Here is a 57,671-nt window from a genome sequence, read left to right on the forward strand (position 1 = left end):
GGTAGCTCGCTGAGCGATAGCTATATCAACTCTATCCAGGAAACACTCGATGGCAACCTGCTCATCGAAACAGCCTCAGGCTACTGCATCTACCACCCACAGACAGAGAGCTTTGAGCGCGATATGAAGCAAGCCTTTGCACGTATGGGTATCGAGACCATCCCATCGGTGGTATATGTAGATAAGCACAAGAATCTTTGGGGAGCCATCCCTAACAAGGGTGTGGTTTGCTATAACCAGCAGCAGCAAACACTGCACGAGTTTGGTTATACCGACGATGCTAAGGGTGTGCCACAAGGCGTGGTTTGCTCAATCAGTGAATGTAAGGAAGGCGCCCTGATAGTTTACGACGATGGTAAGATAGCCTGCTGTGATGTGATGCACCAGCAGAGCACACTCTGGGTAAAAGAGGGAATACCTGCACTGAGAGATCATCGCACCAAATCGCTGCGTGCCTACGCCGACGTGAATGACAACATCTGGTTGTATGGACAGGGAACTCTGGTGATGTACGACAAGCAGAAGGACACTTGGGACTACACCATGGGCGAGAAGCTGGGTGTAACCGGTCTGGGTGTGGATCGTAACATCAACGGCATGGCCAGTAGCGCTGGTAGCATCTGGGTTGGTAGTGACCAGTTAGGACTGATTCGCTTTGACCCCAAGACCTTCGAGTATCAGGAGGTTCAGCCTAAGAACATCAACGAGCAGCAATGGGTAAAAGACCATACCAGCATCCAGAGTCTGTATATGGACGATACTGGTTTGCTGTGGGTAGGTACCGAGAAATCGGGTGTGGCCTATACCGGTAAGTATATCTACCGCTTTGGTTCCGACCTGATGGGCGATGTAACCGCTATGGCACAACATCCCAATGGCACTATCTGGTACGGTACAAGCGACCGAGGTGTGATAGGTTTCGATGGCAAGTTGGCCAGTTTGAAGGTGTCGTGCATGAGCAACACCCCTGATGGAAGTATCTGGATTGGTTCGAAGCGTAATGGTCTGACACGAATCAAGGATGGCGTATCAACCATCTACTCGGTATCGAAGGACAGCGTTCGCACCATTATCGACGACCATATCAACGCCCTGACATGCGATAAGATTGGTAACCTGTGGATAGCCACCAACGGTGGTCTGCAGGTGTACAACCCACGTATGAACTCGTTCTCGAGCTACACACGCGAGAACGGCAAGTTGAGCACCAACAGCATTACCAGCTTGTTCTACAAGCAGGATGCCAATGCCAACAACCTGTTGGTAGGTACCAGCGAGGGACTGATTATCCTGAACCTCTCGACAACCGAGAAGAAGGTTCTGACAGGTAACAGCACCAACCTGAAGAGCTTTACCAACAACTACATTACACAGATATTCCAGGATTCGCGCGGACTGATTTGGGTTGGTACTCGCGAGGGACTGAACATACTGAACTTAGAGACCGACGAGCTCGACTATCTGACCGAGAAGCAGGGTTTGTGTAATAATAACATCTGCGGTATTGCCGAGGATAAGAACCACTGCATCTGGGTAACCACAAGCCGTGGTGTGAGCCGTATTGTGATACAGCGTAACCACGAGGACGGTGTGAACAACTACGGTCTGTACAACTACAGCACAGCCGATGGTTTGCAGAGCAACGAGTTTAATACCGGTGCTATCCTTACCAAACAGGATGGCGAAGTATTGCTGGGCGGACTGTATGGTGTGAACTGGGTACTGCACAGAGATGGTGCCGAGAAGGAGGACCTGCCACGTGTGATGCTCACCCAGCTGTTTATTGGCGAAGAAGAGATTATTACCGGTCATGAGTATCATGGCAAGGTGATACTTACTCAGGCTCTGAACGAAACCAGCCGTATCGATCTGGCTCACAACCAGAACACATTCAGCATCAAGTTTGCTGCTGGTAACTACAACCAGAGCGAGCGCCTGCAGTTTATGTACTGGATGGAAGGTCGAGACGAGGACTGGCATCATGGTGACGCGCTGTCGCATGGTGTAAACTTCAACAACCTGTCGGCAGGAAAGTACTATCTGCACGTAAAAGCCATCAACGCCGAGGGTGCAGTAAGTAACCAGGAGCGTGTGCTTGAAATCAACGTAGAGCGCCACTTCCTGCTGTCGTGGTGGATGATAACAGCCTATCTGATTGTGCTGGCAGTAATCATCTATTTCTGGCGCATAGGTATCAATCAGCTTAAAGCCATCAAGCACCGTAAGGAGGCTGTGATTAAGGAACTGCAGTTGCAGCGCGAGGAAATTAAGGCTGCGAGCGACGACTTGCGACAGCCTATGGCTCGTATGACCTCGATCATCGGTAACCTGTCGGAGAAAGAGAAAACGCTTGAGGAGAAAGAGCAGCTGAATGCCCTGCACTCGCAAATGCTGCAGATTATCACACGTGTGGCTGATATGCAGATGAACCTGGAACACCCAGAGGAGCGCGCTAAGAATATGGTTCAGGACCGTCTGACCATCAACAGTAAGGGTGAGATTGAGTTGCCAGAGATTGCCAGCGACGTTCTGACATCAGAATCTACTCACTCACGTGCTGCTATCGACTCGCCTACCTCGAAGTTCACCGTTATCATGATTGATGACAACGAGGAGTTCCTGGAGTTTGCTGGTGCACGACTGAGATTTGTTTATAACTTCCACGTTTATAACGACATTGAGAAAGCAGCCGAGGATCTGGAGCAGATTAAGTGCGACCTGGTGGTTTGTAAGCAGGATATGTTTGGTATGACTGGTAGCGACCTGTGTAACCAGTTGAAGACCAACTACGCTACTCAGAACATGAAGTTTATCCTGATGACCGACACCGTACTGACACCTCAGGATATGCGCTCGAAGAATATCACCCTGAGTGCCGATGACTATCTGGCCAAGCCATTCAACATGCAGGAGGCCACGATGCGATTCAATAAGGTACTGGGATTGGGTGCCGTACAGATGGACAGCAACCTGATTGAGGGTGCGGAGACACGCCGACTGGAAGGCCAGAGTAGCAGTATGACCACAGCTACTGAGACAATGGATGCTGGCGAGATAAGCGCCACTGCACTGACCGAGGTTAGTGCCGACGACCCCATGAACAAGGTAGACACAGTGGTTAAGAACCCGCGCAGTCAGGCAACAACCAGCAACCTGCCTGAGGGTATCAAGGGCATCGACGACGAAGAGGAAGGTGGCGGTAACGACTTCTCGATGATGGACGCTATGGACCTTCAGCTGCTGAAGAACATCGAGCAATACGTATTACAGAATATGAGCCGCGGACAGATTAGTCTGGAAGAGATGGCCAATGCCATGGGAATGGGACGTGTACCTTTCTTCCACCGTGTACGCAGCCTTACAAGCAAAACACCAGCAGAACTCGTGAGAGACATGCGACTGAAACACGCCTGCATTCTGCTGAAGCGCACTAATATTAACATGAGTGAGTTGGCGTCGAACATTGGATTTATGACTGCCGAGAACTTCATCAATATCTTCAAGGAGAAGTTCGGCATGACGCCACTCGAATACAGATTGAAACATCGTAAATGATATCAAGTAAACTACATCAGACAGGAATAGCCACCATGCTATTCCTGCTGATTTCTCTGATTGGAAAAGCTCAGACAAGCGACTCGCTGATAGTGAGCCAAATGAAAACTGTTGGTATTAACTTCTACCCACATAACGAGGTACAACTGATTATGTCGGGTAAGGATAAGTTCGACCTTTTGTTCGAGGATATCCGACAGGCCAAGAGCAGTGTACACCTTGAGTATTTTAATTTTCGCAACGACTCGATAGCCTCGCTGCTGTTCGACATACTGCGTGAGAAGCGCAAGCAGGGTGTTGAGGTACGTGCGCTGTTCGACGGGTTTGGTAACGACTCGAACAACCAGCCACTGAAGAAACATCACATCAAGAGTCTGCGTGCCGACAGCATCGACATCCACGAGTACGACCCAGTGCGTTTTCCCTGGGTAAACCACATTTGGCCTCGCGATCATCGTAAGATAGTAGTGATCGACGGTCGTATTGCCTATACAGGCGGTATGAACGTGGCCGATTACTATATTGTGGGCACCAAGCAGGTGGGCGAATGGCGCGATATGCATTGCCGCATTGAGGGACCTGTAGTTAACGAGCTGCAGGATATCTTTGCCCGTATCTGGCAGAAGGTAACCAAGGAGCAGTTGAACGATCCCAAATACTATCAAGGTCAGGACAAAGGCGACAAGATGGTTGGTATCGCTAATCGCGAGCCAAACAAAACCAATAAGATCATGCGCCAGTTCTATATCTCGGCGCTCGACGATGCACAGGATTCCATCCAGATTATCAACCCCTACTTTACACTCACGCCATCAGTAAAAAAGGCTATTCACCGTGCCATCAAGCGTGGGGTAAAGGTCGACATCCTAGTATCGGCCAAGAGCGATATACCCTTAACGCCCGATGCTGTATTCTATAACGTTCACAAGCTGATGAAGAAGGGTGCCAACATCTGGCTGTATCAGCCTGGATTCCACCACTCAAAGATTATGATGGTGGATGGCCAATTCTGCACCGTGGGCAGTACCAACCTGGATGCACGCAGCCTGCGATACGACTACGAGGTGAATGCGCTGATTATTAACAAGCAGGTTACCAAGGAACTGCAGGATATGTTTATACGCGACACCAAGAAAAGCGTGCTGTTAACGCCCGACGAGTGGAACAAGTTCCGTACAGGCTGGCAGAAATTCCGTGGCTGGTTTGCCCAATTATTTACCCCATTTATGTAAGCACTCATGAACAGAAACACCGTCATATCTATTGCAAAAGGTTTAGCCATCATCCTGATGGTGATAGCTCATGCCGAGGCTCCAGGCTGGCTGTGCCGATTCATTTTCGAGTTTCACATGCCGCTGTTCTTTATCACCGCAGGCTACTTCTTCTCGTTGAAGTACCTGAACGATGAAGCCACGTTTGTAAAAAAGCGCATAAAGGGCCTTTATATCCCCTTTGTTAAATGGAGTGTGTTCTTCTTGCTTATACATAATCTGATGTTCAAGATTGGTATCCTGAACGAGATGTATGGCAACGAGATGGGCGGTGTTACCCACCCTTACAGCTGGCACCAGATGCAGCAGAACCTATGGACTATCTTTACCTCAATGGCAGGATACGATGCATTCCTATGTGGTGCGTTCTGGTTCTTCCGTGGGTTGTTCGTGGCCAGCATCTTATACCTTATTATATATAAGGTGCTCGACAGCACGATATCATCCGTACGTTACAAGAAAGCCATCCCCTACCTCATCTGCGTCATCATGCTGCTGCTGTGCGGATGGAAAACCTACGAGGGACTGAGGGTGCTGACACTGATACAGGGCGGTTATCGCGATATGATGGGCTGCTTCTTCTTTGGTTGCGGTTTTATTTTCCGACAGTATGCCGAGAGCTATCAGGCAGCTATCAAGCGCTACTACGCCATCTTCTGGACCACCATTGTGTTCGGTGTAGTTGTGTATCTGTTCTCGCACTACCTAACAGCCAACATGAACTGGCGCTCTACCTATACCCAGTTCCTGTCGCTGCCTGTACCAGCCATTCTGGGATTCCTGATGATGTACAACATCAGTATGCTGCTTGACAAGAAAGATAACTGGCTGAAACGATTCCTGGTATATACGGGCGACCACACGCTGAATATCTTTATCTTCCACATTGTAGCCTACAAGGTGGTTAGCTTGATAAAGATATGGTACTACAGCTTGGATATCCGTCAGATAGGTTGCCATATGGTGATACACCACAACTCGCAGCACGACGCGTTCTGGGTGCTCTACACCATTGCAGGTGTAGGCTTACCATTATTGGGTACGTGGCTATCTGAAAAGTGGAAGATTAAGCGTTGTAAACGTCAACCCAGTCAATCATCATCTGAATCTCACGATCAGTAACGCCCTTCATCTCCAACAGGTCACTTTCTTTGTAAATGATGCTGTGAAGAGTCGCCCAACGCTCGTCCTTGGGCTTGGCATTTGTAACGTATGAACGGAAACAGTTGGCAGCATCGTCGATCTTACCTGTAAACCACAGATAGAAACCATAGTTAATGCTGTCGCTATCCTCAGGGTTCTCTTGTGCCAACAGCTGATCGTACAGGCGACCTGCCTGTTCGTACTTGCCATCGCCGGTAAGCGCCCAAGCCAACACACGCACCACATGCAGGTTATCGGCATCCTCGAAGTTCAGGCGAAACAGAATCTGTTCGGCCTCTTCAAAACGACACAGATTGGTAAGACAGATGGCCTTGTTTAGCTGATACGATTTCTTATCGGCATTCATCTCCAGCAGCTGGTTATAGGCATCGAGTGCTTTCTCGTAATCCATATGTTTAAACCAGATACGGGCCAAGCCTAATAAGGCACGTTCGCTCTGAGGATTCAGCTCAAGCGCCTTACGATAGCTATCCTCTACATTATCACCCAGATAGCCCTTCAGCATATAGTAATCGTAGTCGTGATACTTCTCCTCAAACCAGTTTGCTAACAAGTCCTTAGCATAATTCTTCTGGTTACGTTTAATCAGAAAAGCTACAACTTCCTTGAAATGAGCCTGTATATCGGTATTATCAAATGCGGTTCGGGTAATGAACATGCTCTGGAACGAATCCTTCTCGAAAACGTTCTTAAACTCGTTGCGGAGCGGATTAAGACGGAAGAAACGGAACATGTCCTGCAGATAGATACGACGGATATAAGCAGGGGTACTCATCTCCTCGGTTCCTAACTTCTGATACATCACGGCCTCGCCACGATCCAGCATCTGACGTACATTTTCGGGAATACCATTCAGCACAGTCTCGAAGGCCAGCAGGAACGAATACTTATCGCTATTGCAGAACGGGCCAAACTCAAGAATGCTCGACAGGAACTTAACGTTGCCATACTTATCCCATGTGTGTGCTACACCTGGATGATCGGTAAAGAACGGTGTGAACCAGTTAGAAATCTCGTTAAAGAACGGATATCGCTTCATCTGCGAAAAACCTCCAAAGTACACATCGCTACCCTGTTTCTGCATGTCGATCATACGATGGAAGGTGTTCTCAAGTTTTTCAAACTCCTGCTCTTCGGCATCAGGATGCAGAATATCATTCAGGATATTCTCCTCGTCCTGTTCCTGCTCGTCTCTATGCTGCATCTTCTGCTGATTCTTAAGCAGCTCGGGCATAATTTCCTTCTCGATGGTGTTGCGATCCTCATCGGCACTCAGGCAATAGAAGAACTGCTCCTGCAGCTCAATCAGTTCCTTCATGCAGTTGGGGTTCTGTACGGTTTGCTCAACCAGTGTTCGCATCTCAGGGAAGAGGAATTCCTCTAACTCGTTATCGAGCGAGAACACCCAACCAAACAAGGCTCGCTGGCGCACATATTCATCGGTCGACTGCTGGTACACATGAATAAGCGTACGGAACTTAACCATATCGTAGCAGTTCATGGATGCTAACGTGATAGCACTTACAATGAGCTGCTGGTCGGCAGAATCAACGGTGGGCGACAACAACAGCTGCTCGATAGACTCACCCTGTCCGTCGGTCCATAAGTCGGCAGTCAGAATGTGGGCAAAAAGCTCGGTCATCAGCTGTGTATGCTGCTGGTGCATCGCTTTGCGGCGCTCCTTAACGGTGTGCTGAGGTTCCAGTTCCAGCAAGGCGATATCAGACACGAACTTCTCTAACTGTTCGCGAACCACCTGTACCGACCAGTCGCGCGGACTCAGATGCGCCTTCATAAAGAGCGATGCCATCAGGGGCGATTGCAGCACGCGGGCATTAGTCATCACATTGGCATAAAGCACATACATACGGTGCAGCAGCTTATGGTAAAGCTGTGGAAGTTCCGGGTCTTTGTATCCTTTACGCCAATAGTCGATCATCATCTGATAATCGGTTTTGATGGCAAACAATCGGTCGGAATTTATCTGGTGCGGATGGGCAGCCAGATAATTCTCCATATCCTTGATAGCGCACATCAGGTCCTTTCCCTCGAGTGCACCCAATACATTATTTAAAGTATCGTCTCTAAACATGTGTTACTTCTTCTTTTTTTCAAGCCAGTTCTTAGCGCGGTCGATGTCTTTTTGTCGTGGTGCCTGATAGGTAAACTTCAGCGAATCGGGCAAGGCACTGATGGCCTGAGGTGTTAAGCCGTAGTACTTTTTCAGTATCTCCTTGTAGTGGGTAACACCAAAGTGGTTAATCGAGTCGCAAGCCTGCTTGTAACCCTTCATAAACACCTCCATCTGATGCTGGCGGGTCTTATCGTCCATATTCTTGGTGCGGAACACAAGGGCACCCATCTGCATATCCTCCTTACGGGTGTCGAGCAGCACGTGGTGCTTCTTCAGCAAGGCCTGACTGGCCTGTGGCTCTGTAAGCAGCATGGCATCCATCTCGTTGTTCTCAAGCATTTTCAGACGGATGTTCACATCGTTAATCTGTATGCGGAACACGCGCTCTGGAGCCAGCTTGGCACTATCCACAGCTATGTCGCCCAGCATGTCGGTAACCGAGTAACGGGTCATGGCCAGCATCTTATCGTCGAGATGCTTAAAGTTGGTGATACGCAACTGGCGCTGACTCAGCATCAGCCAATAGGCATTGGTAGCAGCGGCATATCGCAGGGGTGTGCCCTCCTTTATCATCTTCTCGGCACGCACCAAGTCGGTAATGGCACCTTCGGCACGACCACGAATCAGGGCTGTATCAATATCCATCTGGGCGGTATATCGTTTCAGGCGGATGTCAACGGCTGTATCAAACATATGGCGTTCCTTGGCCACAAACACAGGCAGACAATCCAATGTGGGCATGACGGCAATCTTGAGTGCAGCCGAATCCTCACGCCACAACTTCAAACGCTGCTCACGCGAGAGGCGTTTGGTTTCTTCGTACGACTGCCCGCAAGCAGCGAGCATTACGAGAGCTATGAATGCTAAAACTAATTTCTTCATAATCGAGTGCAAAGGTACAATTTTTTTTTTAATTTTCAATTTTCAATTATCAATTTTAAATTATTATTATTACCTTTGCACACAATATGGCAAAAGATAAGATAGCATACGTTTGTTCCAACTGCGGACAGGAATCGCCTAAGTGGATTGGCAAGTGCCCTGCCTGCGGACAATGGAACACGTTTAAGGAGATAAAAGTAGCTCCCAGTTCAACCCCTAAAACGGCTGCAGCAAGGGGCGGTTTAAGCGCGGGCACATCAGCCCAGTCGTCGGCTTTGCATGCAGGTAAGGTGCTGCGATTGCGCGACATCAGTTCAAAGGACGACCCACGTATCGACATGCACGATGCCGAACTGAACCGTGTACTGGGTGGCGGATTGGTGCCTGGAAGTATCGTGCTGCTAGGTGGCGAGCCTGGTATCGGCAAATCAACCCTTTCGCTACAAACGATGCTGAACATGCCCGAGAAGAAGATTCTATACGTGAGCGGTGAGGAAAGCGCCCATCAGCTAAAGATGCGTGCAGAACGACTGGGTGGCGAAAACGAGAACTTCCTGCTACTTACCGAGAACTCGCTCGAAACTATCTTCGACCATATTAAAGAGGTACAGCCCGAACTGATTGTGATCGACTCGATACAAACCATCTCTACCGAGGATGTTGAGTCGAGTGCAGGCTCTATCGCACAGGTGCGCGAGTGCGCTTCAGCCCTACTCCGTTTTGCCAAAACCAGCGGTGTGCCCGTAATCCTGATTGGTCACATCACCAAAGAGGGCACCTTGGCAGGTCCTAAAATCCTCGAGCATATTGTGGATACAGTTATCCAGTTCGAAGGCGACCAGCACTATATGTACCGCATTCTGCGCAGCATCAAGAACCGCTTTGGTTCTACAGCCGAACTGGGCATCTACGAGATGCTGCAGAACGGATTGCGACAGGTATCGAACCCATCCGAACTGCTACTCACACAGGATCGCGACGGCCTTTCGGGCATCGCCATCACATCGGCCATCGAGGGTATTCGTCCGTTCTTAGTCGAGACGCAGGCCCTTGTTTCAACAGCCGCCTACGGCACCCCTCAGCGTTCGGCCACAGGCTTTGATCAGCGCCGACTGAACATGCTACTGGCTGTGCTTGAAAAGCGCGTGGGCTTTAAGCTGGCACAGAAGGATGTGTTTGTGAATATTGCAGGCGGACTTCGTGTTACCGACTTGGCGATGGACCTGAGTGTGATTGCGGCTGTGCTCTCATCTAATGTTGATACACCTATCGAGTCAGGTTGGTGCATGGCAGGCGAGGTTGGACTGAGTGGCGAGGTGCGCCCTGTCAACCGTATCGAGCAGCGAATTGCCGAGGCCGAGAAGCTCGGATTTACCGATATGATTATCCCCAAATACAACCTTCAGGGCTTCGATAAGAATAAATATTCAATCCGTTTGCACCCTGTAAGAAAGGTGGAAGAAGCCCTACGTGCAATCTTCGGATAACAATTTGCTATACTTTTGAACATTTTGCTTACATAATTGATAGTTGAGCGCAAAAAAGAATTAAATAATCAATGTTCAATGTTCAATGTTCAATGTTTTTTAGTAACTTTGCAGTCGCATTTTAAAATGAAGTTTTTCACATTATTAAATATTTAAATTATGACTATCAACGAATTCAACTTTGCCGGTAAGAAGGCAATCGTACGTGTAGACTTCAACGTACCCCTCGATGAGAATGGTAAGATCACAGACGACACCCGTATCCGTGGTGCCCTGCCTACCCTGAAGAAGATTCTGGCTGATGGTGGTGCTACTATCATTATGAGCCACATGGGTAAGCCCAAAGGTAAGGTAGATGCTAAGAAGTCACTCGGTCAGATCCGCGAGGCTGTTGAGAAGGCTCTGGGTGTTCCCGTTGCTTTCGCTCCCGACTGCGCTAAGGCTGCTGATGCTGCTAAGGCTCTGAAGATGGGTGAGGCTCTGCTGCTCGAGAACCTTCGTTTCTATCCAGAGGAAGAGGGTAAGCCAGTAGGTATCGACAAGGCTGATCCTGCATACGACGAGGCTAAGAAGGCTATGAAGGCCAGCCAGAAGGAGTTTGCTAAGACTCTCGCTTCTTACGCTGACTGCTACGTAATGGATGCCTTCGGTACAGCTCACCGCAAGCACGCTTCTACTGCTGTTATCGCCGATTACTTCGACGCTGACAACAAGATGCTGGGTCTGCTGATGGAGAAGGAGGTTCAGGCTGTTGACGCCGTTCTCTCTAACATCAAGCGTCCTTTCGTTGCCATCATGGGTGGTTCTAAGGTATCTTCTAAGATCGGTATCATCGAGAACCTGCTCGGTAAGGTTGATAAGCTCATCCTCTGCGGTGGTATGACATACACCTTCGCTAAGGCTCACAACGGTGAGATTGGTGATTCAATCGTTGAGCTCGACAAGCTGGATGTAGCTCTGGGTGTTGAGGAGCTGGCTAAGAAGAACGGTGTAGAGCTCGTTCTGGGTTCTGACTGCACCGCTACTAACGGTCTCGACTTCGGCACTATGAGTGTTAAGGAGGGTGCACAGATCATCAACTGCCCTGCTAACAACGTACCTGCTGGTTTCGAGGGTGTTGACGCTGGTCCTGAGAGCCAGAAGGCATTTGCCGAGGCTATCAAGGGTGCTAAGACCATCCTGTGGAACGGTCCTGCTGGTGTATTCGAGTGCGACGCTTTCACCGCTGGTTCACGTGCTATCGGCGACGCTATCGCTGAGGCTACCAAGAACGGTGCATTCTCACTGATTGGTGGTGGCGACTCTGTAGCTTGTGTAAACAAGTTCGGACTTGCTGATCAGGTATCTTACATCTCAACTGGTGGTGGTGCTCTGCTCGAGGCCATCGAGGGTAAGGTTCTCCCTGGCGTAGCTGCTATCAAGGGTGAGTAAAAATCAGACACGATTCGATTTTTAAATAACCAATCAATGGCCGTTCTGCTTCACAGCAGGCGGCCATTATGCTTTTAACATGCCTTGGTCGGCACAAGTCAAGAAAATCACCAACACCGAAATGATATGGTATGGCCCCCTCACTGGCAAAACTATCAAACTAAAAAGACAATGAATAAAAGATTTTTAATTATTACTATCCTTGCGGCAGGACTGACCAACACCAGCTGGGCCGACAAACAAGAGAAGCTTGCATCGCCTAACGGCAAAATCGTAGCCAACATCAATATTGGCAAAGAGTTAACTTACAGCGCCTCGTTCAACGGCGAACAGATTCTGAAAGATTGCCCCCTTAGCTTGCAAGTTGGACAGGAATTATTGGGTGTAAACCCAAAGTTAAGCAACACAAAACGTACTAAGATTGATGAGCAGATACGACCTGTAGTGCCTTTAAAACAGACCGTAGTGCCCAACAAGGCAAATGCCTTGACGCTCAACTTCAAGGGCTACTGCGTAGAGTTCAGAGCCTACGACAACGGTGTGGCCTATCGCTTTATTATAAATAAGAAAGGTGTTGTAGATATCGTGAGCGAAGGCATTAACTACCATCTGCCCAAAGCCTTCGAGGCTCACATCTCGAAGACTCGCAACTTCAACACCTCGTACGAACAGCCTTACACGCACATCAGCACAGCTCAGTATAAGGCCGACGACGAGATAACCTATCTGCCAGTACTGCTCGAAAGTCCCAAAGGCACCAAGGTACTTATCTCCGAGAGCGATGTGCGCGACTATCCCCACACTTTCCTTAAGAGCACGGGCGCCAATGGTTTTACAGCCGTTCATCCCAAATCGCCCGAAACATGGGAGCCACGTGGCGACCGAGGTTGGACCATCACCAAAGAGCGCAACTGCATTGCCCGTACCAGCGGACAGCGCAGCCTGCCCTGGCGTTTTGCCGTTATCGGCAACGATGCCACGATAGCTGCCAACCAGATGGAACTGGTGCTGGGCGGCAAGTGCGAACTGCAGGATGTATCGTGGATTAAGCCCGGACAGGTTAACTGGGACTGGTGGAACCACTGGACAGTATGGGATGTGGACTTTGAGTCGGGCATCAACAACGCCACCTACAAATACATCATCGACACAGCCTCAAAGTTTGGCGTAGAGTATGTGCTACTCGACGAAGGTTGGAACAAACGCGTAGAAGATCCCTTTACCTACAGCGACAATATCGATGTAAAGGAGCTGGTAGAGTATGGTGCCCAGAAACATGTAGGTGTCATCCTATGGCTGGCGTGGCTCACCGTTGAGCAGCATCCCGCCCTTATTAAGCATTACGCCGATATGGGCGTGAAGGGACTGAAGATCGACTTTATGGACCACAGCGACCAGTGGATGGTGAACTTCTACGAGCGAACAGCCCGCGAGTGTGCCAAGCATAAGCTGCTGGTTGATTTTCATGGCTCGTTCAAGCCAGCAGGGTTAGAGCAGCGCCTGCCAAACCTTATCTCGTACGAGGGTGTGCGTGGCTTGGAACAAGGCGGAGGATGCAGCCCCGAAAACAGCATCTGGCTGCCATATATGCGCAATGCCGTTGGCGCTATGGACTTTACGCCAGGCTCAATGCAGAATGCTCAGCCCGAAGACAATCATGGTACAGGCTCGCTACCGATAGGCGGTGGCACTCGTGCTTATCAGATGGCCCTTTACGTGTGCTTTGAGAGCGGACTGCAGATGCTGGCCGACAGTCCTACCCGCTATCTGCGCGAACAGGAGTGCACCCAATTCATAGCCTCGGTACCCACCACATGGGACGAAACCCGCGTATTGGCTGCCAAGGCAGGCGATTACTACGTAGTAGCCAAGCGCAAAGGTGCAAAATGGTTTGTAGGCGCCATCACAGGCAGCAAGCCGCAGGATATCACTATCAGTCTCGACTTCCTGACTCGTCCTGCCATGCTCACCTCCTTCCGCGACGGACGCAACGCCCATCGCATCGCCGTAGATTACAAAAAGGAGACTCAGGAGGTGAATCCTGCCACCACGCTCACCCTCCATCTGGCACGCAACGGCGGCTGGTGCGGCTCGATAGAATAGCACTAACTAACAGTTTTAAGATTACATATCTAAAATTATCTCCGCCAAACTTGTTTTTTTCGGATATTCTTTTTATCTTTGTGCCCAAGAAAAAAAACAATCTAATATTAATCCTATGAAAAAGGATATCCTAATAGCCGGTAGCCTATTGCTGACAGGCTGTGCCGACATAACAAACAATGTGGCAGAGAGTTTTAATAACAACCTGATTGCAGAAAACCGCTATCAGATGATTCTGGATGGCCTGCAGGTAACACTCATCATCACCCTTTGCGCCACGATTCTCGGCACACTATTAGGCGGACTGGTGTGTTGGATGCGCATGAATCGCCACAAATGGCTGCGACACATAGCCAGCGCGTATATCGACCTGATGCGAGGCACCCCCGTACTGGTGCTGCTCATGCTGATGTACTATGTACTAATGGCGCCAATAGATGCCACTGGCATCGTGGTAGCCATCGTGACCTTTGCCCTGAACACCGCAGCCTACATCAGCGAGATGCTGCGCACCTCCATCCAAGGCATTGACCGAGGACAGACGGAGGCTGGACTGGCATTGGGCTACACACAACGACAAACATTCATCAGAATCATACTGCCACAGGTAGTCAAGGCTGTCATGCCCGTCTATCAGGGCGAGGTAATAAGTCTGCTGAAAGGCACAAGCATCGTGGGCTACATCGCTGTGAACGATATGACACGAGCATCCGACCTGATACGCTCACGCACCTTCGACGCCTTCTTCCCGCTCATCGTCACAGCCATCATCTACTTCCTGATAGCCTGGCTCATCGGCCAACTGCTCACTGCGCTGCTGCAACGACAGCGGACCAAAGCCACAGCTGCAGCCGTCATGCTGACCCTGTCGGGGCTTGTGGCCTACGTGCCTTCGATACTAACAGATGCGCAGGCAACGACAGCAGACACAACCGACGCACCACCAGCCATCAAGGCACTATCGGGCAAGCGCGTAGGTGTCATCATCGGCAGTATCCAAGATATTGCAGTAAGCACGATGGCGCCCGATGCCGACATACTGCGCATGACCACCACCACCGACATGATGGCTGCCCTAGAGAACGGCAAGGTGGATGTGGCAGGCAGCGAGAGCCTCACACTGATATTCAACAAGGAACTGGCTGACAAGGTTGACTCCGTAGGAGCCGGACTTACACCGATTCCTATTGGCGCATGCTTCAACCAGAAAAATACTGAGCTGCAGCAAGACTTCAACAGTTTCCTGGCAGAAATCCGACGCGACGGCACCTATCTGAAAATATTCGACCGCTGGCAGAAATCCGACAATCCGTCGGCTATGGACATTCCACAGCAGCGCGGCACTGGGCGCACCGTGCGCATAGCCACCTATCCTGCCATGCCTCCCTTCAACTTTATCAACTCCGGCAAACCATCGGGCCTGGAAATCGACCTGCTGACAGAGTGGGCCAACCGCCGCAACTGGCAACTGGAATTCCTGGTAATGGACTTTGCCGCTCAGATACCCGCTGTACAGACAGGCAAGGCCGACATGGCCATGGGTGCCATCAGCATCACCGAAGAGCGACAAAAACAGGTACTCTTCTCCAATGGCTACATCGAGTCGCACATCGTGCTGATCACACGCAAGAATGAAGCATCAATTATCACGAATCCGTCATACTCTTCCAGCACAGAGCACCCCACGAGCCCCTGGCCGTGGATGGTAGCAATACTTGTCATTGCCGGTTGCGGGGATTGGTTCATCGTTCGCCGCAAGCGCTACAGCCAGCGGCAGCCTACTACCAACGCACTGGAGCAGCCGAAGGATGAGAAGGAGGCCGTCATCAGCATCGCCCACATGAAGAAGAGCTATGGCACGTTTGATGTGCTGCGCGACATCAACCTTGATGTGCATCGGGGCGAAGTGATCTCTGTCATAGGGCCATCCGGCACAGGTAAAAGCACCTTCCTGCGCTGTCTTAACCTCCTTGAGCAGCCTACTGGCGGGAGCATTCTCATAGGTGGAAACGACATACTGGAACGCAATGCCGACGTGCCGCTATTACGGCGACGCATGGGTATGGTGTTCCAGTCGTTCAACTTGTTCAATGGCATGTCGGTGCTCGACAATATCTGTCTGGCGCCCATGCAACTGTTAGGAAAAACACGGGAGGAAGCCGAGAAACGCGCTCAGCAACTGCTTGAGATGGTAGGACTGGCCGAGCGTGCCACAGCCATGCCCGAGCAACTTTCCGGCGGACAGAAACAGCGTGTGGCCATAGCCCGCGCACTGGCCATGGAGCCGGAGATATTGCTCTTTGATGAGCCAACCTCAGCCCTCGACCCCACCATGGTGAGCGAGGTGCTGGGCGTAATGACCAAACTGGCACGTGAGGGGATGACGATGATTGTGGTGACACACGAGATGCGATTTGCCCGGCAGGTGAGTAGCCGTGTACTATTCTTTGCCGATGGCGTCATCTATGAGGATGGCACCCCCGACCAACTCTTCGACCATCCGCAGCGCGAACGCACCCGACAGTTCATCCAGCAGATACACGAAATGCACTTCCTCATCGAGACCAAGCAATTCGACTGGTATGCTATGACGGCCCAGATGGAGCAGTTCTGCCTGCATTATAATCTGCAGCGCCAGCAAATCTTTGCGGTGCTACACGTCATCGACGAGACACTGACCATCCTCGGCACTCACCCCAATACACACCTGACGCTGGCTTATTCTGAACAGGAAGACACGTTACAGTTCATCGTCAATAGTCCTCATGCCGTCGATAGCAGCTTATTCAGCCAAGAAAGTGATGACATAGCTGTGACCATCCTGCGCAACTTCAGCCGCAACATCCATGTAGATGGCAGCACCCTCCGCATCACCATCAAATAAGCACTTTTTGGCGGAAATACGCAATGATATGATCCAGTCCCTCGTCGAGCGACACCTTGGGCTCCCATCCTAATTCGCTTGGCAAGTGTGATGTCGGGACATTACAAAAAGCAGGTGCAGCAAGTAACCCCATCCACCCAACTCACGCTCCACTTAGTTCGCAACGGAGGCTGGTGCGGCTCGATAGAATAACTGGAAGGTAGGAAGTTAACTACATAACTACATAAAATCGTTCAAAACACCTGTATATATAGGCATTACATGAGCTTTACTAACTACATAAAAACTACATTCTAACTACATAAAACTACATAGCATGAATAGTAGCGTAAAAATTCTCTAGAGAATTTTTACGCTACTTAGGCAGAGAAAAATAGTTAGTACGGCACTAAGCCGAAAATTCTCTAGAGAATTTCTAATCGACCAATAAGGAAAAAGATAGCGAGTAAGTTAAAGAGTTTGTTATAGTAAGGCAGGTAATTACTTTTTGTGCATCGAAAAGTTACTTTTTGCATCTCAAAAAGCTACTTTTTGAGCAACGAAAAGCTACTTTTTGCATCTCGAAAAGCTACTTTTCGCAGGTATCATGTAGATTTTATGTAGTTTTATGTAGTTTTTATGTAGGTCGAAAAATACAAAAAACCCTTTGTGTATGCGGGGTTTAAGCGATTTTATGTAGTTATGTAGGTCAATTGACAAAAATAAATTTGCAAATTCAAGCAAAAGAGGATAGAAATACGGTGCACGAAACAGTTTTACTCAAACGTTTACATACGATTTTTGGGGGTGTGGTGATACAATGTTGGCAGAAAGTGCGTATCTTTGCATCAGCTAAACAAAAGCAGAGGCTGAGATAGCTAAACGACAAACTACAGATCGAATATATAATAGTTAAAAATTATGGGTGAGAAATTTGTTATCGGAAACCGACTGAAGGAAGAATGGATAGCGGTTCTGGATACAGACAAGAAGATACTGGAATTTACCAGCAATCTGGTTAAAGCCCAAGAGTATCAATTGGAAGAGGACGCCCAAATGAACCTCGCCGAAATCCAAAAATCAGGTTACTTCAGCGACCTGCAGATCTACATAAAGGACAACAACAGAGCGTACAGAATTGACGAACGCGGCTGATTTATGATAGAGATGCGAAAAGTAAAAATCCCAGTAAACAACTACTGGGATTTTATTTTTTTATGCACGAAACGTTTCACGTTTCATCTTGGCATCGAAAAGCCATTTGATGATTCTGGGACAACGCAAAGCCCAGCGAAGCAGTCGCCATCCGATAGGACTGAAAAAGAACTCGTACACCTTCTTCTGATGCTCCATCTTGCGAAACTCCTCCTTATTGGTTTCGCTGAACGAGCGTCCCTCAACAATAGCACGCTTGGCATTGGCCGCGGTTTTAAAGGCATCGTAAAGTCCCTCGCCCGTAAGCTTATTGGCAAATCCACCAGCATCGCCAATCAATATCACATTATCGGCTGTATGGGGCACCGTATCAAGCTGGATATAGGCGCCGCAGATGCGATCTACGGGCACGCCAAACTTGGTAAGCGCCTGCTTGAAGCCTGCCTTATGGCGGGGCATATCGTCGTTGGTTTCGACCGAGGCATAACCATACATATCGCGCCCTACACTCGAGAACTTATAGAATACGCCGGGACGATAGTTGTTTGAGAAGTGTACAAACACATCATCGCTCTCCTTACCTTCGTCGAACTGCTCGAGGAACATGGCCCGCAACTTGGAATCGCCATGAATCTGCTGACGAATCTGACTGTTAGAACCATCGGCTGCCACCAGATAACGACACGAAATCTGCTCACCCGATTTGAGGGTAACAAGCACCTGTCCGTCGGCCTGCTGATCAAAGCGGGCAAACGAACCTTTCATCAGCTCGCCACCGTGGTCCAAGTAATACTGCAACAACGAATAGTCGAAGTCCTTACGTCGCGTCATGCGGATAGGATATTCGGCCTGAAACTCGCAAACGGCATCGTTCTCGAACTGACAACGCATGCGGGTGATGGGGCGATAGTTATACTGAATGCCAGGCAGCAGCATATCCAACAGTCGCCAGGCCTTAACCGTAAGTCCACCACCGCAAACCTTATCGCGGGGGAACGTGGCCTGATCAACTATCAAACATTCAACACCTGCCTGCTTTAACAGACTACCACAAACGGAGCCGGCAGGACCGGCTCCGATTATCAACACATCAATATGTCTTTTATTCTCCATAATTACTCTTTGTCCATCAGAATCTTCATCATCTGGATGGCCGAATACGGAATCGGGGTACCAGGACCGAAGATACAGGCCACACCTGCCTTGTAAAGGAAGTCGTAATCCTGAGCAGGAATAACACCTCCGGCAGTTACCATGATATCCTCGCGGCCCAGTTTCTTCAGCTCCTCGATAAGCTGAGGAATCAGCGTTTTATGACCAGCGGCAAGCGACGAGGCACCTACAATGTGTACATCGTTCTCGACGGCCATACGGGCAGCCTCCTCGGGAGTCTGGAACAGCGGCCCCATATCCACGTCGAAGCCACAGTCGGCATAACCTGTTGCCACTACCTTAGCACCACGGTCGTGACCGTCCTGACCCATCTTGGCAACGAAGATACGTGGACGGCGACCTTCCTTCTGAGCAAACTCGTCGGTAAGCTTCTTAGCCTCCTCGAATTCCTTATCATTCTTAGATTCTGAACTATACACGCCTGAAATTGTTCTGATTACTGCTTTATAACGGCCCACGATCTCTTCGCAGGCATCTGAAATCTCACCCAGTGTACAACGCAGCTGTGCAGCCTTGACTGCCAGGTCGAGCAGGTTGTTCTCGCTCTTGCGACCTTCCTTAAAGTCGCGTACACACTCGGTGATAGCCTTGAGTGCAGCCTGACAAGCGGCCTCGTCGCGGGTAGAGCGAACCTGCTTCAAGCTCTCTTCCTGCTGCTTGCGTACAGCGGTGTTATCAACCTCGAGGATATCGATAGGATCCTCGTGCTCCAAACGGTATTTGTTGGTACCAACGATGGTTTGCACGCCACTATCGATACGAGCCTGAGTGCGTGCTGCAGCCTCCTCGATACGCATCTTAGGCAGACCAGTCTCGATAGCCTTAGCCATACCACCCAGCTTCTCAATCTCCTGGATATGCTCCCAAGCCTTGTGAACCAGCTCGTTGGTCAGCGTCTCAACATAGTAGCTACCAGCCCATGGGTCGATCTGCTTGCACACCTTAGTCTCGTTCTGGATATAAATCTGGGTGTTACGAGCGATACGAGCCGAGAAATCGGTAGGCAGAGCGATAGCCTCATCAAGCGCATTGGTGTGCAGCGACTGAGTATGTCCCAGCACAGCAGCCATAGCCTCGATACAGGTACGACCTACGTTATTGAAGGGATCCTGCTCGGTAAGACTCCAACCAGATGTCTGCGAGTGAGTACGCAGAGCCAGCGACTTAGGATTCTTGGCACCGAAGCTCTTCACAATCTTAGCCCACAGCAGTCGGCCAGCACGCATCTTGGCAATCTCCATGAAGTGATTCATACCGATAGCCCAGAAGAACGACAGACGGGGTGCAAAAGCATCCACATCGATACCGGCATTCACACCTGTACGCAGGTAGTCCATACCATCGGCCAGCGTGTAAGCCAGCTCGATATCGGCTGTAGCTCCAGCCTCCTGCATGTGATAACCCGAAATAGAAATCGAGTTGAACTTAGGCATCTTCTGCGACGTGTACTCAAAGATATCAGCGATAATCTTCATTGAGAATGCAGGGGGATAGATATAGGTGTTACGCACCATGAACTCCTTCAGGATATCGTTCTGGATGGTTCCAGCCATTTCTTCTAATTGAGCACCCTGCTCCAGACCTGCTACGATGTAGAATGCCAGGATAGGCAATACGGCACCATTCATAGTCATCGAGACAGACATCTTGTTCAAGGGGATACCGCTGAAGAGCACCTTCATGTTCTCCTCGTTACAGATTGATACACCAGCCTTACCTACATCGCCCACTACACGAGCGTTATCGGGGTCGTAACCACGGTGTGTAGGCAAGTCAAAGGCTACAGAAAGTCCCTTCTGACCAGAAGCCAAATTACGGCGATAGAAGGCATTCGACTCTTCGGCTGTAGAGAATCCAGCATACTGACGGATAGTCCAAGGCTTGAAGGGGTACATCATCGAATACGGACCACGCAGATAGGGAGGGATACCAGCTGTAAAGTCGAGGTGCTCCATCCCCTCAAGGTCTTCCTTAGTATAAACCGGACGAACCTCGATGTGCTCTGGGGTTTTCCAGTTGGCCTCAATACCATTATCTTTAATCCACTTGGCACCATCCTGAGCCTTGATGCCTGCATAGATATCAATATCTTTAAACTGTTTACGCATAATTCAAGTCTCCTATTCTTTAAATACCAAGTTTCTGATTATATTCTTTCAAAGTCTCGAGCACGTTGCACTTTACATGTACAAAGTTCTCGATGCCAGCAGCCTTCAGGTCTTCCATGCAAGCAGGCGCACCAGCTACCACAAACATGGCGCGACCATTAAGATACTTGAAGGCAGGGATAGCGTACTCGGCATACTCGTCGTCGCTCGAGCAGATAACCACGATATCGGCCTTAGCCCCTAAAGCGGCATCAACACCCTCTTCAACGGTCTTGAATCCAAGGTTATCAATCACCTTATAGCCTGCACAAGCCAGGAAGTTGCACGAGAACTGTGCACGAGCCTGACGCATGGCCAGATTACCGATGGTAAGCATAAAGGCAGTAGGCACCTTAGTTTCCTCGGTATGTATGCGCAGATTCTCGAAGTCGGCAGCCAAGCGGGTGCTTTCGATACCCTTAAAGGCTACAGTCTCCTCGCCATGATGGTGCACGCCACCACAACCGCAATGGTGCTTGTAAGCACGCTTGTTCTCGCTCTTCTCGGTGAAGTTTGGGAACTGGTTAGTGCCCAGCAGGAACTCCTTGCGCTTGGCAGCATCGCCATGACGCTTCACGTTGGTAGCGTTGATATCGTCCTGAACGGTTCCAGCCTTGACAGCAGCCAGGAATCCACCCTCGTCTTCTACCTTCAGGAATATCTTCCAAGCCTCGGTAGCCAGTGCATCAGTGAGGTGCTCGATATAATAAGAACCTGCTGATGGGTCGACGATACGGTCGAAATGGCTCTCCTCCTTAATCAGCAGCTGCTGGTTGCGGGCGATACGCTCAGAGAAATCAGTTGCCTCCTCGTAAGGTGCATCGAACGGTGTTACCACCATCGAATGGACACTACCCAGAGCGGCACTCATGGCCTCGGTCTGCGAACGCAGCAGGTTTACATAGCTGTCGAACAGTGTCTGGTTATAAGTAGAGGTGGTGGCGTTGATAATCATCTTGCAAGCGCAATCACACTTAGGCTCGTACTGCTTTACAATCTGAGCCCACAACAGGCGGGCGGCACGGAACTTGGCAATCTCCATGAAATAGTTCTCGCTAACACCCATATTAAACTTGATGCTCTTAGCAGCCAGATCCACATCCACACCAGCATCGGTCAACTGCTGCAGATACTCGTTACCCCAAGCCAGAGCATAGCCCAGCTCCTGAACGATGTAGGCACCTGCATTGTTAAGTGCATCGCTATGAACGATGATGCTGCGGAAATTAGGATACTCCTTGAGCGACTCGGCCAGTTTAGGACCAAAGGCGAGCACAGGTGTTACATCCTTACCCGTCATCACAATCTTCTTCATGGGGTCCCACTCAATCGAGCCTACTATCTTTTCCTTGTCGTAACCCTTCTTGGTCCAATAAGTCTTCAGGATTTCGGCCAGTTCGAGCGAATGACGCTGACAGGTAGAGAAGTTAACCTCTACGCACTCGCAGTAAATGCCATCGAGCAATGTCTCGATAGTATCCATCGAAACCAGCTTTCCAGGAATATGGAAACCTAATGAGTCGATACCCTTGTTCAGGATGTCGAGTGCCTTGGCGTTAGCAGCCTTAGGGTCGGCAGCCTCGATATTCTGGCGGACATACCACTCGTTCGAATCCTTTTTATTGCCACGTACAAATGGAAACTCGCCAGGCAGGGCATCGGGTGTTTTCAGGTTAGCCAGATCCTCACGGCGATAGAAGGGTTGTACGTTAAAACCTTCGTTTGTTCTCCATACCAAGCGCTTCTGAAAATCAGCACCTTTCAGGTCTACCTCGATCTTGTCGAGCCATTCCTGTTTGGTAGGGGCTGTGAACTCGGTAAAGAGTTTCTCTTTGTTTGCCATAGATTTGATACGTTTAATTATTATATAAGTAATGTTTTAAGTTTATTCTTAACAGTGGACAAAGATACAACATTTTTGCTCAAAACGGCATTTTGAAGTGTGAAAGAAATAAAAAAACACTATTTATACGAAAATTGATGCACAAAAATGATAAAGATGAGCATTTTTTAACTACCTTTGCAGTCGAATTTGAGATATTTTAAAGAATAGGTATTATTTAGAATTATTTATGGAATCATTTCAGTGGTTAAGTGACCTTTTTACGACGACAGACTCGGTAGCGCACATTACGCTACTCTACGCTATTGTGATAGCGATTGGTGTTTATTTAGGAAAAATTAAGTTTTTTGGTGTTTCACTGGGCGTAACCTTTGTGCTTTTTGCAGGTATTCTGGCCGGACACATCGGCTTTACTGCTCCAACTCCCATTCTTACATTCGTACAGGACTTCGGACTGATACTCTTTGTATTCATGATCGGTCTGCAGGTAGGTCCTGGATTCTTCGAAAGCTTTGGTACACAGGGCATTAAGCTTAACGCAATGGCTGCCACAGCTATCCTGCTTAACATCCTGGTAATGTTCGGATGCTACTACATTTTCTTCGACACTAACAATACCAACAACCTGCCTATGATGGTTGGTACACTGTATGGTGCCGTAACTAACACTCCAGGACTTGGTGCTGCCAACGAGGCTCTCTCGACTGTATTCGGCGGCAACGCTCCACAGATTGCATCGGCCTATGCCTGTGCTTACCCACTTGGTGTGCTGGGTATTATCGGTGCCATTATATTAGTAAGGTACATCTGCAAGGTTAAGCTGGATAAAGAAGAGAAGGACCTTGAGGCTTTGGACGAGACCAACGCTAACAAGAAGCCTTACAAGATGCACCTTGAGGTAACAAACAAATACTTGGAGGGTAAGACTCTGCTGCAGGTTCACGACTTCCTGAACCGCGACTTCGTAGTATCACGCCTGGTACACGAGGGCGAGCTGTTTATCCCTAACCGCGATACCATCTTCCACCTGGGCGACCAGATGCTGATAGTATGTGCCGAGGCCGACCAGGAGGCTATCACTGCCTTTATCGGTCCTAAGCTCGACATCGACTTTGAGCAGCAGGATCAGCCTATGGTTTCAAAGCGTATTGTTATTACCAATCCTAAGGTTAACGGTAAAACACTGGCATCGCTGCACTTCTCGAGTGTACATGGTGTTAACGTAACCCGCGTAACCCGTCATGGTATGGACATCTTCGCATCTCCCACCCTGCCCCTGCAGGTAGGCGACCGCATCATGGTTGTTGGTCCTGAGGACGCTGTTGACAACGTGGCTGGTAAGATGGGTAACTCAATCCGCCGTTTGGACGCACCAAACATCGCCACTATCTTCGTGGGTATCTTTATCGGACTTATCTTCGGTATGTTCCCAGTAGCTATTCCTGGCATGCCTGTACCTGTTAAGTTAGGTTTGGCTGGTGGTCCACTTATCATCGCTATTCTGATTGGCCGTTATGGCTATAAGATACATCTGGTAACCTATACCACCACATCGGCTAACATGATGCTGCGTGAGATTGGTTTGGTGCTCTTCCTGGCATCGGTAGGTATCAAGGCTGGAGCCGGGTTCTTTGAGACTGTGGTTCAGGGCGACGGACTGCTCTATGTGCTCACAGGTTTCCTCATCACCATTATCCCCATCCTGATTGTAGGCCCACTGGCTCGCTGGAAGTTTGGCTTCAACTACTTCACGTTGGCTGGTATGATTGCCGGTACCTATACCGATCCCCCCGCACTGGCTTATGCCAACAGCATCTGCTCGAAGGAAGCTCCTGCTCTGGGCTACTCAACGGTTTATCCGCTGGCTATGTTCCTCCGCATCTTCACAGCGCAGATTGTGGTATTGTTCTTCTGCGGCTAACGGAGGCAACAATAAACTTATATAATAATTTACCAACAAAATGAAGAAAACCAAAATCCTGCTCAGCGGCCTATTGTTGGCCAGCGCCACGGCGATGATGGCTCAAGGAGCCAAAAACATTCGCATTAACGAGGTGCTGACCAACAATACCGCCAGCATTCAGGATGATTACGGACAAAACCACGCATGGATAGAGTTGGAGAACACCTCGTTCACTACCTATAACGTGCGTGGTATGTATTTTACTACTGATCGTTCCGTACTCGATCCAAAGATGAGTGTGCCTGAACGCATCAAGCGCATGAGTGTTATCCCCAGTGGCGATCCTCGTACGCAGATAGGCGGGCATCAGCACCTAATCTTCTACTGCAACTCTAACCCTGCACAGAGTAAGTTGCACCTCTCGCTCAACGTTCCCTTGTCGGAGCCCCTTTGGTTGGGATTCTACAACGGAAATGCCACCGAACTTATCGACTCAGTAACCATCCCCGCTTTGGCTGCCGATCAGAGCTATGCTCGACAGAACGCCAAATCGTGGGCTGTAAAATCGGCTGAGAACGTAACACCTGGCATTGAGAACTTTATCAAGACCGATGAGACCAAGGACGCTTATCTGAAGCGCGAAGACCCACACGGATTCGGCATTACACTGCTGGCCATGGGTATCGTGTTCTTCTGTCTGGCAGTACTCTTCGTATTCTTCTGGGTATTCGGAATCATTATGCGTAATATCGAGATGGCCAAGAAGGTGGCAAACACCCAGCCCATCAAACCTATTACCAAAACTGTTGAGGTTACCCACGACCTGGCACATGCCACAGGTAATATTCTGCAGGACGGTTTAAAGACCAAGGGTATAGACAAGGAGGTTTACATAGCCGTTATATCTATGGCCCTGAAGCAGTATCAGGATGATGTTCACGATGTTGAGAGTGGTATCATTACCATCAAGGCACGTGAAACAGGATGGAGCGACGAAGGCAGTCAGATGACGCACTTCTCGAAGCCTGTCATCCCAACATCACATCATGCACCCAAAATTCCAACAACCCCAGAAATCCGTTGAACAATATGAATAAGTATCAGTATAAAGTACAAGGCGTTGATTACGACGTAGAGATAGAAGAAGTGGAGGGCAACGTAGCCAAAGTAGTAGTAAATGGCGTACGTTTCGACGTTGAGCTGAAGCAGCCCATCAACCCCACAAGTACACTCAAGAAGGTTCGCGTAGAAGCACCTAAGACAGTGGCTCGTCCTTCGGTAGCCCCTGCAGCTGCACCCGCAGCCGAAAAGCCTGCAGCCGCTGGCTCAGGTCAGGCCATTAAGGCACCACTGCCAGGCACCATCATCGATGTGAAGGTGAACGTAGGCGACACCGTTAAGCAGGGCGACGTAGTGCTGGTGCTCGAAGCTATGAAGATGCAGAACAACATCGAGAGCGAGTACTCTGGCACCGTAACCTCGATCACCGTGAAAGCCGGTGAGAGCGTGATGGAAGGTTCTGTACTCCTGACCATTGGATAATTGGACAATTGGACTATTTCACTATTGGACAATCATAAAATTGTAAAATCGTCAAATTGTAAAATGAAACTATGGATTTAGGACAGTTTATCATACAGAACTTTCATGAGTTTCTTACCTACACGGCCTTTGCCAATGCTACGGTAGGAAATCTGATCATGATTGCTGTGGGAGCCTTCTTTATCTGGCTTGCCATCAAGAAAGACTTTGAGCCACTGCTGCTCGTCCCCATCGGACTGGGCATCATTCTTGGCAATATCCCCTTCCGTGCTGATGCAGGACTTGAGATAGGACTTTACGAGGACAACTCGGTGCTTAACATCTTCTATCAAGGTGTGCGCCAGGGCTGGTATCCACCACTTATCTTCTTGGGCATTGGTGCCATGACCGACTTTACAGCCCTGTTGGCTAACCCCAAGTTAATGCTGATTGGCGCTGCAGCACAGTTTGGTATTTTTGGTGCCTATATGGTGGCCTTGGCTATGGGATTCGAGCCCTCGCAGGCTGCTGGTATCGCCATCATCGGTGGTGCCGACGGTCCAACCGCCATCTTCCTCAGCTCAAAGCTGTCGCCCAACCTGATGGGAGCCATCGCCGTTTGTGCCTATAGCTACATGGCATTGGTACCTGTTATCCAGCCATTCATCATGCGTCTGCTTACCACCGATAAGGAGCGCGTTATCAAGATGAAGCCTGGTCGCGAGGTATCGCAAACAGAGCGTATTCTGTTCCCCATCATCGGCTTGTTGCTCACCACCTTCATCGTACCATCGGGCCTGCCCTTGCTGGGTATGCTGTTCTTTGGTAACCTGCTGAAGGAGAGTGGCAAGACCACACGTTTGGCAAAGACTGCTGGTGCCGCACTCAACGACATCGTTGTAATGCTGTTAGGTTTAACCGTTGGTTGCTCAACACAGGCCAGCGAGTTCCTCACCTTCAACACCATCAAGATTTTTGCCCTTGGTGCTATGGCCTTTATGATTGCCACCGCATCGGGTGTTTGCTTTGTTAAGCTGATGAACCTGTTCCTGCCCGAAGGCAAGAAACTGAACCCGCTGATTGGTAACGCCGGCGTAAGTGCCGTTCCAATGGCAGCACGTATATCTAACAACCTCGGTCTGGAGTACGACCGTCACAACTTCCTGCTCATGCACGCCATGGGTCCTAACGTAGCTGGTGTGATTGGTTCGGCTGTAGCCGCTGGTGCATTATTAGGATTCTTATCATGAACAATAGACCCAAGATAGCTATCATCGACCCCAATACCCTCTCGGCATTGGGGTTGAAGGCTATTCTCCAGAACGTCATGCCCATCATGACGGTTGACATATTCGGATCGTTATCAGAACTTCAAGCCAACGAGCCCGAGAGTTATTTCCACTACTTTACTGCCATGTCGGTAGTGGTGGAGAACATGGCATTCTTTACAGAGAACAAGCGCAAAACTATCGTGCTCACGTTGTCGCTCGACACCATGTCGCAACTGTCAGATTTTAAATGTCTGTGTGTAAACGTGCCCGAACCCGAGTTGGTACGCTCGTTACTGATGCTGGAGCAGCACGCTCATGGCAAAGGCGAGCATCTGCCACCCATGCCAGCTATCTTGAGTCAGAAAATCCTGTCGGATCGCGAAATCGAAGTGATGTCGCTGATTGTACAGGGATATATCAACAAGGAGATTGCCGACAAGCTGAACATCGGCTTGGCAACGGTGATTACCCATCGCAAAAACATCATGGACAAACTGGGCATGAAGAGTGTTTCGGCACTTACCATCTATGCTGTGATGCATGGCTATGTTGACATCAACAAAATTTAGCGCAAAGGTTTTCGTGGTTTTTTAGGAATTTAGTAACCTCAAATTTGGAAGTATCACAAAATTCGCCTATCTTTGCACTCGCAAATAATAACAATTAAAACAATATTTAGAAATGAAACCACTAAACAAACAGTTTGCTCCTAAGAGCGTTATGCCTGAAAAGGTTATTCAGTTTGGCGAAGGAAACTTCCTCCGTGCATTTGTTGATTGGATTATCTGGAACATGGACCAGAAGACCGACTTCAACGGTTCGGTTGTTGTGGTTCAGCCTATCGAGAAAGGTATGGTTGACTGGCTGAATGCTCAGGACTGTCTGTACCATGTAAATCTGCAGGGTCGCGAGAACGGCAAGCCCGTTAACACCCTGGAGCGTATTGATGTGATTAGTCGTGCTTTGAACCCATATACCCAGAATGCCGCTTTCATGGCTCTGGCCGATCAGCCTGAGATTCGTTTCGTTATCTCGAACACAACCGAGGCTGGTATTGCTTTCGATCCCTCATGCAAACTCGAGGATGCACCTGCAAGCAGCTACCCAGGAAAGCTGGTTCAGCTGTTGTACCGTCGTTATCAGACTTTCAACGGCGACAAGACCAAGGGACTGATTATATTCCCTTGCGAGCTGATTTTCCTGAACGGCCACGTGCTCAAGGATTGCATTTATAAGTATATCGAGCTGTGGAACCTTGGCGACGACTTCAAGAAGTGGTTCGAGGAGGCTTGTGGCGTATATGCTACCCTCGTTGACCGTATCGTACCAGGATTCCCACGCAAGGAGATTGCCGAGATTCAGGAGAAGATTTCGTATCGCGACAACCTGGTAGTACAGGCCGAGAACTTCCACCTGTGGGTAATCGAGGCACCAAAAGAGGTTGCCGAGGAGTTCCCCGCTGACAAGGCTGGCTTGCACGTACTCTTTGTTCCATCAGAGGAGCCCTACCACAAGCGTAAGGTTACCCTGCTGAATGGTCCTCACACCGTATTGAGCCCTGTAGCATTCCTGAGTGGTGTTAACATCGTACGCGATGCCTGCAACCACGAGGTAATCGGCAAATATATCCACAAAGTTCAGTTTGAAGAGCTGATGCAGACACTCGACCTGCCTATGGACGAGCTCGAGAAGTTTGCTGGCGACGTACTGGAGCGTTTCGACAACCCATATGTTGACCACCAGGTAACCAGCATCATGCTGAACTCTTTCCCCAAGTTCCAGGCTCGCGACCTGCCCGGCGTAAAGACATTCCTGGAGCGCAAGGGCGAGCTGCCTAAGGGATTGGTATTCGGTCTGGCTGCTATCATCACCTACTACAAGGGTGGTAAGCGCGAGGATGGCGTTGAGATTGTTCCAAACGACGACCAGAAGATTATGGACCTGCTGAAGGAGCTCTGGGCAACAGGCGACACACAGAAGGTTACCGATGGTGTGCTGGGCGCCGAGTTCATCTGGCAGGAGGACCTGAACAAGGTTCCTGGTCTGAACGCTATGGTGAAGCAGGATCTCGACCTCATTAAGAGCGTAGGCATGCTCGAGGCCGTGAAGAGTATTCTTTAATAATGAATGAGTGATTCAATAGAGATAAAAGGGGCACGCGTTAATAACCTTAAGAATATTGACGTTAAAATTCCCCGAAACCAATTTGTTGTGATTGCCGGAGTCAGTGGCTCCGGCAAATCATCTTTGGCCTTCGACACATTGTATGCCGAAGGCCAACGCCGTTATGTAGAGAGTTTGTCGAGCTATGCCCGACAGTTCCTTGGAAGAATGAACAAACCTGAGTGTGATTTCATTCGCGGCATACCGCCTGCCATCGCTATCGAGCAGAAGGTAATATCAAGGAATCCACGAAGCACCGTGGGCACCAGCACAGAAATTTACGAGTATCTACGACTGCTGTTTGCCCGCATAGGTCACACCTATTCGCCCATCAGTGGTTGCGAGGTGAAGAAACACTCTACCGAGGATGTGATACAGAAGATGCTGGAGTTCTCGAAAGGCACCCGATTCGTGGTGATGGCCCCCATCCATCTGCGCGAGGGGCGCTCTATGGAGCAACAGCTTAAGACCTACCAGTTGGAAGGTTATGCCCGCATCTATGTAAACAATGATTTCCAACGAATAGATGATTATCTGGCAGCAGGAAAGTTCGACGACGAGAATATCTATCTGGTTATCGACCGCATGAGCGTAGATGATACCAAGGATGTGATTGCCCGTTTGGTCGACTCTGCCGAGACGGCTTTCTACGAAGGTCATGGCGAGTTGCGCTTGCTATTCCCACCCACCATCTTCTACGATTTCTCGATGAAGTTCGAGGCTGATGGTATGACCTTTGAAGAGCCTACCGACCAGATGTTCTCGTTCAATTCGCCAGCAGGTGCCTGTCCTGAGTGTCAGGGCTTTGGACGTATTGTTGGTATCGACGAGAAGCTAGTCATCCCCAACACCACTCTGTCTGTTTACGATGGCTGTGTGGTTTGCTGGCATGGCGAGAAAATGAAAGAGTGGCTCGACTGGTTCTGTCGCCACGCGGCCAAGGATGATTTCCCCATCTTTGAGCCCTATATGAACCTGACTCAGAAACAGAAGGACTGGCTATGGCACGGACTGCCCTCGGATAAAGGAAAGAAGGAGCGTCCATGTATCGATGCCTTCTTCGAGATGGTCCAGGAGAATCAGTACAAAATACAATACCGTGTGATGCTGGCACGCTATCGTGGCAAGACCACTTGTCCCAAGTGTCATGGCACACGCTTAAAGCCCGAAGCCGACTACGTGAAGATTGGCGGACGCAGCATTACCGACCTGGTACAAATGCCTGTGGTAAAGGTAAAGGAGTGGTTTGATCGCTTGGAGCTCGACCAGCACGATGCCGAGATTGGTAAGCGTCTGCTAACAGAAATCAAAAGCCGCCTACAGTTCCTGCTCGATGTGGGTCTGGGTTATCTTACCCTCAACCGACTGTCGAACTCGCTCTCGGGTGGTGAGAGTCAACGTATCAACCTGTGTACATCGCTGGGTAGTTCGCTGGTTGGCTCGTTGTATATCCTCGATGAGCCTAGTATCGGCTTGCACTCAAGAGATACCGACCGCTTGATTCACGTGCTGAAGGAGCTGCAATCGTTAGGCAATACGGTGGTTGTAGTAGAGCACGACGAAGATATCATGCGTGCTGCCGACCACCTGATAGATATTGGTCCTGATGCAGGACGCCTGGGTGGTGAGGTAGTGTTTGACGGCGATGCCAAGGAGGTAAACGAAGCATCGCTCACCAAGTGGCCTAAGAGCTACACGGTAAAATACCTGTTGCATCAGGAAGAGATTCCCGTGCCCGCATCGCGTCGCCCTTGGAACAGATTCATCACCATCAAAGGTGCTCGTATGAACAACCTGAAGGGTATCGATGTAAAGATACCTCTCAACGTGATGACGGTGGTAACAGGTGTTTCAGGTTCTGGTAAGTCGAGCCTCATCAAAGGCATACTGTATCCAGCCATGCGACGCCGCATTGGCGAAGCTTGCGATGCACCAGGCGAATATCTGGGACTGGATGGCGACGTAGAGGCTATCAAGCATATTGAGTTTGTAGATCAGAACCCCATAGGTAAGAGCACACGCTCAAACCCTGCCACATATGTGAAAGCTTACGATGCCATTCGCGATCTGTATGCCCAGCAGCCACTGGCCAAGCAAATGGGCTTTACGCCACAATACTTCTCGTTCAACACCGATGGTGGACGTTGCGAGGAGTGTAAGGGTGCAGGAACCATCACGGTTGAGATGCAGTTCATGGCCGACCTGGTGCTGGAGTGCGAGGCTTGTCATGGTCATCGTTTTAAGAAGGAGATTCTGGATGTAAACTATCGTGGCAAGAGTGTTGATGATGTGCTGAATATGACCATCTCTGAAGCCATCACCTTCTTCGAAGAGGGTGGCGAGAACGTCATCGTTAAGCGTTTGAAGACGCTCGAGGATGTGGGCTTAGGCTACATCAAGCTGGGACAGAACTCATCGTCGCTCTCTGGTGGTGAGAACCAGCGTGTAAAACTGGCCTACTTTATCGGACAGGAGAAACAGGAGCCCACGCTCTTTATCTTCGACGAGCCTACCACAGGTCTGCATTTCCACGATATACAACGCCTGCTGAAAGCCTTCGAGGCCCTGATAGCACGAGGCCATACCATCCTGATTATTGAGCACAACATGGAGGTCATCAAATGTGCCGACCACGTGATAGACTTAGGACCGGATGGTGGCGACAAGGGTGGTAACCTAGTAATAGCAGGAACGCCCGAACAAGTGGTGGCATGCAAAGAGAGTCTGACAGGTAAATACCTGAAAGAAAAACTGGAATAAAAAAAGAGTAACAACTTTGAGATACGATCAACTATTCACCAAAACACTACTGACCGCCATACTTACAAGTATGGTCATGAGTGTATCAGCGAGCAACAAACGTGACTCGCTGAATATCTTGAATCGTATCTACAATTACCAGCAGGCCAACACAGCAGCCATCGACAGTCTTGAGGATCAGGTGTATGCCAAATTCCGATATCATGTAGATAAGCGCAATGCCATACTGTGGCTCATCCCATCGATGTATGTGATGGCTAAGGACGAGAGGGATTATATACGCGAGTCGTACAGCAAGGTATTGTTTACGAATGCGCACGATTACGACATCACCAACCAGTTGCTGTCAGGCACCATCCGTCATAACCGCAAGGCACTCCCTACCCTGCTCGACTACATGACGCCCAACATCTACGATATCGACTTATACAATGGGCACATGCTCTCGCCCTTCAACAAATGCAACCGCAGGTATTACCGTTTTACCCAGAAGCTGCAGCACGACGGCACCACACGTCTGGAGTTCCGTCCGAAGATATACAACACGCAGTTACTGAATGGTTATGCCATCGTTGACACCAACACCGGGCGCATTATCCGTACACTGCTGAATGGCGAGTATGATATGCTCACCTTCCGCACAGAGATTACGCAGGGCGAGGAAGGCGGGCGATCTATCATGCCAGCCAAATGCACTACAGCGGCTACGTTCCGATTCATGGGCAACAGGATTTCTGCTCTGTTCGATGCCAACTATAACTGTAACAAGACGCTACCCGATTCTGTAGAAAGGATGGATAGCAGGGAACTGATGGATGAGGTTCGTCCCACACCGCTTACAGAAACCGATAAGCATATATACGAGGCCTACGACCAGAAAAACCGTCAGGACTCGATGGTGCAAGACACGCTGCCCAAGAAACAGCGACTTTGGAAGAAGATTTTCTGGGACACCATTGGCGAGAACCTAGTTACACCTATCAAGGCCGAATCGGAGGAAGCCAACTTCAGCATGTCGCCTATCATCAACCCGATGTATGTAAGTTACAGTCATGCCCGTGGTGTGCGTTATAAGATGCGCTTCCGCTCGCAGTACAACTTCTCGGCGCATCGTTATCTAACACTCAACCCCACGTTTGGTTACACCTTCAAGGAGCACCAGTTCTACTTTACGGCACCACTCCGTATGACGTATAACCCAAAGCGTAACGGATATACCGAGGTGATATTTGGTAATGGCAACCGTATCAGTACATCTACGGTGATGGATGTGATAAACGCTGCCCATCAGGACACCATCAACTTCGACAATACGGATATGGACAAGTTCAAGGACCAGCATTTCAGCATCATCAACAACATCATGGTGTTCGACTGGCTGGATATCGAAACAGGTTTCATATACCATCGCCGTTCGGCTGTTAACAAGGAGTTAATGAAGTGTTACGACATGCCAACAGAGTATCGAAGCTTTGCACCAAGCATCGGTCTGAAGTTCTCGCCTTGGCTGAATCGTGGCCCTGTACTTTCGGTAGATTACGAGCGAGGCGTGAAGGGTGTTAACAAGTCGGATTTGGAATACGAGCGCTGGGAGTTTGATGCCCAATGGAAGAAGAAGATTCCAGGCCTGCGATTGCTCAACATGCGTGCAGGTGCAGGTTTCTATACCAACAAGAAGGACAACCTGTTTGTGGACTTCGCTAACTTCCGCGACGAGAATCTGCCTGAGGGATGGGACGACGACTGGAGTGGTAACTTCCAACTACTGCGCAGTCGTGTGTATAACCAATCCGATTATTATCTGCGTGGCAACGTGTCGTACGAGTCGCCTATGTTGGTGGCTACATGGATTCCCTACCTGGGAAAATATATTGAGAAAGAGCGCTTCTACCTGAGTGGTGTATTACTGCAGGATTCGCGCCCCTATTACGAATTAGGCTATGGCTTTACCAACAGATATATCTCGGTTGGTGCCTTTGCCAGTTTCCGTAACACCCACTTCGACCGTATTGGCGTAGAGGTAGAATTTGAACTATTCAGAAGATGGTAAACGAAACACAGAAATCACTCACCGTATATAAAGCCAGTGCTGGAAGTGGTAAGACTTTCACCCTGGCCACCGAATATATCCGCCTGCTGGTAGAGAATCCGCAGAGCTATCGCAATATCCTGGCAGTAACCTTTACCAACAAGGCTACCGAGGAGATGAAGATGCGTATTCTCAGTCAGCTGTATGGAATCTGGAAACAGTTGCCTGAGTCGGACAACTATCTGCAGAACATCCAAACCAAGACTGGTCTTAAGCCAGAGGTTATCAGCGAGCGTGCTGGTATAGCCCTCAACAACCTCACCCACAACTACAACTATTTCCGTGTGGAGACTATCGACACGTTCTTTCAGAGTGTGCTGCGTAACATGGCACGCGAACTCGACCTAACCACCAACCTGCGCATTGGGTTGAACGATTATCAGGTGGAAGAGCTGGCTGTCGACCAACTGATTGAGGATCTGACCACAACAGATGTGATGCTGCAATGGATTCTGAAATATATCATGGAGAATATCTCTGATGATAAATCGTGGAACGTGATTGCTCAGATTAAGAAGTTTGGTCAGAACATCTTTAAGGACTATTATAAAGAGGTAAGCCTCACCCTCGAACAGAAGATGGGCGAGGAAGGATTCTTCGAGAACTATACCACCACCCTACGCGAGCTGAAGAAAGCTGCCGAAGGCTATATGAAAGAGATTGGCGAATCGTTCTTCGATACCCTCGAAGGCGAAGGCTTGAGTGCAGACGATCTGTCGAGTAAGCAGCGAGGTATCGCCAGTTACTTTAACAAGCTCCGTAAAGGCACTTTCGATCCAAGCATTATCACAACAACAGTAAATAATCATCTGGAGAATATCGAGAAGTGGTGCCCCAAAACCCACCCACAGCGCGATGCCGTACTGAACGTGGTTGAGGCATCGCTGTTACAGATACTGAAATGTGCTGTAGAGGCCCAGGAAAAACAATGGAAAATCTTCCAGTCGGCTAATCTCACCCTGCGCCATCTCAACCAGCTACGTCTGTTAAGCAGCATTGAGAAAAAGGTACGCGAGATTAACGAGACTGATAACCGCTTCTTGTTGAGCGACACCCAGCAACTGCTCCACTCGCTCATTGATGGCAGCGACTCGCCTTTTATTTTCGAGAAGATTGGTACCCAACTCAAGCATGTGATGATCGACGAGTTTCAGGACACCTCTACCATCCAGTGGCAAAACTTCAAGGTGCTGCTTTCAGAGACCATGAGTCATGACGATGGCAGTAACCTGATTGTGGGTGATGTAAAACAGAGTATCTATCGTTGGCGCTCAGGCGACTGGCGCTTGCTGAATGGTATTGAGCAGCAATTTAACTCTATGCTAATGGAAATTAAGTCGCTCTCAACCAATTACCGTTCTACGCGTAATGTCATCGATTTCAACAACCAGTTCTTTACCCACGCTGCCAACTTAGAGTATGCATCACTCGAGGAGTTGAACTGCGACGAGCGCGACCAGCTAAAGAAGGCCTATGCCGACGTAACCCAGCAGGTACCAGATGGCAAACCACAAGAAGGCAAGATTACCATCGAGCTGCTGCCAAGCGAAGAGTATCAGGAAGAAGTTCTGGCCCACATGACTGAAAACGTGAGTGAACTCATCAGCCAAGGCGTTAGTCAGAAGGATATCGCCATCCTGGTGCGCTATAACTTCCACATACCCATTATTGCCCAGTATTTTCTGGAGCATCTGCCCTCAGTAAGCATTGTGAGCGATGAGGCATTCCGTCTGGATGCATCGAGTGCTGTATGTCTAATGATTCAGGCCCTGCAACTCCTGCTCACACCCGACGACCAACTTACCAAGGCAGCAATCGTAAAAACCTGGCTCTGCACCGTTCAGGGCAAGGAACTGAGCGATAACGAGTTTATGATAGCAGGTGCCAACCTCGATACCTACCTGCCCGAGGCCTATATAGCTCACTTTGACGAGCTATTAACCCTTCCGCTCTACGAATTGGCTGAGAAGATATACGCTATCTTCGAATTGCATCGCCTAGAGGGGCAGGGTGCCTACCTGTGTGCCTTCTACGACCAGTTGGCTAACTACGTTAACGAGAATACTACTGATATCCAGGCTTTCCTGACAGAGTGGGAAGAATCGCTTTGCAAGAAGACTATCCAAAGCGATGAAACCAATGGTATCCGTCTGATCTCCATCCACAAATCAAAGGGTTTGGAGTTCGACCATGTGATTATTCCCTTCTGCGACTGGCCTTTAGAGAAAACAACTGATAATATTATCTGGTGCCAGCCTAACGAGGCTCCTTTCAACGATCTGCCCATTGTACCTATCGACTATAGTCAGAAGGCGATGTTAGGCACCATCTACGAGGGCGATTACCTGCACGAACACCTGCAGAACATGGTTGACAACCTGAACCTGCTGTACGTAGCCTTTACACGTGCTGCCAAGAGTTTGTATGTGATTGGTAAGCGCGGCGTTAAGAATTCGCGCTCAGCCTTGATAGAGCTCTGTCTGCCTTTAGTGGCTGGCGATATGCCCGATGCCCAGCTGGAAGGCATGGAGAACAATGATGCAGCGATTGTATTCTCGATGGGTTCGTTCTCAGTTGGAGCAACTGAGCAGAAAGAAAAAGCTCCTAGCAAGAACCCCTTCCTGCAGAAGTCAGAGGCTGTACATGTGGCCATCCGCAACTTCGAGAGCAAGGTAAACTTCCGTCAGAGTAATCGTAGTCGCGACTTTATCGAGGGCGACGAGCTGGATCAGCAGCACCGCTATATTCAGGCTGGTAGCGTGTTACACGAAATCTTCTCGACTATACAGACAGAGAAGGATATCCCTGAAGCCCTGCAGCGCTTGCAGTTCGAGGGTATTCTGTACGACGAGGAGATGACTGCCGAAAAGATTACCACCATGCTGCGTAAGCGCTTGGCCGATCCACGTGTAGCCTCGTGGTTCTCACCCCGCTGGACACTCTTTAACGAGTGTACCATTCTCTCTGTAGAAGATGGCGAAGTGAAGGAGCATCGCCCCGACCGTGTGATGACGGATGGCAACGAGTGGATAGTGGTCGACTTTAAGTTCGGCCATCCAAGCCCTGAGTACCATGCCCAGGTGCGCCGTTATATGGACTTATTGCAGTCGATGGGGCACCAAAACATCAAAGGCTATCTGTGGTACGTATATAGCAATCAGATAGAGGAGGTAGAACATTAAACATTAAAGATTAAAGATTAAACATTATATGGGTTCATTCCTTGAACATGTAGCAGAAGACCTGCTTTCCAGATATGGCACCAATCTATCACGAGTAGCTGTGGTGTTCCCTAACAAGCGTGCATCGCTGTTCCTTAACGAGCACCTGGCGCGCCTGGCGCAGAAGCCCCTATGGAGCCCTGCCTATATTACCATCAGCGATTTGTTCCGTTCGCACTCCAAACTGCAGGTGGCCGACCCTATCCTGCTGGTTTGTGAACTGCATCGTGTGTTCACAGCCTGTACAGGTATCGACGAGACGCTCGACCATTTCTATGGTTGGGGGCAGCTGTTGCTTTCCGACTTCGACGATTTGGATAAGAACATGGCACCTGCCGATAAGGTGCTGGCCAACCTACGCGATATACACGAGCTCGACGACACCTCGTACCTCACACCTGAACAGCGCGAGATGATTAAACGCTTTTTCAGCAATTTCTCTGAGGAGCATAACACAGAACTGAAAGAGCGATTCCTTCGCCTGTGGAGCCATATTGGTGAGATTTACCATGCTTACAACCAGCAGTTGGCCGAAAAGCAACTGGCCTACGAGGGTGCCCTCTATCGCCAGGTGGCAACAGACGAGACGTTAGAGTTTGAATACGATACTTATGTGTTTATTGGTTTCAACCTGTTGCAGAAGGTAGAACAAACACTCTTCAGCCGATTGGAGAAGCAGGGCAAGGCCATCTTCTATCAGGATACCGACGAGGTGCCACCACACCACATTAACCTGATTTCGGCTCCTACCGAGAATATCCAGGCACGCTATATCAGCGAGTGGTTGGATGCCGATCGCATTAACGATGGTCGCAAAACAGCCATTGTGCTTTGCAACGAGGGCTTGCTGCAAACAGTTATCCACTGTTTGCCCGAGAATGTTGACAAGATCAATATCACCACAGGTTATCCGCTTGGTCAAACCTCGATAGCGTCGCTCATCAACACGCTTATCAACATGCAGGTGCATGGCTATTCGCTGCGCAAGCAGACCTTTGCACGTAGATGGATTGAGAGCATCAAGCGCCATCCATACGCCACACTGATGCCCGATGATTTTGCCAGTCAGCGTTATACTGATATCCAGCCCTTACTGCATTGGCTCATTAGTCTTACGCAGACCATCGCCACCTCAAAGAGTCCTATCATCGACTCACCACTCGATACTGAGAGCCTGTTCCGTATGTACACCTTGCTTAACAGACTAAGCGGTCTGGTGGATAGTGGCGTGCTGAAAGTGGATGTGATTACGCTGCAACGCCTGGTTGTACAACTGATATCAACCACCTCTATTCCCTTCCATGGCGAACCTGCCGAAGGAATCCAGGTGATGGGTGTGCTCGAAACTCGAAACCTCGACTTCGACCATGTGCTTCTGCTCTCGTGCAACGAGGGTAACATGCCACGTGGCGTTAACGATACCTCGTTTATCCCCTATGCCCTGCGTAAGGCCTACGGACTGACCACAATCGATTACAAGGTATCTATCTACGAGCATTATTTCCATCGTTTGCTGCAACGTGCAAAAGATGTAACCATCCTTTATAACAATGCCACCAGCGATGGTAAAACAGCCGAGATGTCGCGCTTTATGCTGCAACTGATGGTTGAGAACAAGATACCTATCACGTTCCAAACCCTGAAGGCTGGACAAACACCTCAGCTCCATGCGCCTCAGGCCATTAACAAGACACCCGAGGTGATGAGTCAGCTGCAGCGCCGCTTTGCCAAAGATGCAGGCGGCATCAGTCCTACAGCCATCAACACCTATCTGCGCTGCCAACTGCGATTCTTCTATCGTTATGTATGCGAGTTGAAAGAGCCCGACAGCACAGAGGACGATTTGATTGACAACCGTTTATTTGGTAACATCTTCCATAAGGCAGCCCAATTGGTGTACGAGTATCTGGTAGCAACCAAAGCAACCATCACCACGATGGCTATCGACGATTTATTAAAGGAAGAGGTAACGATAGAACGTGTAGTAGATGAGGCCATCAAGCAGGAGTTCTTCCATATCAACGATGCCTCACGTCCATTGCCTCCACTCGATGGCTTGCAGCTTATTAACCGCGAGGTGATTATCAAGTACCTGCGCCAGCTGTTGGAGTGCGATCGCCGTTTGGCGCCCTTCAGCATCCTGGGTCTCGAAAAGCCTGTTAACATCACTTTGAATAATCAGTATATTGCTGGTGTCATCGACCGTTTGGATAGTATTACCGATCCAGAAACAGGACTGGAACGTATCCGTGTGGTAGATTATAAGACAGGTTCGCGCCAGATGAAAGCCATGCCCGATGTGGCAGCCATTTTCTCACAGGAGGCCATCAAGGATCATAGCGATTACTTCCTGCAAACCCTGCTCTATGCCCATATCGTGCGTAGCAAAACACCACAGATGGTGTCGCCATGCCTGCTGTTTATTCAGCATGCAGGTAGCGAGGATTACGACCCTACCCTGAAGATTGGAAAGGAAGCCATCACTGATATAGCAGATTATTCAGATGAGTTTATCACGCTGTTACGTCAACAGCTGGACGATATCTATAATGCCCAGATAGCTTTTGTGCCAACTGACGACCAGCATCGTTGCGAAACATGCCCCTACGCTGCACTCTGTCGAGGGTAATTATCTGTTTTTGTTGTTTGTAAACCAGTTGTGGGTAAAATGGTACATAGCCAAAGCAGCTATTACCAGTACCAAGGCAGCTATCAGTGCGGCTGTAATGTTGCCTTGGAAGATAGCCACACCTGCGCCTACACCCCAAGCGATACCACTCTCCCAGCCTAACAGGAAGGTGCTCTGCGAAGTGCCTCGCTGACAGTGGCGACTCAGTTTGATAAAGAACAGCAGGAAGCGCGAACCTATCAAACCAACGCCCATACCAATAAACAGCGGAGCTGCATACATCACGATAGGCAGATGGCGTGTGATCATCATCAGCAGGGCCACACCCATCAGTATCAAACCTGTTACCACCTCGCTCTTCAACTCAGCATTCTTAAACACAAAGCGCTGCGATAAGATGGCCACAGCAAAGCCCACCATCATCATCGAGTAGAACTGCTCAATCATTACTACCGACAGGATAATACCCACGGCCAAAGTAACCAGTTGCAGGTTTACAAACAGTGGGAATCCATGAGGCAGGAAGAAACGATCCAAGCTAACAGTAGGGATATCATCCTGAGGTGCACGGAAGGGGAAGTTTACCAGCAGCACCAGTACCACCACAGCCATAGCACAAGCCATAGTTGCCAACAGCACATAGTGGAAGCCGGCAATGCGCCCAATGAGCAAACCTGCCATAGGACCCATACTCAGGGCAAATCTCGAGAACCAGGCAGCCGAGTGGTTAGCTTCGGTACGCTGGAACGACTCGCTGGTATCGATAATCAGCGTGCTCGTCAGCACCATCTGGGCCAGTCCGAACACGGCTCCTTGTGCAAAACGCTGCACAAAAACCACCATAGGATTGGCCACACGCATATGCAAACCATCTATATAATACAGGGCTGTAATCAATAGTGCTTCAACCAGCACGGCAAATATGCACACTAAGTTTCTACGATAGTGCTGAACCATATAAGATATGAATGCACCAAGTGCAAACAGTCCTACTCCGAATGCAGCCATAGCAATACCTGCATCCTGAGCCGAGAACTGCTGGGCATCCATCAGCCAGCGGGGCATAGTAGGTACGAGCATATAGACCGTCATAGCCAACAGAAAGTTGGCGATGGCCATCAACCAAAAGTCTTTATGCCACAACCTGATATGTACGGGCGTACTCTGTGAATTCATTCTGGTTTTAATGATTCTTTTATTATTTCGGCTGCAAAATTAGTGATTTTTTATGAGAAATTTGCTATTTTCGAGATTTTAGTGTAATTTTGCGCAAAAATAAGTGCAAAAGTATGACAAACCAACTCAAATACACGCTCATTTTCGTTATTCTCGCCGTTTTTACGGGTTGTAGAAACGATGACGAAGGCAAACTGACTTTCGAGATGCTCGAGTCGGAAAAAACCATACGTCTATCAAACGAAGAGCTATCGCCAGTGTGCAATGTAAGTTTAAAACTGCCCTGCGCCACCAAAGAGAGTGGCGAGGTGGGAAAGAATATTAACGAGGCTGTGGTGTATCGCCTCTTTAACCAGGCCGATATGGGCATGCAAGGTGCCATGGACCAGTTTGCCGAGGCTTACACCATGAGTTATAAAACCAACATGCTGCCTCTCTACAATGCCGATCGTGCCGATACCACCAAACGCTCGTGGTACGAGTTCCATTACATTATCAATGCCACTACCGAGCAAACCTCGAAGCGCACTTTGGCCTATCTGGCCACCATCGACTATAGCGAGGGCCATGCCAACAGCATCCATCAGCTTATCCCGCTTAATTTCAAAGTCGAGACAGGAAAAGAAATCAGGATGAAGGATATTTTTGTGGATGGCTACGAAACCCAGTTGCCACCCGTATTGCTGAAGGCACTCATGGAGAAAACTGAGAGCCAGAACCTTGACCAACTGAAGGAGAAAGGTTATCTGGACCAGGTAGAAATGTACGTACCTGAGAACTTTATTGTGAGCGATAATACCATCACTTTTATTTTCAATCCCTCCGAGATTGCCTCGTTGGAGTTAGGCACTATCGAGTTGGTGCTTACCTATGCCCAGCTTAAGAAATTTGTAAAACCCGCATTTATCAAATCAGTACAATGACAGCAGAGATTATTCAGAAATATTTTCCAGAGCTGAGCGACGAGCAGCGCCAGCAGTTCGACGCCCTCGATGCCCTTTATCGTGATTGGAACACCAAGATTAATGTTATTTCGCGTAAGGATATCGACCAGCTTTACGAGCACCACGTGCTCCACTCACTGGCCATCGCTAAGATGATTAACTTCCGTCCAGGCACACGCATCCTGGATTTTGGTACAGGTGGCGGCTTTCCTGGTGTACCCCTGAGCATTCTGTTTCCAGAGTGCCAGTTTAAGCTGATTGATGGCACAGGCAAGAAGATTCGTGTGGCCCAGGAGGTGTGCAATGCCATTGGCTTGAAGAACTGCCAGCCCACCCATCTGCGTGGCGAGGATGAGAAGGATAAGTACGACTTTATTGTGAGCCGTGCCGTGATGCCCCTCCCCGACCTGGTAAAACTGATGCGTAAGAACATCTCGAAGCAGCAGCAGAATGCCCTGCCCAATGGCGTTATCTGCTTGAAGGGTGGCGATTTGCAGGCCGAGTTGCAGCCCTATCATAAGATTGTAGAAGCCACAGAGATTTCGCAGTTCTTCAGCGAAGAGTGGTTTAAGGAAAAGTACGTTATCTATCTGCCACTATAATGCTACACGTAAAAACCTTCAGTTTTAATCTCCTGCAGGAGAACACCTACGTGGTTTACGACGACACCAACGAGTGTGTGATTATAGACTGTGGCGCCTATTATCAGGAGGAGCGCGATGCGTTGGTAAACTTTATCAACGAGCATCAGCTAAAGCCCGTACATTTGCTATGTACCCATGGCCATTTCGACCATAACTTTGGAATCAACACCGTGTTTGACACGTGGGGATTGAAGCCCGAGATTTCGGCCGACGATGAGTGGCTGATAACAGATATCCCTGGACAGTTCCAGGCGATGGCAGGCATCAAGCTCAACCTGTCATTCCCTGAGCCAGGCCATTACTTTGCCAACGACGAGGTCATCCGTTTTGGCACCCACCAGTTTAAGTTGCTGCGTACCCCAGGCCATACACCAGGTGGTGTTAGCTTCTGGTGCGAAGAAGAGAAGGTGGTGTTTACAGGCGATACCTTGTTCCGTATGAGCATAGGCCGCACCGATTTCGAACGTGGCAGCTATACCGATATCATGCATAGTCTACAGCACGTACTTGCAGCGCTACCTGCCGACACCAAGGTTTATACAGGCCACGGCCCACAATCAACTATAGGCGACGAACAGCAATACAATCCTTATATGAACGCATAAAAAAAAGAGTTGGTGTTTAAACCAACTCTTTTGCTCTTTCTAATGCTATATTGATGTGCGAGCAAATGTTTTCCTCGCCTAACATCTTATCAAATCCGGCCTTATGGAGTACAGCCTGCACTGTTGGGTTCACACCCGAGAGTACTACCTGTATGCCATCATTCTGACTCATGGTACACAGGTTAGTAAGGTTGTGGATACCAGTAGAATCAACGAAAGGCACCTTACGCATACGAATAATGCGCACCTTGGGTCGCTGACCACGCAAGCTGGCCATAATCTCCTCGAACTTATTACCTGCTCCAAAGAAGTAAGGACCGTTAATCTCGTACACTTCTACACCCTCAGGGATAGTCAGGTGCTCCAGGTTACCCATCTGGAAGTCGCTCTGCTCCTCCTCTGGGTCGATCTCATCGCTGATAACCTTCACATCGGTAGTCTCTGCCATACGACGCATGAACAGCAAGCAAGCGCAGATCAGACCAACCTCGATAGCGATAGTCAGGTCGAAGATAACGGTAAGCAGGAAGGTTACACTCAGCACAATCACGTCGCTCTTTGGGTTCTTCATGATCGAAGCGAACGAGCGCCAGCCACTCATGTTATAGCTCACGATAACCAGCACACCAGCCAGACAGGCCATAGGGATATACTGTGCCAGTGGCATGAGGAACAGGAAGATGAGCAGCAGCACGGCTGCATGTACGATACCAGCCACAGGTGTACGTCCACCATTATTAATATTGGTCATGGTACGTGCAATAGCACCTGTAGCGGGGATACCGCCAAATATAGGACTGGCCAGGTTAGCCACACCCTGTGCAATCAATTCGGTATTAGAGTCGTGGCGATCGCCAATCACACCGTCAGCCACAGTGGCTGAAAGCAAAGATTCTATGGCACCCAAAATGGCGATGGTGATAGCTGGCGATACCAGACCCTTAATCACATCCCACGACAAAGCGGGCATTTCAGCATCAGGCAACTGGTTCGAAATACTGAATCTGTCGCCAATGGTTTCTATACTCATTACGCCAGCATACTGCTTCAACAGCAGAGCGGCTACAGTCATGACGATAATTGCAATCAGCGATCCTGGCAGCTTCTTCAGCAGATTGTTGTACTTAGCAACCATAGGCCATGTGGCAATTACAGCTACCGAGCCGATGCCCACAGCAGTGCTCCACCAGTCGATGGTACCAAAGTCGCCGATGTAAGCGCCCCACTTCTCGATAAAATCGCTGGGTACGCTCTCCATGGTTAAACCAAACAAGTCCTTAATCTGTGTGGTAAAGATGGTGAGCGCGATACCGCTGGTAAAACCTACCACAATGGGGTAAGGTATGTATTTGATGATGGTTCCCAGATGCAGCACACCAAACAGAATCAGGAACACACCAGCCATCAGTGTGGCGATGGTCAATCCCTCGAAACCGTACTGCTGAATAATACCATAGATAATAATGATAAACGCACCAGTAGGTCCACCAATCTGTACTTTCGAACCACCCAGCAACGAGATAATCAGTCCGGCTACGATGGCGGTGATGATACCCTTCTCAGGGGTTACACCTGATGCAATACCAAAAGCGATGGCCAGAGGCAGTGCTACGATACCTACGATGATACCGGCCAGCAGGTCGGTGGTAAACTGTTGTTTGTTGTAGTGCCGAAGTGTCGACAAAAGTTTCGGCTTGAATGCAAATGTTGTCATCATCTTCTATTAATCTCTATTAATTCCTTTGTTATCTTGAAAAAACGCGTGCAAAAGTATAAAAAAAACAAATTTTATACAACTTTTGCGCTAACGTATTCTAAAATACTTTATTTTTGTTGCCGAAAATCAAGTCAAATTAATTGTTTTACTTAAAAATTCAAAGCATTATGAAAAAAGTACTTATCGCAGTTGTGGCCTGCATGGCCATGGGTTTCGCATCTTGTGGAAACAAAACTCAGGCTCCTATTGAGGTTACCGACAGTACTACCGTTGAACAAGCCGACGAGGTAGCCGCACTCACCATCACCGCCCTCACAGAGCAGATTGAGGCCAAGGATGCCAACAAGCTCCAGGAGACACTGGCCTCTGTACAGGAACAGGTAAAAGAGTTCGTTACCAAGAATCCTGAGCTCGCCAAGAAGTATGTAACCAAGGTTCAGGAGTTCCTGAAGGCCAATGCCGAGCAGATCAAGGCTTTTGCTGGCGACAATGCCGCTGTAGCTGCTGCTGTTGAAACACTCACTGTTACACCTGCCGAGACATTCGTTAATGGTCTTACCAGTGCTGTAGGTGGTGTTCAGGAGGCTGGTCAAGCAGCTGTAGATCAGACAGTTGATGCTGCCAATGCTGCAGTTGAGGGTGCCAAGAAGGCTGGTCAGGATGCTGTTGACAACACCAAGAAGGCCGCTGAGGATGCCGCTAACGCAGCTAAGGAAGATGCCAAGAAGAAGGCTAACGATGCCATCGACGAAGGCGCCAATAAGCTGAAGAAGGGTCTGGGACTTTAATCCCAAACACACTTACTTCAATGTTAACTCTACTGGGCAGTGATCGCTGCCCAGTATTTGTGTATGTATCCGGGCATCGTCCATGCGCTCACGCAATCGGTCGCTAATCACAAAATAGTCGATACGCCAGCCAGCGTTCTTCTGGCGTGCCTGGAAACGATAGCTCCACCACGAGTAGGTTACCTGCTCAGGATACTTATAGCGGAACGAATCGGTAAAACCACTGGCCAACAGGGTTGAGAACTGCTCGCGCTCCTGATCGGTAAAGCCGGCATTCATACGGTTGGTCTTGGGGTTCTTCAGGTCAATCTCCTGGTGTGCCACATTCAGGTCACCACACAGTATCACAGGTTTCTTGGCATCGAGGCCCTTCAGATAGGCACGAAAGTCGTTCTCCCATGTCATACGATAGTCAAGGCGCTTCAACCCATCCTGCGAGTTTGGTGTGTAGCAGGTTACCAGGTAAAAATCCTCCATCTCCAAAGTAATCACACGGCCCTCGTGGTCGTGCTCATCAATCCCTATGCCATAGGTCACGCTCAATGGGTGGTGCTTGGTAAAGATAGCCGTACCACTGTAGCCTTTCTTTTCGGCATAATTCCAATAGCTCTCATAGCCCTCAAAGGCCAAGTCGAGCTGACCAGCCTGCATTTTTGTTTCCTGCAGACAGAAGAAGTCAGCATCCAACTCACGGAAAGTGTCGCTAAACCCCTTTCCTTCACACGCCCTCAGGCCGTTCACATTCCAACTTATCAGTTTCATATCTATTCTTAAAATCTTTTTTCATATAAACATACGCCACGGCTACCAGGACAAACATGCCCACCAGCACATAGGCCATCAGCTTGAGCACGTACATAAGGCCCAGCATATCAATCTGTCGGCAGGGCACCACCGTTACCATGGTCCAGTCGGTGTACTTCAGCGGTGTATAGAAGAAGTAGCTCTCCTCGCCATTAAACAGATAGCGCTCCTGTGTTTCGTCGCTACTCTGCTCTCCTGCCTTCATCTTGCGTTCCAGCAGGGTTTTCTTACCACTCTTGCTACCCCTTACGTGGTGGAAGAACTGGCCCTCCAATAGCTTTTCTGCCTTGGGGTGCGTGATAAACTTACCATCGTAGTTGATGATGAAACTCTGCGATTTCAGTCCCATCACCTTGGCAGCAAAATTGTTCTGGGCATTATAGGTGCTGTCTGTCTCGTCCAGCTTCCCTGTCAGCCATTCCAGTGAAATATCGGCTCCTAATACAGCCACAGGCTTGCCCTCAGCATCGTGTATGGGCACCATATAGGCCACCAGAGTGGTTGATTTGTCGTAGCCATCGTAGAAGGGATCACTCCACTCGCAGGTATCGCCCTCAATCACACTTCTGAACCAACGGTCGTTCAGGTAGTCAAAATCCTGATCGCCCTTCAAATCCGTCAGTATCTCATCGCGATTCTTGGGGTTACGCCAGGCAAAGGGACAGTATTTCTCACCCTTCTCCGGATAGTAGTTCTTGATAAAGTTCATGCCACAACTATGCACACGATTACCATTACGCACAATACGTGTCATAGCGTCGATTTGGGTCTCAGGTTTGTCGAGCGATTGCTCAATGTAATACACATGGTTCGAAACCTGTACATACACATCCGACAGCACGCGGCGCGTGTACTCATAGTTAATGAGCATACGCATATGAAAGTTCTCTGCATACTGTTTGGTAATACCGTTCAGCGTGTAGTGATAAGAAACAAACCCCACGCACACAGTAATTACCAAGCCACACAACAAGAGTCGGACAGCAATTTTTGCAGGTAACGATTTAATTCTTCCTTTCATAAGCCCAAACTTTTTTTGATTCTCTTTGAGTGCAAGAGAGCTCGCTATAGGGTTAGCAAGCTCTCTTAATGGTATAGCAAAGCCGATTTATGCTTCGGCCTTTGTCTCTGCTTTCTTGGCTGCTGGCTTTTTAGCAGCAGGCTTCTTGGCAGCCTTTGGCTTGGCAGCGGGTTTCTCGGCCTTGGCAGCCTTACCCTTGCAACCCTCCAGCTTCTCCAGCTTGGCCTTGAGTCGGGTAATCTCCTTATCCTTCATCTCAATCTCATCACCCTGGTTCTTAATGGTGGTGAGCAAGCCCTCCAGCTCGTCGTTATCGATATCGAGTGGATAAAGGGCATTTACACGATTGATAAAGTCGCCCAGGATGTTCATATAGTTGGTGAAGGCATCGAATGGTCCGCTGTAGATACCACGATCCAGTCCTACGTTCGAAGGCTTGGTGGTCATGAAACGGAAGTTGTTCGAAGCCTGCAGATAATCCCAGTCCTGATTGATGCGGGGATCGTTGGCGATACGCAGACGATCGGCCACACTGTACAGTTTGTTGAAAGCCTCGCGCTGCATAGCGTTACCCAACCAGCAGCTAACGTCGCGCTCCTCGTCGACCCATGAGAGGGTATCAGGCACATCCAGCTGACTCACGCTCTTACAAGCCTTGCAGATTTCTGTAGGTGTAGAGAAGGTGATACCCTTGGCCTTGGCCTGTGCAGGCAGAGCCTTCAGGAAGTCGAGGATGTTAGAGCTGAGTGGCTGGGCGATACCCAGAGCCGAGAGCTCCATGAAGATATTTACAATCTGCTCCTCTTCGGGCAGACGGGCGATACGATCGATATAGGCATCGGCAAACAGTGGATAGCCATCCCACTCTGAGTTGTTGAATCGCAAAGAAATATCATCGCTCAGTTCGATATCACGCAGCAACAGCTTCAGGTTTGGAGCCAGGTTGCAGTGGTAAACATAGTGTGGACTCTTCCATCCCAGCACGTGCTTAGCACCCTCAGTAAGCATACCCTTGAAGCCCATCGAGGCTACCTGAGCACCGATATCATCGCTATAGATAAGTGACGAGTTACGCAATACGGTAGGCTTCTTGCCAAACAGCTCCTCGATCTTAGCACACTGCTTCTTTACATCCACAGCAAAGCTATCGGGGTTAGCCAGCGACGACAAACCATGGCTGTAAGGTTCGGCCAGGAACTCTACGCAGCCAGTCTCGTTCATAGCCTGCAGCTTTTCGAGCACCTGTGGTGCATGCATCTCCAACTGCTCGATACCAGTACCACTCAGTGAGAAAGCCACCTTGAAGTACTTGCCATGCTCGTTAATCATATCGTGCAGGGCATTGAGTGCGGGCATATAGCTGCGCTCGGCAATGTCGCTGATGCTACGCTCGTTCTCGTAGTCATCATAGTAATAATGATCGGTACCGATATCAAAGAAACGGTAACGCTTCAGATGAATAATCTGATGTATCTCGAAATATAAACAAATTGTTTTCATAACATTTTTAATCTTTAATGTTTAATCTTTAATGTTTAATTATTCCCATCCTAAGGTGCGGAGGTAGAGGGTACGGATCCATGCGCCCACCTTCTCCCATGTAATCTGGTCAACCTCCTTCTTACCCTCATCCTTCAGGTAGTTAAAGAGCGACTCGTTATGACAGATGGAGTAGATGGCATCGGCCAGCGCGTGGATGTCCCAGTAGTCGACCTTGATACAGTTATCAAGAATCTCGGCACAGCCACTCTGCTTTGAGATGATGCTTGGGGTTCCGCACTGCATGGCCTCCAAGGGCGAGATACCGAATGGTTCGCTCACCGAAGGCATGACGTACACATCAGAGTTCTTCAGGCACTCGTACACCTGCTTGCCACGCATAAAGCCAGGGAAGTGGAATCTGTCGGCAATGCCACGCTCGGCAGCCAGATGGATCATAGCGTCCATCATATCGCCTGAGCCAGCCATACAGAAACGCACGTTGCGGGTACGATGCAGCACCATGGTAGCGGCCTCTACAAAGTACTCAGGTCCCTTCTGCATGGTGATACGACCTAAGAAGGTAACCACCTTTTCCTTGCCAGTATGGTCAGGACGTGGAATATCCTGATACTCCTGTGGCAATGGGTACACAGCATTATGAACGGTAAAGCACTTGCGTGGGTCCTGATGATACTGGTTGATAACCGTCTGACGGGTTAATTCGGATACACACATGATACAATCGGCCCAGTCCATACCATTCTTCTCGATGCTGTAAACGGTAGGATTAACCTTACCACGCGAGCGATCGAAGTCGGTAGCATGAACATGGATACACAGAGGTTTGCCACTTACCTGCTTGGCATGGATACCAGCGGGGAAGGTGAGCCAGTCGTGAGCGTGGATAATATCAAACTCCTCCGTGCGGGCCACCTGTCCGGCAATGATCGAGTAGTTATTAATCTCCTCGTGCAGGTTGCCAGGATAACCACCGGCAAACTCCATCGCACCAAGGTCGTTCACGTTCATATAGTTAAAGTCGGCGTAGATATGCTCGCGCAACTTAAAATAGTAATCGGGATCCATGATATTGCCCACGCGCTGCTTCACGTAGTCGTAATCTACATCGCGCCACGCAATGGGCACAGCATTCATGGCAACGATACGGCAGGCATGCTGACTCTCATCGCCAAAGGGGTGAGGCAAGCACAGTACCGTCTCGATATCGCCCTGAGCCTTCAGGCCTTCAGAGATACCATAGTTAGCGGTGGCCAATCCACCGAATACGTGAGGAGGATACTCCCATCCAAACATTAATACCTTCATAGCAGTTCCTCCTTACTTTTGATATGAATACTTTTCCATCAACTTGAGCGTGCGCAGAATCTCGGCCACGTTCATAGCAAACGACATGGCACCACGACCATGGAATGGCGGGTTACCGTCGAAAAGTTCAGAGATGGTACCAATGGCATGATAGTCCATTTCGTCTTCATAGCCCACCATCTGTCGCTCCACAAAGCTCAGGCGTGAGCGCTTGTACAGCTTCAGACAGGCCTCCATATAGAAACCACCCAGCCAAGGCCATGCGGTACCCTGATGGTAAGCATAGTCGCGCTGGGTCTGCGGACCCACATAGATAGGATTATAACCACCACTCTTTGGTGAGAGCGAACGCAATCCCTTTGGTGTCAGCAGCTCGCGGGTACAGATATCCACCACGCTCTTCATCTGCTGCTGGTTCAGTGGCGAGTAGTCGAGGGCTACAGCGAAAATCATATTCGGACGTACGCTCCAGTCCATCATCGTGCCATCCACATAGTCCAGCAGATAGCCGTACTCGTTTACAAAGGTTTCTACGAACGAATCCTTCACCTTGGCAGCCAGTGCTTCAACCTTCTCGGCACCCTTTGCATCACCCTTCTCGCTAGCCATCAGGGCGCAGAATTTCAGGGCGTTATACCACAGGGCGTTAAACTCTACAATGTAGCCTGAACGTGGCACCACGGGCTTACCGTTGGCAGTAGAGTTCATCCACGTTACAGCCTTATCCTTTCCGTTCGAGTAGAGCAAGCCGTTGTCATCCAGTCGCAAGTTAGGATGCTTACCGTCCAGAATGTACTTGATAATCTGGTGCAACAGTTTACCATACATTTCGAAGCACTTGTCGCGCCCCACCTCCTTGGCGTACTGCTGCATGGCCCATACCGCCCACAGTGGCACATCGGGTTGCTCCATCTCGTATATCTTACCACTCAGTGGTTTCTCCTCCATAAAGGCTCGCAGGTCGCGCTCGGCCGTCATCATCACCTTCTCAAAATAGTCAATCTCGCCGATAGCGAGGGTGAGTCCTGGCAGAGCGATAAATGTATCGCGGGCACGGCACTTAAACCAGGGATAACCAGCCAGCAGATAGCGGTCGTGGTTCTTCTCCTTGCGGTGGAACTGGTGTGCAGCTGTTACCAAGCAGTGGTAGAAGTTATCGCGAGGCACACGATCGTTCACCTCGTCGTCGAACAGTTTCTTCATAGCCGTTGGCTTGATAGCCGAGGTAGAGGCTGCAAAGATAATGCTCTCACCCTTCTTGATAGGCAGCTCGAAATAACCAGGCACGTAAAGGTCCTCGTTCGAAGCGTAGCCACGCTCCTGCTCCTTCGGATACTCTATGCCACGATACCAGTCGGGCTGGAAGATAAACTCGTTTTTCTTCGAGAACTGCATGTACAGGTCGGGATAGCCGGCATACATACAGGTCTTAATTCCATTTTCAACTTCGCTGTACTCTCTGCTGGCAGTAGCGTTCTCGTGTGTAAACTGTCGCACGCTGCGGAAAGCAAGGAATGGACGGAAACGTAGTGTAGTAGCTGAGTGTGCATCCACCAAAGTGTAACGAATTAAGATGCGATCCTCATAGTGTTGGAAGATAACTTCCTTTTGCAAAATTACTCCGCCAACGCGATAGGTAGTAGTAGGTACCTTTGTAGCGTCGAACTCGCGGATGTATTTGTGTCCATTAGGACTAAAATTGTTGCCCTGATACTTGTGCAGGCCGAGGTTAAACTCGGCGCCATGCTGGATAACCGTGCAGTCGAGCGACGAAAGCAACACGTGGTTTTCGTCATCCAACTCAGGCACGGGCACTACCAGCAATCCGTGGTACTTTCGCGTATTACAGTCCACCAGTGTAGAGCTGCTATAGGCGCCCGAACGATTGGTTCGGAGGAACTCACGGACCAGACTTTCCTGCAGGTTAGTCATCACGGCCTTTTCTAAACGTAGGTAGCTCATAGTTCCTGTCTAAAGGTATTTATTAGTGAATATTCAAGTTTGATTTTCCAAAGGTAGGCATTTTTATGCAGAGTTCAAAGAAATCAAAATGATATTTAACATTTATTTATGTTTAAAGAAAAAAGGTGCACAATCGTTGCGCACCCTTATTCTTATTCTGGTATCAAGAAATTTACAACTTCTTGTTCAACCGTGATCCTGTACGAACCCACAGGCGTTTTCATCATGCGCCCATCAATGCCCACGATGGCTTTCTTGGCGTACTCCACCTCAATCTCCTTGGTGCGGTAGGGGTGTACGCTACGATGGTTCAGGAATCGGCCTGCCACCAACAGCCACAAACCCTCAATCAGCTGCACCACCTCGGGGTGGTAAACCATGCTCACATCCAGCATGCCGTTATAGGGCACTGCATTAGGTGTTTGACCGTAGCCAGGACCCGATCCTATGCACACCGTCATCACCTTGCGCTCTATCACCTCGCTGTTAATCTTCAGCTTCATCTTATACTCCATACGATGGAACAGCATCACAAACAAACTTACCAGGAACGATAAGGTTTGCGATCCGAACAAACGACGTGTCTGCCGACGCAGATTCATGATGTCGGCAGTAAGTCCGATGTTAATACAATTCAAGAAATAACGGTGACATTTGTCGCCTTTCTTGTTGGTATAGCGAATGCAGCCCAGGTCGATCTTGCGCACACGACGCTTAATCAGCCAATCGATGGTTTGCTCTATCTTATCATCGTCGAAATCCCAGAACTTGGCAAAGTCGTTCAGCACGCCATTGGGTATCACGCCCAAAGCAATCTCGTCGCGTACGGATTTCTCTTCCATCATCAGACAGTTCACGGCATCGTTCAGGGCCGAGTCGCCACCCACGATTACAATGGTTTTGTAGCCGTTCTGTATCATCATTTTCACTAATCGTTCCACGCTGTCGGCTGTCTCGCTCTGTACAAAGTCGTACTGCACCTGACGCTCGTCCAGCACCTTCTGTATCTTCTCCCAACGCTTATGCGAGTTAAAGACACCTGTTTTGGGGCAATAAAGTATAGCCCATCTTGTAGTTTCTACTGCCATCGGAATATATTAAACATTAAATATTAAACATTAAACATTAAACATTAAACATTAAACATTAAGCTTTAGGATTTCTTCTATTTTCTGATCCATGGGGAGGGTGGCATCAATCCAGTGGATGGTAAAGCCACGACGCTCCATGCCGCGGAACCACGTCATCTGTCGCTTGGCAAACTGATGAATGGCTATCTCGAGCTTGCTGAACATCTCATCGTATGTGAGCTGTCCTATAATATATTCTGTCAAGAATTTATACTCCAATCCGTAGTAAATCAAATCCTCGGGTGCAATGCCTTCGTCGAGCAAACGGCGCACTTCGTCGACCATTCCATTTTCCAAACGGGCCTTCAATCGGCGGGTAATCTTTTCACGGCGCAACTCTCTGTCGATATCGATACCGATGATGAGCGAATCCACAGGTGGCAGCTCTCTACGGGGCACTGGGTTCTCGAGATTATACGTCTCAATCTCGATGGCACGGATGGCACGCTGACACGAATCCACATCTGTCTTGTTATGCATGTTCGAGCCCGTTCTGGCCTTCAGCTCCTGCAGCATCTGTGTAAGCTCAGGCAGCGTTTTGCCCTCCAGACTGTCGCGCAGCGCCTGGTTCTGGGGCACAGGCGATAGTTTGTAGCCCTTCAGCACAGCCTCGATATAAAGGCCCGTGCCACCACACAGCACGGGCGTTTTGCCCCTACCCTGTATGTCCTGGTAGGCATCGTAAAAGTCCTGTTGGTATTGAAACAAATTGTATTTGGTACCTGGTTCGCATATATCGATGAGGTGGTAAGGCACCTCGCCGTAGTCGGCGAGGTCCTTACCAGTACCGATATCCATGCGACGATATACCTGGCGCGAATCGGCCGAGATAATCTCACCCCCGATCTTGGCTGCCAGGTGGGCCGCCACGGGTGTTTTACCCGAGGCGGTTGGTCCCAATATCGTTATCATTCTATTCATTAGCACATTATTATATATTCGATTTAGAAGCGAAGCCGGCCTTCAGATCATCGGCTGTCAACTCCGTCAGCTGTTCCTTGTTCAGGTTGCTCATACCGCCCAAACGGTTGGCCTGGGCCTGTATGCTCTTCTCAAACACGTTGCGAGCATAACGGGCATTACCAAAGTTGCGGTCCTTATGGGCCACAGCATACTCAAAGCGTTCCTTCAGATACTGCTCAGCATCGGCCGAGAGGGTGTACTGGTTCTTCTTCATGTACATCTTGAATATCTGAGCCAGCTCGCCACCCGTGTAGTCGGGGAAGTCGATGTAGCGATTAAAGCGCGACTGCAATCCAGGGTTCGAGTCGATAAAACGCTGCATCTCGTTCTTGTAACCAGCCACGATCACCACCAATCTGTCGCGATAGTCCTCCATACGCTTCAGGATGGTAGATATAGCCTCCTGTCCGTAGTCGTTACCGTTGCCCTGTTCAGGTACCAGCGAGTAGGCCTCGTCGATAAACAGCACACCATCCAGCGCCTTCATAATCACGCTGTCGGTCTTGGGTCCTGTCTGTCCCACGTACTGGGCACACAGGCCTGCACGGTCGGTCTCAACGGTATGTCCACGCTTCAGCACACCCAGGTCCTTGTAGATACGACCCACGATACGTGCCACGGTGGTTTTACCCGTACCAGGCGATCCGTAGAACACCAGATGGTAGCTCACCTTAGCCGTTTTCAGTCCCTTTGCCTCGCGCTGCTTTTGCAGCTTCACAAAGTTGGCCAGCGATCGCACCTCGTCCTTCACACTTCCCAAGCCTATCAGCTCGTCAAGCTCCTGATAGGGGTCGCCCTCCAGGGGTTCGTTCACGATCACGCTGTCACGTTTCTCTACCTGTTCCGTCTGGGCTGTCTGGTTCTCATCCTTGTTCTCCTCTTCCTCATCGGGCACGAAAATGCAGATGAGGGCTACCACTACGAAACAGATGATGCTAACACAGCCACACCCTTTCAGGAACTTATTGGCAAACTCTTTAAAATCCATATATTACTTGGTTGCAGCCTTAGCGGCCAATTCCTTTAACTTGTCCTTACCCTTAAAGGCGAATACCCATACCAGGAAACCTGCGATAACCAGCAAGGTAATGCCCAACAGCGGACGGTAGAACAGCCATGCCAGGGCAATCACTATCAGGCTCCACACTACACCCAGGATGGTGCATACCAATCCAACACCCCAGCCGAAAATGCCAGCGATGAATGGTACCACCTTCAGGATAGTCTCCAGGAATCCGAAGATGCCCTTCAATCCGCCAATCACCATCAGGATACCCACAATGCGCAGGGCCCACTTAATAAAGTTGTTACCCTCTTGCTCGGCCTCAATAATCTCGTCGCCACTCTTCTTACCCATCACCAGCGTCTGGAATCGCTTGCCGTTCTTGGCCTTAAAGGGCTTAAAGGTGTCGCCATCTACCACGGCCATCACCGTTACCTTGGCAGGCACCACTTTCTCGAAGGTTACACGCACATCACCCACCTCAGGACTTCCAGGCACACGTCCAAAGTACAGCACGTTGCCAGCCTGGTGTACATACGCCAGATCCTTCTTATTCTGAGCAGCCTCCATGGCTTTGTTAATCGAGTCGTTCACAGCCTGTATCGAGTCCAACTGAGCCTTTACCGAATCAGGCAGCAGGGCCTTGATCGAATCGGGGATGGCAGCTGGTTGCTGGGCCTCAGGTGCAGGCTGATTGTTATTCTTTGGGGCACCGTAGAATCGCTCGTAAGCGGTCTGGGTGTTCTTATCGAATTGCTTCAGCAGATCCTCGGCAATGGCCAGGTCGAGTGCCTCACGCGAAGAAATGGCGTGAATCAGACTCTCGTTCAGCTTATAGGCACCCCACTCTACGTTCTCGGCATACTGCTGGTCATTCTCAACAGTTGTCAGCACCATGTTCTTTTTCTGGTAAGCGGAATCCTTAAACTCAGCACTCTCAACGGGGCGGCTCACCCACTCTTTGGTATAGGTATAGGTGGTAGTAGTTACCTCTTTGCCACCCAACTTGTCTTCGCTCTTTTCCTTAGCATGCTCTACCCACTGGTAGTACTCCACGGTGCGTCGCATGGCAATGGCTGTGGCACCTACGCCAAAATCCTTGTCAATCAGCGAATCCTGCGTGGTGGCCAGTGCCGTACCACAAATCAGTTCGCCCTCCAGCTGGGCATCCTTCTTGGCGGGGTTAGGCATCTCTACATAGGCGCTCCCTGCCTCTTCCAGCATCTTTTCGGTCTTCACTGCACGTCCTTCGTTCCACCAAAGTAATGCAGTACCCAAGCAGAACAGCACAATGCCGCTGCCTATAGCCTTAAACGAATTTCCTACGCGGGTTCCATATCC

38 protein-coding genes (2 of these 38 only partly in view) are annotated in these 57,671 nt (G+C 49.5%); 22 read left to right on the forward strand and 16 right to left on the reverse strand.

Annotated features, from left to right (window positions below; translation table 11 throughout):
• The 3 genes in view from PRU_RS08430 to PRU_RS15330 are tightly spaced (at most 6 nt apart) and all read left to right on the forward strand, a layout consistent with a single transcriptional unit that may run on beyond the window.
• Nucleotides 1-3,555, forward strand: the 3' portion of a protein-coding gene (locus tag PRU_RS08430) for a two-component regulator propeller domain-containing protein (RefSeq protein ID WP_013064516.1). The gene continues 225 nt to the left of window position 1, outside the view; only the last 3,555 of its 3,780 coding nucleotides appear in the window; its start codon lies off the left edge, out of view; its stop codon occupies nt 3,553-3,555.
• Nucleotides 3,552-4,787: a phospholipase D-like domain-containing protein gene (locus tag PRU_RS08435; protein WP_013063519.1), complete on the forward strand. Its 1,236-nt coding sequence runs from the start codon at nt 3,552-3,554 to the stop codon at nt 4,785-4,787. The genes PRU_RS08430 and PRU_RS08435 overlap by 4 nt, the downstream gene beginning before the upstream one ends.
• Before the next feature lie 6 nt (nt 4,788-4,793).
• The gene (locus PRU_RS15330) at nt 4,794-5,948 is read left to right on the forward strand and encodes an acyltransferase family protein (RefSeq protein ID WP_013065690.1); all 1,155 of its coding nucleotides are present in this window, start codon (nt 4,794-4,796) and stop codon (nt 5,946-5,948) included.
• Here the strand turns inward: PRU_RS15330 and PRU_RS08445 are convergent.
• Nucleotides 5,893-8,082, reverse strand: coding sequence for a tetratricopeptide repeat protein (locus tag PRU_RS08445; RefSeq protein ID WP_013064751.1), 2,190 nt, complete (start codon nt 8,080-8,082; stop codon nt 5,893-5,895). The genes PRU_RS15330 and PRU_RS08445 overlap by 56 nt on opposite strands.
• Before the next feature lie 3 nt (nt 8,083-8,085).
• A complete protein-coding gene (locus PRU_RS08450) occupies nt 8,086-9,006 on the reverse strand; it encodes an ABC transporter substrate-binding protein (RefSeq protein ID WP_041385987.1) in 921 nt (306 codons plus the stop codon).
• Nucleotides 9,007-9,092: 86 nt separating this feature from the next.
• Between PRU_RS08450 and radA the strand changes: the two genes are divergently transcribed.
• The 5 genes from radA to PRU_RS08475 all read left to right on the forward strand — a co-directional run bounded on the left by radA (nt 9,093) and on the right by PRU_RS08475 (nt 18,045).
• Nucleotides 9,093-10,493: a DNA repair protein RadA gene (radA, locus tag PRU_RS08455; RefSeq protein ID WP_013063321.1), complete on the forward strand. Its 1,401-nt coding sequence runs from the start codon at nt 9,093-9,095 to the stop codon at nt 10,491-10,493.
• 159 nt (nt 10,494-10,652) lie between these two features.
• Entirely contained in the window at nt 10,653-11,924 is a 1,272-nt protein-coding gene (locus PRU_RS08460; protein WP_013065257.1) for a phosphoglycerate kinase, read from the forward strand.
• A gap of 171 nt (nt 11,925-12,095) precedes the next feature.
• Nucleotides 12,096-14,027 carry a glycoside hydrolase family 97 protein gene (locus tag PRU_RS08465; protein WP_013064116.1) on the forward strand — a complete coding sequence of 644 codons (1,932 nt, stop codon included), beginning with the start codon at nt 12,096-12,098 and terminating at the stop codon, nt 14,025-14,027.
• Nucleotides 14,028-14,142: 115 nt separating this feature from the next.
• Entirely contained in the window at nt 14,143-16,911 is a 2,769-nt protein-coding gene (locus PRU_RS16505) for an ABC transporter permease subunit (protein ID WP_080517186.1), read from the forward strand.
• Nucleotides 16,912-17,811: 900 nt separating this feature from the next.
• Nucleotides 17,812-18,045 (forward strand): hypothetical protein, encoded by a 234-nt coding sequence (locus tag PRU_RS08475; protein ID WP_033149808.1) that lies wholly within the window; start codon nt 17,812-17,814, stop codon nt 18,043-18,045.
• A 60-nt stretch (nt 18,046-18,105) separates the two neighbouring features.
• Here the strand turns inward: PRU_RS08475 and PRU_RS08480 are convergent, their stop codons facing one another.
• The 3 genes from PRU_RS08480 to mutA are packed head-to-tail and all read right to left on the reverse strand — an operon-like array spanning nt 18,106 to nt 23,208.
• Nucleotides 18,106-19,158, reverse strand: a complete 1,053-nt coding sequence (locus PRU_RS08480) for an NAD(P)/FAD-dependent oxidoreductase (protein ID WP_013064238.1) — start codon at nt 19,156-19,158, stop codon at nt 18,106-18,108.
• Between the two features lie 2 nt (nt 19,159-19,160).
• Nucleotides 19,161-21,326, reverse strand: a complete 2,166-nt coding sequence (gene scpA, locus PRU_RS08485; protein ID WP_013063112.1) for a methylmalonyl-CoA mutase — start codon at nt 21,324-21,326, stop codon at nt 19,161-19,163.
• Between the two features lie 19 nt (nt 21,327-21,345).
• Nucleotides 21,346-23,208 carry a methylmalonyl-CoA mutase small subunit gene (gene mutA / locus PRU_RS08490; protein ID WP_013065548.1) on the reverse strand — a complete coding sequence of 621 codons (1,863 nt, stop codon included), beginning with the start codon at nt 23,206-23,208 and terminating at the stop codon, nt 21,346-21,348.
• 229 nt (nt 23,209-23,437) lie between these two features.
• Between mutA and PRU_RS08495 the strand changes: the two genes are divergently transcribed.
• From PRU_RS08495 to PRU_RS08540, 10 genes are all read left to right on the forward strand, one after another.
• Nucleotides 23,438-25,129 carry a putative transporter gene (locus tag PRU_RS08495; RefSeq protein WP_013064796.1) on the forward strand — a complete coding sequence of 564 codons (1,692 nt, stop codon included), beginning with the start codon at nt 23,438-23,440 and terminating at the stop codon, nt 25,127-25,129.
• 40 nt (nt 25,130-25,169) lie between these two features.
• Nucleotides 25,170-26,195, forward strand: a complete 1,026-nt coding sequence (locus PRU_RS08500) for an OadG family protein (protein ID WP_013063871.1) — start codon at nt 25,170-25,172, stop codon at nt 26,193-26,195.
• A 5-nt stretch (nt 26,196-26,200) separates the two neighbouring features.
• Nucleotides 26,201-26,653, forward strand: a complete 453-nt coding sequence (locus PRU_RS08505) for a biotin/lipoyl-containing protein (protein ID WP_013063260.1) — start codon at nt 26,201-26,203, stop codon at nt 26,651-26,653.
• A 71-nt stretch (nt 26,654-26,724) separates the two neighbouring features.
• A complete protein-coding gene (locus PRU_RS08510) occupies nt 26,725-27,882 on the forward strand; it encodes a sodium ion-translocating decarboxylase subunit beta (RefSeq protein WP_013065095.1) in 1,158 nt (385 codons plus the stop codon).
• On the forward strand, nt 27,879-28,472 hold the full coding sequence (locus PRU_RS08515) for a response regulator transcription factor (RefSeq protein WP_013063361.1): 594 nt from the start codon (nt 27,879-27,881) through the stop codon (nt 28,470-28,472). Before PRU_RS08510 ends, PRU_RS08515 begins: the two co-directional genes overlap by 4 nt.
• 112 nt (nt 28,473-28,584) lie before the next feature.
• Entirely contained in the window at nt 28,585-30,024 is a 1,440-nt protein-coding gene (locus PRU_RS08520; RefSeq protein WP_013064280.1) for a tagaturonate reductase, read from the forward strand.
• Between the two features lie 6 nt (nt 30,025-30,030).
• Nucleotides 30,031-32,826, forward strand: a complete 2,796-nt coding sequence (gene uvrA / locus PRU_RS08525; RefSeq protein ID WP_013063656.1) for an excinuclease ABC subunit UvrA — start codon at nt 30,031-30,033, stop codon at nt 32,824-32,826.
• Nucleotides 32,827-32,842: 16 nt separating this feature from the next.
• On the forward strand, nt 32,843-34,876 hold the full coding sequence (locus PRU_RS08530) for a DUF5686 family protein (RefSeq protein WP_013064381.1): 2,034 nt from the start codon (nt 32,843-32,845) through the stop codon (nt 34,874-34,876).
• Nucleotides 34,870-38,097, forward strand: coding sequence for a UvrD-helicase domain-containing protein (locus PRU_RS08535; RefSeq protein WP_013063766.1), 3,228 nt, complete (start codon nt 34,870-34,872; stop codon nt 38,095-38,097). Before PRU_RS08530 ends, PRU_RS08535 begins: the two co-directional genes overlap by 7 nt.
• Before the next feature lie 28 nt (nt 38,098-38,125).
• Nucleotides 38,126-40,765, forward strand: coding sequence for a PD-(D/E)XK nuclease family protein (locus tag PRU_RS08540; RefSeq protein ID WP_013063446.1), 2,640 nt, complete (start codon nt 38,126-38,128; stop codon nt 40,763-40,765).
• Here the strand turns inward: PRU_RS08540 and PRU_RS08545 are convergent, their stop codons facing one another.
• Entirely contained in the window at nt 40,766-41,941 is a 1,176-nt protein-coding gene (locus tag PRU_RS08545; protein ID WP_013065022.1) for an MFS transporter, read from the reverse strand.
• 113 nt (nt 41,942-42,054) lie between these two features.
• On the opposite strand from PRU_RS08545, the gene PRU_RS08550 reads away from it, so the two are divergent.
• From PRU_RS08550 to PRU_RS08560, 3 genes are read left to right on the forward strand one after another with little or no spacing between them, the layout of a single operon-like run.
• Nucleotides 42,055-42,864, forward strand: a complete 810-nt coding sequence (locus tag PRU_RS08550; protein ID WP_041385990.1) for an RsiV family protein — start codon at nt 42,055-42,057, stop codon at nt 42,862-42,864.
• Nucleotides 42,861-43,487: a 16S rRNA (guanine(527)-N(7))-methyltransferase RsmG gene (gene rsmG, locus PRU_RS08555; RefSeq protein ID WP_013063284.1), complete on the forward strand. Its 627-nt coding sequence runs from the start codon at nt 42,861-42,863 to the stop codon at nt 43,485-43,487. The genes PRU_RS08550 and rsmG overlap by 4 nt, the downstream gene beginning before the upstream one ends.
• The gene (locus PRU_RS08560; protein ID WP_013064091.1) at nt 43,487-44,134 is read left to right on the forward strand and encodes an MBL fold metallo-hydrolase; all 648 of its coding nucleotides are present in this window, start codon (nt 43,487-43,489) and stop codon (nt 44,132-44,134) included. Before rsmG ends, PRU_RS08560 begins: the two co-directional genes overlap by 1 nt.
• 16 nt (nt 44,135-44,150) lie before the next feature.
• Here PRU_RS08560 and PRU_RS08565 read toward each other — a convergent pair whose 3' ends face one another.
• A complete protein-coding gene (locus tag PRU_RS08565) occupies nt 44,151-45,848 on the reverse strand; it encodes a SulP family inorganic anion transporter (RefSeq protein ID WP_013064285.1) in 1,698 nt (565 codons plus the stop codon).
• A gap of 170 nt (nt 45,849-46,018) precedes the next feature.
• Between PRU_RS08565 and PRU_RS15335 the strand changes: the two genes are divergently transcribed.
• Nucleotides 46,019-46,639 carry a hypothetical protein gene (locus tag PRU_RS15335; RefSeq protein ID WP_049769118.1) on the forward strand — a complete coding sequence of 207 codons (621 nt, stop codon included), beginning with the start codon at nt 46,019-46,021 and terminating at the stop codon, nt 46,637-46,639.
• 12 nt (nt 46,640-46,651) lie between these two features.
• Here the strand turns inward: PRU_RS15335 and PRU_RS08575 are convergent, their stop codons facing one another.
• From PRU_RS08575 to PRU_RS08615, 9 genes are all read right to left on the reverse strand, one after another.
• On the reverse strand, nt 46,652-47,401 hold the full coding sequence (locus tag PRU_RS08575) for an exodeoxyribonuclease III (protein ID WP_013064433.1): 750 nt from the start codon (nt 47,399-47,401) through the stop codon (nt 46,652-46,654).
• Nucleotides 47,358-48,464 carry a PDC sensor domain-containing protein gene (locus PRU_RS08580; RefSeq protein WP_013065377.1) on the reverse strand — a complete coding sequence of 369 codons (1,107 nt, stop codon included), beginning with the start codon at nt 48,462-48,464 and terminating at the stop codon, nt 47,358-47,360. The genes PRU_RS08575 and PRU_RS08580 overlap by 44 nt, the downstream gene beginning before the upstream one ends.
• A gap of 87 nt (nt 48,465-48,551) precedes the next feature.
• Nucleotides 48,552-49,964, reverse strand: coding sequence for a glycoside hydrolase family 57 protein (locus PRU_RS08585; RefSeq protein WP_013064162.1), 1,413 nt, complete (start codon nt 49,962-49,964; stop codon nt 48,552-48,554).
• Nucleotides 49,965-50,003: 39 nt separating this feature from the next.
• The gene (locus PRU_RS08590) at nt 50,004-51,272 is read right to left on the reverse strand and encodes a glycosyltransferase family 4 protein (RefSeq protein WP_013064849.1); all 1,269 of its coding nucleotides are present in this window, start codon (nt 51,270-51,272) and stop codon (nt 50,004-50,006) included.
• Nucleotides 51,273-51,284: 12 nt separating this feature from the next.
• Nucleotides 51,285-53,234 (reverse strand): glycogen debranching enzyme N-terminal domain-containing protein, encoded by a 1,950-nt coding sequence (locus PRU_RS08595; RefSeq protein WP_041385992.1) that lies wholly within the window; start codon nt 53,232-53,234, stop codon nt 51,285-51,287.
• Nucleotides 53,235-53,386: 152 nt separating this feature from the next.
• Nucleotides 53,387-54,322, reverse strand: coding sequence for a diacylglycerol/lipid kinase family protein (locus tag PRU_RS08600; protein WP_013063356.1), 936 nt, complete (start codon nt 54,320-54,322; stop codon nt 53,387-53,389).
• Nucleotides 54,323-54,373: 51 nt separating this feature from the next.
• The gene (gene miaA / locus PRU_RS08605) at nt 54,374-55,276 is read right to left on the reverse strand and encodes a tRNA (adenosine(37)-N6)-dimethylallyltransferase MiaA (protein ID WP_041385993.1); all 903 of its coding nucleotides are present in this window, start codon (nt 55,274-55,276) and stop codon (nt 54,374-54,376) included.
• Between the two features lie 19 nt (nt 55,277-55,295).
• On the reverse strand, nt 55,296-56,315 hold the full coding sequence (locus tag PRU_RS08610; protein ID WP_013064924.1) for an AAA family ATPase: 1,020 nt from the start codon (nt 56,313-56,315) through the stop codon (nt 55,296-55,298).
• Between the two features lie 3 nt (nt 56,316-56,318).
• A protein-coding gene (locus PRU_RS08615) for a TMEM43 family protein (protein WP_013063094.1) crosses the window boundary here: on the reverse strand, nt 56,319-57,671 show its 3' portion. It continues 27 nt past the right edge of the window; 1,353 of the gene's 1,380 nt are visible here — the last part of the coding sequence; its start codon lies beyond the right edge, outside the window; its stop codon occupies nt 56,319-56,321.

Origin of the sequence: Xylanibacter ruminicola 23, from assembly GCF_000025925.1 — a bacterium.
GTDB lineage: Bacteria > Bacteroidota > Bacteroidia > Bacteroidales > Bacteroidaceae > Prevotella > Prevotella ruminicola.

Coding starts and splice junctions, on each gene's coding strand:
- PRU_RS08590 (WP_013064849.1), bottom strand. CDS start 51,272: ATGAAGGTATTAATGTTTGGATGGGAGTATCCTCCTCACGTATTCGGT.
- PRU_RS08445 (WP_013064751.1), bottom strand. CDS start 8,082: ATGTTTAGAGACGATACTTTAAATAATGTATTGGGTGCACTCGAGGGA.
- PRU_RS08535 (WP_013063766.1), top strand. CDS start 34,870: ATGGTAAACGAAACACAGAAATCACTCACCGTATATAAAGCCAGTGCT.
- PRU_RS08565 (WP_013064285.1), bottom strand. CDS start 45,848: ATGACAACATTTGCATTCAAGCCGAAACTTTTGTCGACACTTCGGCAC.
- PRU_RS08460 (WP_013065257.1), top strand. CDS start 10,653: ATGACTATCAACGAATTCAACTTTGCCGGTAAGAAGGCAATCGTACGT.
- PRU_RS08540 (WP_013063446.1), top strand. CDS start 38,126: ATGGGTTCATTCCTTGAACATGTAGCAGAAGACCTGCTTTCCAGATAT.
- PRU_RS15330 (WP_013065690.1), top strand. CDS start 4,794: ATGAACAGAAACACCGTCATATCTATTGCAAAAGGTTTAGCCATCATC.
- PRU_RS08610 (WP_013064924.1), bottom strand. CDS start 56,315: ATGGATTTTAAAGAGTTTGCCAATAAGTTCCTGAAAGGGTGTGGCTGT.
- PRU_RS08515 (WP_013063361.1), top strand. CDS start 27,879: ATGAACAATAGACCCAAGATAGCTATCATCGACCCCAATACCCTCTCG.
- PRU_RS08580 (WP_013065377.1), bottom strand. CDS start 48,464: ATGAAAGGAAGAATTAAATCGTTACCTGCAAAAATTGCTGTCCGACTC.
- miaA (WP_041385993.1), bottom strand. CDS start 55,276: ATGATAACGATATTGGGACCAACCGCCTCGGGTAAAACACCCGTGGCG.
- PRU_RS08505 (WP_013063260.1), top strand. CDS start 26,201: ATGAATAAGTATCAGTATAAAGTACAAGGCGTTGATTACGACGTAGAG.
- PRU_RS16505 (WP_080517186.1), top strand. CDS start 14,143: ATGAAAAAGGATATCCTAATAGCCGGTAGCCTATTGCTGACAGGCTGT.
- PRU_RS08495 (WP_013064796.1), top strand. CDS start 23,438: ATGGAATCATTTCAGTGGTTAAGTGACCTTTTTACGACGACAGACTCG.
- PRU_RS08520 (WP_013064280.1), top strand. CDS start 28,585: ATGAAACCACTAAACAAACAGTTTGCTCCTAAGAGCGTTATGCCTGAA.
- PRU_RS08500 (WP_013063871.1), top strand. CDS start 25,170: ATGAAGAAAACCAAAATCCTGCTCAGCGGCCTATTGTTGGCCAGCGCC.
- PRU_RS08480 (WP_013064238.1), bottom strand. CDS start 19,158: ATGGAGAATAAAAGACATATTGATGTGTTGATAATCGGAGCCGGTCCT.
- PRU_RS08435 (WP_013063519.1), top strand. CDS start 3,552: ATGATATCAAGTAAACTACATCAGACAGGAATAGCCACCATGCTATTC.
- PRU_RS08475 (WP_033149808.1), top strand. CDS start 17,812: ATGGGTGAGAAATTTGTTATCGGAAACCGACTGAAGGAAGAATGGATA.
- PRU_RS15335 (WP_049769118.1), top strand. CDS start 46,019: ATGAAAAAAGTACTTATCGCAGTTGTGGCCTGCATGGCCATGGGTTTC.
- PRU_RS08550 (WP_041385990.1), top strand. CDS start 42,055: ATGACAAACCAACTCAAATACACGCTCATTTTCGTTATTCTCGCCGTT.
- radA (WP_013063321.1), top strand. CDS start 9,093: ATGGCAAAAGATAAGATAGCATACGTTTGTTCCAACTGCGGACAGGAA.
- PRU_RS08585 (WP_013064162.1), bottom strand. CDS start 49,964: ATGAAAACAATTTGTTTATATTTCGAGATACATCAGATTATTCATCTG.
- PRU_RS08575 (WP_013064433.1), bottom strand. CDS start 47,401: ATGAAACTGATAAGTTGGAATGTGAACGGCCTGAGGGCGTGTGAAGGA.
- PRU_RS08595 (WP_041385992.1), bottom strand. CDS start 53,234: ATGAGCTACCTACGTTTAGAAAAGGCCGTGATGACTAACCTGCAGGAA.
- uvrA (WP_013063656.1), top strand. CDS start 30,031: ATGAGTGATTCAATAGAGATAAAAGGGGCACGCGTTAATAACCTTAAG.
- scpA (WP_013063112.1), bottom strand. CDS start 21,326: ATGCGTAAACAGTTTAAAGATATTGATATCTATGCAGGCATCAAGGCT.
- PRU_RS08510 (WP_013065095.1), top strand. CDS start 26,725: ATGGATTTAGGACAGTTTATCATACAGAACTTTCATGAGTTTCTTACC.
- rsmG (WP_013063284.1), top strand. CDS start 42,861: ATGACAGCAGAGATTATTCAGAAATATTTTCCAGAGCTGAGCGACGAG.
- mutA (WP_013065548.1), bottom strand. CDS start 23,208: ATGGCAAACAAAGAGAAACTCTTTACCGAGTTCACAGCCCCTACCAAA.
- PRU_RS08545 (WP_013065022.1), bottom strand. CDS start 41,941: ATGAATTCACAGAGTACGCCCGTACATATCAGGTTGTGGCATAAAGAC.
- PRU_RS08450 (WP_041385987.1), bottom strand. CDS start 9,006: ATGAAGAAATTAGTTTTAGCATTCATAGCTCTCGTAATGCTCGCTGCT.
- PRU_RS08600 (WP_013063356.1), bottom strand. CDS start 54,322: ATGGCAGTAGAAACTACAAGATGGGCTATACTTTATTGCCCCAAAACA.
- PRU_RS08560 (WP_013064091.1), top strand. CDS start 43,487: ATGCTACACGTAAAAACCTTCAGTTTTAATCTCCTGCAGGAGAACACC.
- PRU_RS08465 (WP_013064116.1), top strand. CDS start 12,096: ATGAATAAAAGATTTTTAATTATTACTATCCTTGCGGCAGGACTGACC.